The sequence below is a fragment of the Mycobacterium sp. RTGN4 genome, from assembly GCF_033804635.1.
In the GTDB taxonomy this organism is placed as follows: domain Bacteria; phylum Actinomycetota; class Actinomycetes; order Mycobacteriales; family Mycobacteriaceae; genus Mycobacterium.
The window spans coordinates 57,436-113,870 of record NZ_JAPZLB010000009.1; the positions used below are offsets into that span (position 1 = coordinate 57,436).

Below are 56,435 nucleotides of genomic sequence, written 5' to 3' on the forward strand. Positions count from 1 at the left end.
CGCCATGACGGCCATCGGGTTGGCTGGATCGTTGGCGAGCGTGCCGAGTTTGAGCGGGAGTTCGGCCAGCGTCGGCGTAAGCAACAGGTCCCAGCCGTCGTGCCACCACGACTGAATGGCCCGCCGGTGTTGGGCAGCGGCCGCAAGCGCGAGCGCGTAGTCGACCGAGGAGAAGTGTGCGGCGAACTCGGCCTGCACCCGGTTCATCGGTTCGAACTCGTCGTCGGCCAGCGGTCGGCCGAGTTGCGCTTCGAACCTGCGCTGTGACACGCCCATGTTCGCACTCCACAGCGCACCGAAGGCCGCGCCGGCGGCAGTGTCCTCCAACGCCTTTGGCCAGGCTGGCTCGACGATGTGGCCGAGCGACTCGAGCAACGCAGCCACGTTGCGCGCGGCCGTCGTGCACTCCGCATCGACCGGGCCGCCCTGGGGGTGGTGGTCGAGCAGCCCGATACGCAGCCGGCCGGGATCGGCGCCAAGTTCCTCGACGTAGGGTCGCGTCGGGGCGGGCGCGATGACCGTGTCGCCGATTCCGGGCCCACGGGTCGCGTCGAGCAGTACCGCGCTGTCGCGCACCGTGCGGCTAACGCAGTGCTCGACCGACAGCCCGCTCTCGTCGCGCACCGGGCCGAGCGTGATCCTGCCCTGACTCGGCTTGAGGCCGAAGAGCCCGCAGCAGGAGGAGGGAATGCGGATCGACCCACCACCGTCGCTGGCGTGGGCGAATGGGACCATGCCCGCCGCGACGGCCGCCGCCGCGCCACCGCTGGATCCGCCCGGGGTGCGGGTGGTGTCCCACGGATTCCGGGTCGGCCCCCACGCGACGGGCTCGGTGGTCGGGACGCTTCCGAGCTCGGGACTGTTGGTGCGCCCCGCGATGACGAGGCCGGCCGCGCGATGCCGACCGACGAGAGTGGTGTCGGCGTCGGAGACGACCCGCGCGTTCTTGAAGGCGACGTTGCCGTTGCTGATTCGCTGGCCCGCATACGACGCGTAGAGATCCTTGATGAGGAAGGGCACGCCCCGGAACGGGCCGTCGGGGAGCGGGCCGCGGGCGGTCTCGCGCGCGTGGTCGAACCAACGGATCACGACGGCGTTCAGCTTCGGGTCGAACTGTTCTATGCGTTCGATCGCGGCCTCGAGCAGTTCGGTTGGTGACACCTCGCCTGCGGCGACCAGTGCGGCCTGGGCGACGGCATCCATCCAGCGCGTCTGATCGGCGAGAGTGCTCACTTGTGCTCCAATTCTGTTCTAGCCTGGTCGATTTGGTGGTAGGCGTAGTTCACTATGGCGGAAGTAGTCATGGATTCGCCATTTCGGGCCAGTGACTCGTACGCGACGTCGCCGAGCACCTCGCGCAGGTGGACGACCGTGGCGGCGAGCTCGGGAAATCCAGCCGTGGCCATGGGTCCGACGGCAAAGCCAGTGATGGTGGCAGCAGGTTCGTGGCGACCGATTCGGTCCAGAAAGCCTGCGAGCAGAGCCAAAGGGCTGCGGATTGTGGCGGTATTACCCGAGTCGTGAAGGTTTTGGATCACGATGTGGACGTATTCGAGCACTGCAAGGGGATCGCCGTATTTGGCCTCGATGCGAATCAGACCGGCCGCAAGGTGTGTTTCTGAGAAACGACTCCCGCTTTCTCGTGCGACCGCCAGACCCCGACGAAAGGCACCCACTGCAGCAGGGGGGTCGGCGTCGGAGAACGCGAGCCCGTACGCGAGGAGCGCAATCGCCAGTGCGTCGGGATTACCGGTAGCTTCGGCCGCCGCGATCAGCCCGTCCGCCGTCGCCATTGCCTCCCCGGCTGACCCGGTGATCGCGAGCACGGTGACGAGTTGGGACCGGAGAAAGGTATGTGTGTCGCGATTGTGCGCCAGCTGGGCCTGGCACCATTCGATGTTGCGTTCGAGATGCCCGGTGGCGGTGTACACGCTGGTCACCATGCCCTCGATGCCAAACGGGACCTCGCCGCCCTTTCCGATCGCGATCTGCCCCTCCTCGCTGTAAACAACCGCCGCATCGACGCGCCCGACCACCCAGCACATCGACGCGATCAAAAGCAGGTAGGCGAGCCGAGGATGATGAACGGTTTCGGCGGGCTCAACGAGCTCCTCAGCCCAGGCGAGCGGCTCGTAGTTCTCTACGCAGTAGCCCAGGAGTCCCGCGTAGGTCGCGATGGGGGCGGCGTCGTCCAGCTCACCGCGGTCCGCGGCCCACCGAAAGGCACTGCGCAAGTTGGCCACCTCGACCGCAAACCATTCGTAGGCGTGGAGTTGCGACGGGCTGTCCCACAACGTCATGACGTCGGCTTCCCGCCCGGCGTAGAAGCGGGCATGTGCGGTCCTGGCCTCGTCCGCACCGTCGTGGACTACGAGTTGCTCCTCGGCGAACTGGCGGATGGTTTCCAGCATCGAGAATCGTGTTCTGCCGGTCAGCCGATCGGCCACGATCAGCGACTTGCGCACCAGGGCGTCGAGAATGTTGAGGATGGGGAACTCGTCTCCATCGTCGGCAGAGCGCGTAACCGCGCGAGCGCCGTCGAGATCGAATCCGCCCGCGAACACCGAACACCGTTCCAGCAGCGCCTTCTCCGAATCGTCGAGCAGGTCATAGGACCACGTCACCGCATGGCGCAGCGTCTGGTGCCGTTCCAGGCCGCGGCGTGATCCGACGAGCAGTTGAAAGCGTTGATCGAGACGGTCCCGCACCTCGGTCGGTGTCATGGACGCCATGCGTGATGCTGCCAGTTCGATTGCGAGCGGGATCCCGTCGAGTCGGCGGCAAATCTCGACGACGGCCTCGGCTTCGGCATCGGTGTCCATCGAGAAGTTCTGCGCCAGGCTCCTAGCGCGTTCAGCGAACAATTGCACTGCAGCGGAGTCGGTTCCCGCGTCGACGCTCAGTGAAGGGACCGATCCGACTTGTTCGTCGGCGACCCCGAGCGGCTCGCGGCTGGTGGCCAGGATTCTGACGGTTGCCGATTGCGCGAGAATTGCCTCGATCAGATCCGCGGCCGCGTCGAGCACGTGTTCGCAATTGTCGAACATCAGCAATCTGACGCGGCCTTCAAGCGACGTGGCCACGCTCTTGGTCAGATTCATGCCGACCTGTTGAGTGATGCCAAGCACCGCAGCCACCGCGTCCGGAACCGTGGCCGGATCGTTCACTGCTGCGAGTTCGAAAAGCCAGACGCCGTCTAGGAATTCGTCGGCGAGATGGTTGGCGACCTCGATCGCGAGCCGAGTCTTGCCGACCCCGCCGACACCGGTGAGCGTGACCAGTCGGTGCGCACGCAGTGAGCCAACGACCCGTGCGACGTCGGACGCCCTTCCGACGAGGCTGGTCGCGGCGGGCCGCAGGTTCCCCTGCGACGCATCTACCGATCGCAGCGGTGGGAACTCGGTGGCGAGGCCGTCGGCTCGGACCTGAAATAGCTCAATCGGCGTGGGCACGTCCCGTAGGCGGCGCGGCCCGAGCGCCATCAAGTCGATCCCGCTGAGCAGACCAGCGGTGGAGTCGGCGACCAAGATCTGGCCACCGTGCCCAGCGCCCATCGCCCGCGCGGCGCGGTTGAGTACCGGGCCGAAGTAGTCCTCGCCGCGTAGTTCTGCCTCACCGGTCGCGATGCCCATGCGGACGGGTAGTTGCAAGGCGCGCTGCGCGGCGACTGCGGCATCGACCGCGGAACGCGGCGAGGCGAACGCGGCAAGCACTCCGTCACCGGTGTGCTTGAACATCCATCCGTCGTGGGCCTCGATGGCCTTGCGCAGCACGTGGTCGTGTTCGGCAAGTGCGTTGCGCATCGCGTCGGCATCGGCCTCCCACCGACCCGTCGAACCTTCGATGTCGGTGAACAGGAACGTCACAACCCCCATGGGCGCATCCGGTGTGGACACCTCCGCAGGATGGCACAACGGGATCGGTTCACGTCCGGACATCGCGCGATCCGACAGACCATGGTTCCAACGGGGCCCCGGCTCCCTCCGCCTACCATTGCGCCCATGACTTGGGAGCCCAACCGGCGGACGGTGCTCCAGCTGATGGGCGGTCTGGTGGCCATGACGGGCTGCTCGCGGCTGGCCTCCTCGCCCAAGGCCCAGGCCGACCAAAGTGCACCGATGAGATACACCTACGGCCCGCATCCCAGCCAGTACGCGGAGCTTTCGCTGCCCGAAGGGACGGGACGGTTGCCGGTAGTGGTGGTGATCCACGGCGGGTATTGGCGGGTGGGCTACGGCGCCGAGTTGGGCAGGCCGTTGGCCGCAGACCTGGTGAGCCAGGGCTTCGCGGCGCTCAACGTCGAATACCGCAGGGTCGGCGACGGAGGCGGATGGCCAAAGACCGGAGACGACGTGGCCAACGCCGTGGACGCCCTGCGCGCTGATGGCCAAAGCCTGGCTGGTGGCCGGCTCGACCTCGGTCACGTTGTCGGACTGGGGCATTCGGCAGGCGGGCAACTCGCTGGGTGGCTGGCGTCGCGTCGTTCGGCGCCCGTCCGGATGTCCGGCGCGGTGCTGCAGGCCGGTCTGCTCGACTTGGTGCTTGGTGCGGCCGAGGGGCTCGGCGGCGGCGCCGTGGACGAGTTCCTCGGCGGCAGCCCAGACCAGCGACCCGAGGAATATGCGCAGGCGTCACCCATTGCCTTGGTTCCGTTCGGGATTCCGACGGTGTGCATACACGGCACCGCCGACACAGTGATACCGATCGAACAGTCCCAGCGCTTCGTGGCGGCGGCGCAGCAGGCGGGCGACAACTCCGACCTGCGCACGTTCGATGGCGGCCACAACGACCTCATCACGGTCGGGACCCCGGCGTGGGACCTGAGCGTGGACGCGGTACGTCGGCTGACGGGGGCGTGAAGAAGGCCCTGACCCCCAGGGCAGGGCCTTCTTGGTTCGTGGGGGCTAGCGCTGATTCAGGCCGGCTAGGTGCTGCGGGCCGTGGTGGTTGTGCCAGCCGGGCTGCTGGGTGGGGGCGGGCTTGGCGTAGGTGCCGGGGCTGTAGGAGTAGCCCGGGCCACTCGGTTCCGTTGCGGCGGCGTTGGCCGTGACGGCCAGCCCGACTGCGGCGGCGCCGATGAGGCACGCGGATAGCAGCCAGAGGGCCAAGAATCTGGTCACGTTCTTCATTGCTTCAATCCTTCTGTGTACGTTGGTGTTTCGTTTCTCGGCCGGTGTATTCCGGCGATGAGATAACTATGTCGCGAATCCAGGAGCGCGTCTGTCGGGCGACCGGCCCAGGCATCGGGTGAATCCGATGTCCACCGATTGGGGGACGCCTGCGCGGCAGCTCGCGCGGTGACGTTCTTGACTTTGTCCTATGGGCAGAGTTCATGCTCTCCGACGTGGACGGATTGTTGAGTATTGGAGAGTTCTCTGCCCGGTGCGGCCTGTCAGCGAAGATGCTTCGGTCGTACGCCGCCGCTGGCCTGCTGAAGCCTGCGGCGGTCGATCATTTCTCGGGTTATCGGTATTACTCGGCCGGTCAGCTGCGCCAGGCCCATCTCATCGCGTTGTTGCGTCAGGCCGGGATCGCGGTGACGGACATCGCAGAGTTTGTCGACCAACCGGACCTGGATGTGGTGGATCGCTGGGAACGCGAGGTGGCCACTGATTCGATAGCGCGGCGCAACGCGCTGGCTCAGGCCCGAACTGCGTTGGCGGAGCACGACGGCTGCCCAACACCTCCGTTCACGCACTCAACGAAAGGATCTGGGATGAATATGAACGCTGCGAGTGGGGTCGCTACCGCCGTAGGCATCCGCGATGTGAACCAGGATGGTGCGCTGGTCGGCGAGGATCTGTTCGCTGTGGCAGACGGTTTTGGGCGGGGCGGCGAGCTTGCCAGTCAGGTGGCGTTGGAGACGCTGCGCGCCGGCTTTTCCGCCGACCGCAGCGTCGCCGGGTTGCTCGCGGCATGCCAAGAGGCCAATCGGGCGGTGTGGCTGCAGGCGGATACTCAGGACGAGGGCGCAACGATGGGCACGACCTTGACGGCGCTGGCGATCACTTCTGATGTTGGTGTTGTCGTTGTGCACGTAGGGGATTCACGACTGTACCGGGCTCGACGCGGGCGGCTCGATCAGCTGACGATCGACCACACCGTCGTTGATGACCTGATGCGCGCCGGTGAACTCAGCGAAGAAGAGGCGAAGGGCCATCCTCATCGCCAGATCCTCCTGCGAGCGCTAGGCGTAGCTCCCACGGTCGACCTCGACTACGCCGGAGTTTCTTGCCAGCCTGGTGACCGCTTGCTGCTCTGCACTGACGGCCTGTTCCGAACTCTTGTCGTCGATGAGCTGGTAGCCGCGTTGAGACCCGACCTCGAACCTCAGCAATCCGCTGACGATTTGGTGTCCGCTGCAGTCGAACACAGCGCACAGGACAACGTCACCGCGGTCATCCTCGACGTCTGACGCGCCGTCGGTGGCGCCCCTCCGTCGGATTCAGCAGCGCCGCAGGGTCAAGCGCGAAGCGATGCCTCATCCAGTTCGATCCCGATTACCTGGGCGACGCGGAACATGTCAGCGTCCCAGGCGAGCAGCGCGAGGGCGCGGCGATACGCCACCGCGGCGATCATGCAGTCGACCATCCCGCGGGGGGTAACGCCTGCGCTTCGACACCGACGGTAGATCGTCGTGGCGGCATCGAAGTCGCTGACCGCATCGAAGTGCGCCAGTCCGAACCGCAGGAGCATGCGCCGCAGATCCTGCTCCCGCGCATCGTTACGGGCCCCGGCTAGTACCTCCATCAGAACTGGCTCGGTGACCATCAGCGCCCCGTCGGTGGCGATCAGCTCGGCAATGCGTTGGTCGGCGGTGCTGCCCGTGGCGCGGTCATACTCGACCCACGCAGAGGTATCGGCCAGGATCACGCGGTGCCACGGGGAGCGACGTCGGCTGGAACCTCATCGATTGCGCACGTACCACGCATCGCCAGTGCCTGCTCACGCGTCATCGGCTGGCCCGCCAGATGCCGCAGCGCAAGGTCAACGGCCTCGGTCTTCGTGTGGACCCCGTAACGATCCTTTATCGCCTCAACGTAGACGTCTTCAATCTCGATGTTCGTGCGAACCTTCGCCATACACGTATCGTACACCCAACGTGTAGAGAAGGTGTACGCGGAACGCACGATCTTGACCGCCCAGCCGATGGCAACCGCGAGTTCGTGACAGTCGCCCGCGCCAGACACTTTGGTGTGATCTGACCGCACCTGGGTGCTCGATGTGTTTGGGCCGTTGCTCGCGGACCGTGCCCCGGCGGAACGGGACGAGGTGACCGACCTCCTTGTCGTGGCTATCGACGTCTATACGTGGTCGGTGGCAGGGTGAGCAGAACGCTCACGCGATCGGGCGCGAAATCGGGCTTGGTTTAGACCTCAGACGGCGATCAGCTGTTCGCGCAGGATGTCGGCGTGCCCGCAGTGATGGGCCAGCTCGCGCAGGACTTGCAAGTACACCCAGCGCAGCGTGCGCGGTCCAGCCTCGTGACCGGTGACGACAACGTCCAGCGACAGGTCGGCGACCGACGCCCGGGCCGTCGTGCAGGCCGCTCGGTGGGCTGCAGTCGCAGAGGCGATGGTGTCGTCGTCGGCCAGCTGGAAGGACTCCTCCACGCTCTGCACCAGGCCGAGCTCCCGGCGGGACGTGCCGCCGACGCACTGCTCAAACCACACCCGCTGCATCCATGTGACGTGCTTGAGCAACCCGAGCAACGTCGTCGCCGATGGGACGAGTCGGCGACGGGCTTGCTCCTCGGTGAGGCCGTCGAGCGTTAGCTCGAGGACTCTCCGGTACTCCTCGACGAATGCCTCGAGCTGAGTGCGTTCCTCGTCAAGTGGCACATCGAACGAGCCCATCAAAATCTCCCATCGTGCCGCAGGCGATCGGCCGACAACTTATGCGGATTCCTACACTCGTGAACGCACGGGAACAAATCCCACACACCCCCCGTTGACCACTTCGACAACTTGAGTGAGCTTGACTCAAGTCTGGGTTGACTTAATGGGTCCGCCACAGCAGACTTGAGCCCGGTCCACTCAGACCCATCCAAAACGTCTATCAGGAGGCAGTAAACATGGCTCGTGCGGTCGGTATCGACCTCGGGACCACCAACTCCGTGGTCGCAGTTCTCGAGGGTGGCGACCCAGTGGTCGTCGCCAACTCAGAGGGCTCGCGCACCACGCCGTCGGTCGTCGCATTCGCGCGCAACGGCGAGGTGTTGGTCGGCCAACCCGCCAAGAACCAGGCGGTTACCAACGTCGATCGCACCATTCGGTCCGTCAAGCGTCACATCGGCACCGACTGGTCCGTCGACATCGAAGACAAGAGTTACACCGCTCAGGAGATCAGCGCCCGCATCCTTCAGAAGCTGAAGCGCGACGCAGAGGCCTACCTGGGTGAGGACATCACCGACGCGGTCATCACCGTGCCGGCGTACTTCAACAACGCCCAGCGCCAGGCCACCGAAGAGGCCGGCAAGATCGCCGGACTCAACGTGCTGCGCATCGTCAACGAGCCCACCGCGGCCGCCCTGGCCTACGGGCTGGACAAGGCCGACAAGGAACAGACCATCCTGGTCTTCGACCTCGGTGGCGGCACGTTCGACGTCTCGCTGCTCGAGCTCGACGAAGAGCACGGAATCGTCCAGGTCCGCGCGACCTCCGGTGACAACCACCTCGGTGGCGACGACTGGGACGAGCGGGTCGTGACGTGGCTCGTCGACAAGTTCAAGGCGAGCCAAGGCATCGACCTGACCAAGGACAAGATGGCCATGCAGCGCCTCCGCGAGGCGGCTGAGAAGGCCAAGATCGAACTGAGCTCGAGCCAGAGCACCTCGATCAACTTGCCCTACATCACCGTCGACGCGGACAAGAACCCGCTGTTCCTCGATGAGCAGTTGACTCGCGCAGAGTTCCAGAAGATCACTCAGGACCTGCTCGATCGCACCCGCAAGCCGTTCCAGTCGGTCATCTCCGACGCGGGCATCTCGGTCGGCGACATCGACCACGTGGTGCTGGTGGGTGGTTCCACCCGCATGCCCGCGGTGTCGGAGCTGGTCAAGGAACTCACCGGCGGCAAGGAGCCCAACAAGGGCGTCAACCCCGACGAGGTCGTCGCCGTCGGCGCGGCCCTGCAAGCCGGCGTGCTCAAGGGCGAGGTCAAGGACGTCCTACTGCTGGACGTCACCCCGCTGAGCCTTGGCATCGAAACCAAGGGCGAGGTCATGACCAAGCTCATCGAACGCAACACCACGATCCCGATCAAGAAGACCGAGACGTTCACCACGGCCGACGACAACCAGCCGTCGGTGCAGATCAAGGTGTATCAGGGTGAGCGTGAGATCGCCTCGCACAACAAGCTGCTCGGCGACTTCGAATTGACCGACATTCCGCCCGCCCCGCGTGGGGTGCCGCAGATCGAGGTCACCTTCGACATCAACGCCGACGGCATCGTCCACGTCACCGCTCGCGACAAGGGCACCGGCAAGGAGAACACGATCAAGATCCAGGAGGGCTCAGGCCTTTCCCCGGAGGAGATCGACCGGATGATCAAGGACGCCGAGGCGCACGCCGACGAAGATCGCAAGCGGCGCGAAGAGGCCGACGTTCGCAACCAGGCCGAATCGCTGGTCTACCAGACGGAGAAGTTCGTCAAGGAGCAGCGCGAAGCCGAGGGTGGCTCAAAGGTCCCCGAAGACACGTTGACCAAGGTCGACGGCGCCATCGCGGAAGCCAAGACCGCGCTCGAGGGCAATGAGATCAGCGCCATCAAGGCGGCCATGGAGAAGCTCGGAAACGAGTCCCAGGCGCTCGGCCAGGCGATCTACGAAGCCGCACAGGCTGAGCAGGCCGCTGGTGGGGGAGCCGGTGGTTCCGCTACCCAGGATGACGACAACGTGGTCGACGCGGAGGTCGTCGAAGAAGACGACGAGGAGCGCAAGTGACCGATCGCGATGAGCACGAGCCGGTGACCATCACCGACAAACGGCGCGTCGATCCGATCACCGGCGAAGTTCGGGAGTCCGGGCCGGCCCCAAGTGGGCCGGCGCCGGACGGCCCCGAGCCCGCGGCGGAATCCGACGAAGCGGCCGAGCTCAAGGAAATGCTGCAACGGGTCAAGGCGGAGTACGACAACTATCGCAAGCGGTCCGTTCGTCAGGAGCAGGCCGCGGCCGATCGGGCCAAGGCGGCCGTGGCCGTCCAGCTGCTGCCCGTGCTCGACGATCTTGATCGCGCACGCAGCCATGGCGACCTCGAGGCCGGCCCGTTGAAGTCGGTGGCCGACAAGCTCGCCGGCGCGCTCGAGGCCATCGGGTTAGTGGCGTTCGGTGTCGAAGGTGACCCCTTCGACCCGTCGTTGCACGAGGCCGTACAACATGAGGGCGACGGCTCCAATCCGGCGCTCGGCACGGTGATGCGCCAGGGCTACAAGCTTGGCGACCAGGTATTGCGTCACGCGATGGTCGGCGTCGTCGACTCGGTCGAGGTGGCCGACACGATCGAGAATCCCGGCGACGCAAGTGATGAGCACGCAGAATAAAACGAGTAACGACGAGCGCACGACGAAGGAGGTGACGCAGCATGGCTCAACGCGAATGGGTTGAGAAGGACTTCTACAAGGTGCTCGGCGTCTCCTCCGAGGCCACCGCCAGTGAAATCAAGAGCGCCTACCGCAAGTTGGCTGGCGAACTGCATCCCGACCGGAATCCGAACAATCCAGAGGCCGAGGAACGGTACAAGTCCGTCACCGAAGCCAAGGAAGTGTTGCTGGACGCCGCCAAACGCAAGGAGTACGACGAGACCCGTCGACTCTTCGCCAACGGCGGGTTCGGGCGGCGCCCCAGCGGTGGCGGGAACTTCGGCGGCTTCGGCGGTTACGGTTCCGACGGCGCCGAATTCAACCTCGGCGACCTCTTCGACGCGGCTCCCCAGACCGGTGGAGCCAATATCGGCGACCTGTTCGGCGGACTGTTCGGACGTGGCGCCCAACAGCCGCGGCCCAGCCGGCCCCGACGGGGCAACGACCTCGAGACCGAAACGGAACTCTCGTTCCTGGAGGCCACCAAGGGCGTCGCGATGCCGTTGCGGCTGACCAGCCCGGCGCCGTGTACCAACTGCCATGGCAGTGGCGCGCGGCCGGGCACCAGCCCACGGGTCTGCGCGACGTGCAACGGGTCGGGCGCCGTCAGTCGCAACCAGGGTGCGTTCGGGTTCTCCGAACCGTGCACCGACTGCCGTGGCACGGGCTCGATCATCGATGAGCCATGCCAAGAGTGCGGCGGCAAGGGCGCGACGACCAGAACCCGCACCATCAACGTGCGGATCCCACCTGGCGTCGAGGACAACCAGCGCATCCGGCTTGCCGGACAGGGCGAGGCCGGCCTGCGGGGCGCCCCTTCGGGCGACCTGTACGTGACCGTGCACGTGCGAGCGGACAAGGTCTTCGGCCGCGACGGCGACGACCTGACCGTCACCGTTCCCGTCAGCTTCTACGAACTGGCTTTGGGCACAACGCTTTCCGTGCCAACGCTGGAGGGCAAGGTCGGCGTCCGCGTGCCCAAGGGTACGTCCGACGGCCGCATCCTGCGGGTGCGTGGACGCGGCGTGCCGAAGCGCGCAGGCGGTCACGGCGACCTGTTGGTCACCGTGAAGGTCGCGGTTCCGCCGAACCTTGAAGGCGAAGCGGCCGAGGCACTGGAGGCCTACGCGAAGGCGGAGCGGGCAAGCGGGTTCGACCCGCGTGCCAACTGGGCGGGGCACTGATGAGCGCTTGCGCGAAGAAGCGATGGCACTGATGGCCAGGGGTAGCGAGGATGCCAGAACCTTCCTGATCTCGGTGGCCGCCGAGTTGGCAGGCATGCACGCCCAGACGCTGCGTACCTACGACCGGCTCGGCTTGGTCAGCCCGCAGCGCAGTTCGGGCGGCGGCAGGCGGTACTCGCAGCATGACGTCGACCTCTTACGCGAGGTGCAACGCCTGTCCCAGGACGAGGGCGTCAACCTCGCGGGGATCAAGCGCATCATCGAGCTCACCAATCAGGTCGAGGCGTTGCAGGCCAGGCTCGTCGAGCTGGCCGGCGAGGTAGACCGGCTGCGCACCACTCAACGCCGCGACCTCGCGGTGGTGCCCAAGAGCACGGCGCTGGTCGTGTGGCAGCCACGGAAACCTCGATAGTTAGCGGCTAGGTGCATGTGGCCCTCCCCCTGATACCCATGCACCTAGCCGTTACTTTGGACGCTAACGCACTGCGGCACGTCGAGATATCGGGTGTTTCCCTACGAAATCACGTGACCGTGATGGAGAAGCGCGACGTTTCGGGCTTGCCGGCAACGGCGTAGCGATAGTCGCCACGGCGTAGGGCATCCGTCGGCGCCGCCATGGGTTCGAAGCAGACGACGTCGTCACTGCGGGGCGCGAACACCTGCGCGGCGGGATAACCCTTCTCGAACTTGACCTCGACGCGCCGATCACCGCCGGCGAGCACGAACACCGAACCGTCCGGCACCTTGTCGAATCCGTCGTCGTACGTGACGTCCTTCAGCGGTTCGGTGGCGCCAGTCCATTCTTCGTGTGCCCCGGTCGGGATGCCCCAGTTATCGACTGGCAGGTGGCGCATGTTCGGCGTGGTGATGACCCACTCCTCGCGCGGCACGCCAGGGATCACGACATACGGGTGGTAGCCGAAGCACAGCGGCACCGACGCCGCGGTGGTCGGCATGACCGTCGTCTCGATGGTGAGCTTCCGGTCGGAGAGCGTGATCTCCTGGGTCAGTACGTGTGGGAACGGGAAAGACGCCAGCAGGCGCGGCCTGCCGCCGTAGTCCAGCACTGCCGTCAACGTGTTGTCCGTGCGGGCGGTGACCAGCCAGCCCGGGTACGCCGCGAGCACGCCGTGGATGGGCACGCCGTGTTCGTCGGTGCGCACACCACCCGTGCCCGGGGTCAGCGTTACGACGGCGCCATTGATGCCGTACTTGCTGGCGCTCAACCGATTTGCCCACGGATAGAGAATCGGGATGCCCATGGTCTTGCCCGCGTTCACATAGGCGTCGAGGCCACGGCGCTGGCCGAGGAACTCAGCGCCGTCGTCGGCCAAGGACGTGCCGATCATGCCGGCGGTTGGCACGAACGTAGCGGTCAACGATGACGACGGGTCCTTCAGCGTGACGGCTTCGAGCTCGGGCATGCTCGAATTCTGTCACGCCTCAGCCGGCGAGCGGATCGTGTTGGATGCTGTTCGCTTGCGCGCCCTTGGCGGTCAATGCGGCCTTGGTGGCCTCGACCATCTGTGGCCCGCCGCATATCAGGATCTGCCGGTCGCCCCAGTTTCCGTATCTGGTCACGACGTCGGGCAGCGTGCCGGTTTGGCGCACGTGCAGGCCGCGGGGCGGCGACGGGTCCGGGTAGTCGGCGGCCCACGGCGGGTTCGACGAATACTCCGACACGGGCGTCACCGAGAGCCACGGGTTCGTGGAGGCGAGCTGCCACAACGTCGGCAGGTCGTAGAGCTCGGATGGATAGCGCGCGCCAAAGAACAAGTGCACGCGGGGATTAACGCCCCGTCGAGTCAGGTCCATGATGAGCGTCCGCAACGGCGCCAGTCCTGTGCTGCCCGCGACCATCAGCACGTCGCCGCCGTCGGGGTCGATGTGCATCGCCCCATGCGGGTTGGACAGTCGCCACCGATCGCCGGGCTTGGTCTCACCGACGATGGCGGTGCTGACCATGCCTCCGCTGACCGAACGGACGTGGAACTCGATGGCGCCCGAGCGGTCGGCGGGGATCGACGGGCTCAGGTAACGCCACCGGCGCGGCCACTGCGGCACCTGCACGGTGACGTATTGGCCGGGGTGGTAGTAGAGCGGGCGGTCGAGTTGGAGTCGGATGATCGAGACGTCGCGGGTGGCCCGGATGTGCTCGATGACGGTGCCATCGCGGAATGGCGGACCCTTCTCCGCGTCGGCTGCGCCGCGCATGATCCCGATGATCAGGTCAACGGCGTCGCGGGCCGTCCCGGCCAGCCCGTCGTCCCATTGCTCGATGAGGTGGCTGCGCAACGTCGTCTCGAGCGCGTCGCGCATGCTGTCGTAATGTCGTTGGGTGACACCGTATTTGCGGTGATCGCGGCCGAGTTGGGCGAGGAAGGCGACGGGCTCCTCGGCGCGCTGGGCGATGAGCTCGCCGAACAGCCAGGTCAACGCGCGCGCGAACACGTCGCGCTGCCTACTCATGTCGGGTGAGAACAGGTCGGCGGCTGAGGTGTCGATGGCGAACCAGCGGGTGTAGAACCTGCGGATGAGCTCTTCCGAACCAGCGTCGGGGTCGACCGCGGCGCGCAGTATCGCGAGCCCTGCTCGGTCGTCGAGTCCCACGCCGCGAGTGTAGGCGACGGTTCATTCGCTGACGTGCCGCCCAGCTACAGGCTGTGAATTCCCTTGTACAGCACCAGCAGACCGAGAATCACCAGGATGGCCGCGACGAGCACGGCGTGCTGAGCTTCCATCCAGTTCTTCAGCCGGGTCAACGGTTCGTCGAGCCGGTCGCCGGATATCGCATAGGCCAGGATCGGGAGCGCGACCGTGGACGCGGCCACCACTACGTAGTAAACGATGCCGAGAATGGTGCCCGTCCGGCCCAGGCCCTCGGTGCCGATCGCCAAACCCGCTGCGGCGCACATGAACAGCACCTTCGGGTTGACGACGACCAGGACCAAGGCGGTGACGACAGCCCGGGGCGGGGTGATCTTCGCGAAACTGTTCATCCACTTCGGCGAATGTTCGGAGCGCTTGCGGGTCAACCATTTGTAGGCGCCGAACACGATGAGCGCGGCGCCGACGACGATGCGCAGGTAGGACGCCCAGGACGGTGGCGTGGCGCGGCCGCCGCCGAGCAGGTTCGACACCTCGACGAAGACCGAGGTCAGCACGGCCAGGCCGACGACCCAGCCCACCAGGAACGCCAACCCCGTTGGCCGCGGGCTCGGGGCATGCAGCACCAGCACCGCGGGAATGATCGACAGCGGTGACAGCGCGACCACGAGAGCCAGCGGGATCAGTTCGGTCAGCATCGTCCGTCAACGTAGCAAGTGAAGTGGACTGTGCCGACGGTATTGGAATTTGGTTTTGCTGAGCGGCATCGCCGCGCGGAAATTTCGCCAATCCCGGCATATCGACGGTCGGCGTGCGGTTTGCTGTGTACCGCCCGTTCCGGCCAGTGCGGGGCTTGGTCAGAGGTCGTGAGGGGGACATCGGTGACACTCCGTCGCTTGAGGTCGATGTTGGTTCTGGTGGTCGTCGCAGCGATGACCGCAATGACGGTCAGCTGCACGTCGCACCAGAAGGAAGCGGAGCACGCGCCGCCAGGCGTCAACGCCGGGCCGGACGGCAAGCCTGCTCCCTTCCGGGAACCGGTGCGACTGTCGAGCAAGGACGGCGTGCTCGAGGTACGGCTGTCGGCGCACCAGGGCACCGTCAACCTCGACACCGTCAAGGAGCCGGTCACCAACTTCTTGGTGTTCGGCTACGACCTGATCAAGGGGACCAGTTCGGACGGATCGACGAAGGGGGACAACCTCTATCCCGCACCCACGCTGCGCGTCGACCCCGGGCAGCGGCTGATCGTGCACTTCGACAACGATCTTCAGGACCTGACGATCAAGGATTTCTACGACCCCGCGTTCACCCCCAAGGGCGGCGAGGTGCCCATCTACCCCCCGACGCTCACCGAGGCGCCGCTCAATCTGCACACGCACGGCCTGCATGTCAGCCCGTCGGGCAACGCCGACAACGTGCTGCTGTCCATTCCCGCGGGCATGGGCAACACCTACACCTACGACGTACCCGGCACCATGCCCAATGGGTTGTACTGGTACCACAGTCACCGCCACACGATGACTACTCAGCAGACCTATTTGGGGCTGGCGGGGCTGCTCGAGATCGGTCGGCCCGACGGCAACCTGCCACTCGTCACCCAAAACAATATTCCGGTGCGCGACATGGCAATTCAGTACAACTACGTGTTCGACCGAAACGGCAAGGGTCACCAGCTGAACAACTACAGCTGGTCTCAATGGGTGAGCACGCTCAAGCCCCCCGAGGGCAACCAATTGGCCGACGGTACGTATCAACCCAGCCTGGCACCGGTCAACATCGCCGATACTGCCATCGGAGCCACGTACGTCGCGCCGTGGTGGGCCGGTCCGCTGTCGCCGAAGAACAACCGCGGCCAGACCAACTTCATGCCGTCAAACCTGATCACCTTCGACGGCCCGACGGCTAAGGTCCCCGCGAACCCGGACCTGCCGGAAAACCAGCGCGACGTGCAGTACACCGTCAACGGTCAGTTCCAGCCCGAGCTGAAGATCAAGCCGGGCCAGACGGAGATCTGGGTGGTGGCCAACATCAGCGACATCTCCTACATGACGTTGCGGCTGACTGAGACCGCAACCGGAAACCACCCGAAGTTCGCCATCGTCGGACAGGACGGCAATCCGTACACGCAGGTCGGAAGGCCCGTCTACGGCGACGGCACGACGCTCGACATCCCGCCGGCTTCGCGGTACGCGATCGCGGTGACGATGCCCAAGCAAGGTGACCTGGTGCTCGAGTTCCCCCCTGATCCCAAGGCCACGGAGATCACGGATCCCGCTGTGCTGTATACGAACAACGGCACCAAGAATCCGCCGGCGGTCCTCGGCAAATTGAGCGTGGACCCGAAGCACATCAGCTATGCCGACGGCTTCTTCGTGTTCCCGACCCAGACGCTGATCCACGCCACGCCGGACACCAGCGGCGGCGAGGGTCAGACCACCGCCTTCGAGCCGGGCCAGAATCTCGGCGCCTACACGTCATTCGTGGACACGTCGGTGATGACGCCCGCCGTTAAGCGAGCGCTGACGATCACGGACAACATCGGCGGCGACAAGGGCAGCAACAACGACCCCAAGGCCGTCATCTACATGTTCGATACCAGCGGGTACCCGAACGTCCCGCTGATCCAGCCGCGACTCAACTCTGTGGAGGAGTGGCAGATCACCAACTTCAACAACGACGCGCATCCAATGCACATCCACGTCAACGACTTTCAAGTGACGGCCATCGACGACCCGAATCGGGGCAAGACGGGGGTACAGCCTTGGGGGGTCGACAACGTCAACGTCCCTGCGCCGATATTCAATGACATGCACGTCGTGAGCACTCCGGCGTCCCTCACGCTGCGGCAGGAATTCCTCGAGTTCCCCGGTACGTACGTGATCCACTGTCACCGGCTCAACCACGAAGACAACGGCCTGATGGCCACCATCAGCGTCATCCCCGAGGTGTCGACGTACGCGGTGGCGATCCCGGGATCGAGCGGCAAGCCGGCGTCGGTTCAAGTGCGGGATGCCAACGGCGACAAGGTCTTGCAGACGGTCTTCCCGTTCCCCGGCTTCGAGGGCGCGCCCAGCGTCGCCGTGTCCGACGTCAACGGCGACGGCATTCTCGACCTGATCGTCGGCACCGGCAAGGGCGTATCGCCGGAGGTGGTCGTCTACGACGGGAACAACACCAAGGACGGCGTGTTCAAGACGGAACTGACGCGCTTCGCCCCCTTCGACGCCGGCTTCCAGGGTGGCGTGACCGTCGCCGGAGCGGACATCGACGGAAATGCCATGGCCGACAACATCATCGTGGGGTCGGGCCCAGGCATGGAGTCGCAAATCAAGGTGTTCTCGTCCACGCTGCCGAACGGCAAGGCGCCCGACGTCTTCTCCGCGTTCACGCCGTACCCCGGGTCCCAGTCCGGTGTCAGCGTGGCCACCGGCATGGTCGAATCGGGATCGGGCAGGGAAAGCATCGTGACCGCGCCCGGGCCCGGCGAGCCGCCGCTGATCAAGTCCTTCCGCTGGGACCTGTACACCCCGACTGCCAGGGCGCAGGCGAATGGTACGACGCCGCAGCAACATTCCGGCAAGCCGTCAGATCCGAGGATGACGTCACAGTTCATGGCGTACGACGAGAACTACAAGGACGGCGTCGCGTTGTCGACCGGCTGGGTCATCGGCGCCGAGGGGGGATCGAAGAGCATCGTCACCAGTCAACTCGGCGGTGACGGCAAAGTGCTCGTATGGTCGAGCGGGTCGCTGCTCGACGGTCAGCCCGCGATGTACCTGGACAACCCGAACCATCATGAGGAAAACGTCAAATACCAACAGGTCGCGTCGTTCTCGCCATTTCCCGGTAGCTCGCCAGGAGTGACGGTGGCGACGAGCAGCACTGTCTACGGCGCGGATCTATTGGTGGCAGGTCTGGTCCCAGGCGGCCAAGAGGTGCGCAAGTTCACTCTGGAGCGTGCGACCCCGGACGCCAAGACGGTTGCCCCGAAGTTGATTGCGACGCTTCCGGTGCTCCCGGGAGTGACGGCAGCGGCCCCACTGGGCGGCCGCTAATTCACGGCAGGTGCCAGAACACTCTGGTCATCAGGTAGAAGATAAGCGCGCATACGGTCAAGGCTGCGACCACGATCGCCGCGCCGCGCCGATTGGTGGTGGCGATGGGTACGTCCGGAGGCGGGCGCAGCCAACGCTTCAGCAGCGGGTTGACGTAGTACGGCATCGCGATGTAGCTAACGGCGAAGCTGGACATCAGGTTTCCGACCAACATGCCCAGCCACAACGGCATGTGCAGCGGTGACACCGCCAGCGTGAGCAGCACCACGGTGGGGTAGAGGCCGACCCACACCGCGATCGCGGTCTTGAAGTCCGACGGCGGCGGCGCCTGGTGGCCGTTCTCGTCGAAGGCGAACCAGCTGCCGAACGAGTTGTCGATGGTGCGCGAATGGTATTCGGCGAACTTCTCCCCCTCGGCGAGCAACACGCGGCGCTCGTCGGAGATGAGCCAATTGTCCAGGTCGTCCGCGTTCTCGTAGCGGTACAGCGCGGTCCACTCGTCCTGCACACCGGCCACCGGTCGAAAGAGTTCGGTGCCGCGAAAGCCCGGAAACTTGCTCTCCGCCACGCGGAGTCGTTCCTGCCACTCGAGGAAGTCCGTAACGTTCTCCGGGCTGACGCGATGGCTGACCGCCACGGTCACCAGGGGGTCGGTGGAGCGCGCGCCGCCACCGATCACCTGTTGGGTACCAGGCCCGTCGAAGAACTGGGCGCCACGGCTCATCCGCTCCTGGCGAGTGGCGCTGTTGATCCAGGCCTGCACATGCGCGACCGAGTTGAACCGGTACACCACCACCCAATCCGGTTGGACGGCGGTCGGCGGACTGATCTCGGCTCCGATGAACCCCGGGTACTTGGAGGCTTCGGTGTTCAGATCCGTTTGCCACGCCTCGAAGGCCTGCTCGGATCCCGCGCGCACCTTCTGCCCGATGATGACGGTGGCTGCGTTGTCGGTGGTCTTCCGTTCGTCCATGGCTCAGGTCGCCGGAATCAGTCGGGGGGTGGTGAGCCTGACGTATATCCGCTCTGGGGTGAGCGGCAATTCGCGGTAGCGCACTCCGGTCGCGTGCTCCAGCGCACTGGCCAGCGCAGGCGCCACGGGGTTGATGCAGCACTCTGCGATGCCCTTCGAATGCCAAGGCCCCACCGAATCCCGCGATTCCACGATCAGCACCTCGGTGCGGGGAACGTCGGCATAGGTGGGGATCCGATAGTTGCGGAGGTTCGGATTGGTCATGACTCCGTTGTCGTCGACGTGAAAGTTCTCGGTCAGTACGAATCCGATGCCCTGCGCAACGCCACCTTCGATCTGCCCGCGCACCTGTTCCGGGTTGATCACGATGCCCGGGTCGGTGGCCTGCACGCTGTAAAGGATTCGCAGCTCACCGGTGACGCGGTGTACCGCGATGCGGAAGCCCTGCGTGTTGGCCGTCACGCTCCGCGGCGAGCCGAAGGCCTTGCGCGCCTCGGTGAATCGAATACCACGCGTGCGCGCCACGGCGATCAGTTCGGCAAGGGTGAACCGGCGCGCGCCGCACGTCACGCCGTCATCGTCCATCGCGCAGTCGTTCACGTCAACGCCGGCCTGGGCGGCCGCGAAGGCGAGGATACGGTCGCGCAGCGCAGTGGCCCCCCGAAGGACTGCGTTGCCCGACACGAAAAGGCCCGCGCTGGCGAAGGCTCCGGTGTCGAAGCCATTTCGGTCGGTGTCGGATTGCACCAGCTGGATGCGGGAGGGCGTCGTGCCCAACTGGTTAGCGGCCATCTGAACGTGTGCAGTCGACGTCCCTTCGCCGAATTCCACCGTACCGACGGCAATTTCGTAGATACCGTCGTCGCGCAGGGTGGCCCAGCACTCGGAGCTGTGGTCAGTCGGGGGAGCGGTCTCATGTATGGAGATCGCCGTGCCGGTGCCGACGAGCCAGTCCTCGCCGAGCGCATGTGAGTTGTCATTGCGCTGCAGCGCCGCGTCGACGAGGTCGATGCATTGGCTCAGGGTGTCTTCGCCGAACTCGACGTCGTCGGGGTGATCGCCTATGGCCAACAGCGGGTCACCGGGCCGGACGATGTTGCGGCGCCGCAACTCGAGCGGGTCGATGCCCAGTTTGACGGCCAATTCGTGCATGGCACTCTCGACCGCGAACGCCGGCTGGGTCATCCCGTAACCGCGCAGCGCACCGCTCGGCACGGTGTTCGTGTACACCGACCAGGCGTCGAATTTCTTGTTGGGACAACGGTAGATCGAGACGGCCGCGGAGCCGGCGAACAAGGTCTCGCCGCCGTGGTTGCCGTAGGCGCCGGTGTTGGACACGTTGCGGTAGTGGAAGGCCGTCAGCGTGCCGTCGCTTCTGGCCCCGAGCTTGACCGTGACCTTCATCGGATGCCGCGGCGAGGCCGTCGTGAACTCCTCTTCCCTGGTGTACTCCCACGACACCGGCCGCCCGGTGTCGAGGGTGGCCAGCGCGACCAGGTCCTCGGAAATCACCTCCTGCTTGCCGCCGAACCCGCCGCCGACGCGCATGCAGAACACCCGTAGCTGATCGGGTCGCAGATGGAAGAGGTGTGCGAGCTTGACCTTGCAAATCGACGGCGACTGCGACGCAGTACGCACGTTGAGCCTGCCTGCCTCCATCCACGCGATCGAACCGTGCGTCTCGAGATGGGCGTGCTGCACGCGAGGCGAGAAGTAGGTGCCCTCGTGAATGACGTCGGCTTCGGCGAAACCCGCTTCCACGTCACCGATTTCACCGTGAAGCTCGAGCAGGATGTTGCGCTCCGGGTCCTGAACGAACGGGTCGTTGAAGCCGTGCAGCTGTGGCGCGCCGGGGGCCATGGCCTGCTCGGGATCGAATACCGCTGGCAGGATTTGGTATTCGACCTCCACCCGGCGGCAACCCTCCTCGGCCGCTCCGATCGAATCGGCGAGCACTGCCACCACGCGCTGACCGACGAATCGCACGACGTTGTCGAGGATGTAGGTGTCGTCGGGATCGACGAGGTGATCGGTGTGAATCGCGGTGGAGAACCGTTTGCGCGGCACGTCCTCCCAGGTGTACACACGGTGCACCCCGGGCACTGCGAGCGCGGCGGTCTTGTCGATGGCCACGATGCGCGCGTGGGCGTGCGGCGAGTGCAGCACCTTCAGGTGCAGCAGGCCCTCTGGCGCGGTGTCCATCGTGTATTCGACGGTGCCCGTCACCACGCCGGTCGCGGCGGGGGCGCCGACGCTGGTGCCGACGGCCTCGCCGGGCTTGGGCTCTTGGATCGCGGAGACGCCGTTGACGGCATCCTCGATGGCGCGGTATCCGGTGCAGCGGCAGAGGTTTCCCTTCAGTGCCCGCGGGAGGTCCTGCTTCTGTGCTTCCGTGAAGGTCGCCGAGGTCATGATCATGCCCGCGGTGCAGAAGCCGCATTGGAAGCCTGCGGCGTCACGGAACTGTCGCTGCATGGGGTGCAGGTCGTCCGGGGTGCCGAGCCCTTCGATGGTGGTGACTTCGCGGCCGTCGGCGCGGAACGCGGGCGTGATGCAACTGTGCACCGGTGTCCCGTCGAGCCAGACCGTACATGCCCCGCAATCGCCTGCGTCGCAACCCTTCTTGACGCCAAACCAGCCCAGTGTGCGGACGAAGGTGCGCAGGCATTGCCCGGGGTGTGGCTCCTGGTCGAACGTCTTGCCGTTCACCGTGTAGCCCATCACAGTCCCCCCAACTCGGTGCGCAACTCTTCGGCGTAGTGCTTGGCGAGATGCTTCCGGTGGTCCGGGGTGCCGTTCGCGTCGGCGAACCACACATCGGGCGGGATGGCGTCGATGCTCTGAGCGAGGATATCGGCGTCGGGCATCGAGTCGAAGGCGAACCGGACGGGGCGGGTGGTGGCCGCCGTGACGGTCAGCAGGAGGTCGTCGGCGTCGGGTGTCTGTGTGGCGATCATGAAGATCGTGGACCGTCCCAGGTGCGTGAGCGTGAACCGCCTGTGGGCGTGGCGTTTGCGTAACGCGCGGTCGGGGATGTCGATCTTGCGGAGCACTTCGCCTGGCGCGAGCACGTTTTCGTTGTTGCCGGTGACGAAATCGACTGCGGCCACTGTGCGTTCGGTCCCATCGGGGGCCCAGAGCGTGTAGCTGGCCTCCAATGCGACCGTCATCGTGATCATCGGTCCGGCAGGCAGCGACATGCAGATGTTGCCGCCAACCGTCGCCGCATTCCAGATCTTGAACGACGCGAGGAAGGCCTCGCAACTGGTCGTGAAAAGTGAGGCGGCACACCAGTCTTCGGGTGTAACGAACGCATACAGGTCGCGGATGGTGCACATGGCTCCGAGCTCCAGCCCGGGTGCGCCTGCGGTCAGCGTGTCCCAACCGAGTGGCGTCAGGTCGATAAGCCTGCGTAGGTGCGGCTGCTTGTCGGAGAACAGCCATGTTCCACCGGCCAGCCATGCGTCGCCGGGCTGCCAGCTTGGGCCGGGTCGGTCCGGCGGTTGCCGTACGACCTCGGTGATGGTGTTGATGTCCACTGCGTCCCCTCCTGCACCGTGGCGGCCCCGTCCACCTGGCGCAATGGCGTTTGCTGCCCGACTCTATGTCGGTTGTCGTGGAGCGGCACCCGATTGGGCGAAGTCTGCTTGCGTCTGCGTCAACGCACGGCTGCTGTAATCATGAGCAGATGAGCCAGGTTCACTATGGGCACGTCGTCCACGTTGCGGGTCGGCCGACCGTCACCGAATCCGCCGCCGCTCTGGTCGACATTCCCGACGGGGCCCTGGTGGTGGACGATTCTGGCCGAATCATGTTCTGCGGTAGCAGATCTGAGGTACCCGCCGAGCTTGGCTCCGCACGTGTGCACGATCACCGCCCCGGCTACCTGCTTCCTGGGTTCGTCGACACGCACGTCCACTTCCCTCAGACCTACGCGGGCGACTCATACGGTGGCGGTCAGCTGCTCGAGTGGCTCAATCATTGCATCTTCCCCTCCGAGTCCCGGTTCGCCGACCCGGAGTTCGCTGCGCGCGCCGCGGTCGAGTTCTGCGACCGCCGGATCGCCGCGGGGACGACGGCGGCCATGGTGTTCGGCTCGGCGTTCCCGCATGCGCAGGACGCGTTGTTCGCCGAGACGCAACGCCGCGGGCTACGCATCGTCAGCGGGCGCGGGATCCAGACCGTCGGGCCGGACACGGCCGCACCGCTACTGACCTCCGAACGCGACGCGATCCGACTTGCCCGCGAGGAGATCGACAAGTGGCACGGCGCCGACACCGGCGTCGTGAGCACGGCGCGGTTGCACGTGGCGATCGTGCCGCGGTTCTCCTTGTCGGTGACCCCCGAGACGCTGCGCAACCTCGGCGACCTGTACGACTCCGTGCGTGACCGCGGCGTCTACGTCCACAGCCACCTCAACGAGAACAACAGGCCCGGCACCGGCGAAGTAGACGTAACCAAGCGGACGTATGCGGTGGATTCGTACCTAGACACCTATGACGGAAGGTTTTTGCCGGGGTCGGTGGTCGGTGGCAGCAGCCTGCTCGGCCGACGCACGATCCTGGCCCATTGCGTGCACTGCCAGGATGCCGAGTTGGAGCGCATGGCCGAGACGGGGACGTCGGTATCGCACTGTCCGGTCTCGCAGCTGTTCCTCGGCTCGGGCACGATGCCGTGGAGACGCACGGTGGCTTCGGGCGTGAACATCGCGGCGGGAACGGATTTCGGTGGGGGCGACGAGTGGTTGATCCCCCGGGTACTCGGTGATGCGTTCAAGGTGCACATCACCGAACCCGGCGAGGACGGCGTGTCGATGCATCCGGCCGAAATGCTGTTCACCGGAACGCTCGCGGGCGCCAGAGCGCTGGACATGGAGGATCGGTTCGGTAACTTCGACGTCGGCAAGGAGGCCGACTTCGTCGTCGTCGATCCGTCCCGAACTCCGGCGCTGGCCGGGCCGATGACGTACGGGGCGCGGTCTGCAGGCCCCGAATTGGCCCGTGAACAAACGCTTTTCGCGCTGTTAATGGGTATCCGGGAATCATCGATCGTGGAGGTGTACGTCATGGGTCGACTGTTGGATTCGGGCTAGTGGGCTGTACCCAAGCGCGTTTTGCGTGTAACAACCGTACTTTCGGCCAGCCGTCCTAGCGACCCCGAGCCTTCAGAGCTTGCACCACTTCCAGCTGCCGTCCTCGCGGACGAAGTCGATGTCGTCGGCGTCCTCGCCGTCGCGCGTGACGGTGGCGGTGGCTGCCTCGCCGTCGACTTCGACCGACTCGACGTCGAGGTTCAGTTCACCGCTTTCGCCGCGCGCATCGAGGAAGTCCTCCTCGTTGAACTCCTTGTCGCTGCGCATCTCCAGGCACAGGATCGGCTTGAAGCCGTCGAAGTCGCGGTCGTTCCACGCCTTTTCGAAGGCCTTGACGGCGTCCTCGATCTGCTCGTCGTCGGTCTTTTGGCTTGCGGACGTCTGCGTCGACTTCGTCGTGGTGCTGTCCGACGATCTCAGCAGCACCACCGTGATCACCGCGCCGACGACGAGCAACAGCACCGCGACGAGCCCGCCGATGATCAGTCCGTTCTTGCGATTCGACGACCCCTCGGAAGCCCACAGCTGCCAACCGGGTGGAGGGGGCGGCCACGACGGGTCGGGCCGCCAGCCCGGCGGAGGTGTCCAGCCTGGCGGCGAGGGCGGCCAGTTCGGCGGCGGGTTGAAGCGCATCGAATAAGTGTGGCCGATCCTGACAGCCGATGCACAGAGCGGCGATCCCGCGACGACCTGTCCCGAGAAATTGGTCAGAGTTGAGTGGAACAGACTCAACCTTGACGGCGTTGAACAACGCGACAAGCATTTTCCCTGGCCGCGCATCGGCCAGCTCAAAACGAATGGAGGTGTCGTGGACTCGTTCAACCCGACCACGAAGACCCAGGCGGCGCTGACCTCGGCGTTGCAAGCGGCTACCGTCGCAGGCAACCCGGAGATCCGGCCCGCTCATCTGTTGATGGCGTTGCTGACGCAGAACGAAGGCATCGCCGCCCCGCTACTCGAAGCGGTCGGAGTCGAACCCTCGACCATCCGCACGGAGGCGCAACACCTGCTCGACCGGCTGTCGAGCGTGACCGGCTCGAATTCGACGCCGCAACTCTCGCGTGACTCGCTGTCCGCGATCACCACGGCCCAGCAGTTGGCCACGGAAATGGACGACGAGTACGTCTCGACCGAGCACCTGCTCGTCGGGCTGGCCACAGGTGGCTCCGACGTGGCCAAGCTGCTCACCGGCAGCGGCGCTTCACCCGAGGCGCTGCGTGAGGCGTTCGTCAAGGTGCGCGGCAGCGCCCGCGTCACAAGCCCGGATCCAGAGACCACATATCAGGCTCTGGAGAAGTACTCGACCGACCTCACGGAGCAGGCGCGGGAAGGCAAGCTCGACCCAGTCATCGGCCGCGACAACGAGATTCGCCGCGTCATCCAGGTGCTGAGCCGTCGTACCAAGAACAATCCGGTGCTCATCGGCGAGCCCGGCGTCGGCAAGACCGCGATCGTCGAAGGCCTGGCCCAGCGCATCATCGCGGGCGACGTCCCCGAGAGCCTGAAAGGCAAGACCGTCGTCTCCCTCGACCTTGGCTCGATGGTGGCCGGCGCCAAGTATCGCGGCGAATTCGAGGAGCGGCTCAAGGCCGTGCTCGACGACATCAAGAACTCGGCCGGGCAGATCATCACCTTCATCGATGAGCTCCACACCATCGTCGGCGCCGGCGCCAGCGGCGAGGGCGCGATGGACGCGGGCAACATGATCAAGCCGATGCTGGCGCGCGGCGAGCTGCGCCTGGTCGGCGCGACCACGCTCGACGAGTACCGCAAGTACATCGAGAAGGACGCCGCGCTCGAACGCCGGTTCCAGCAGGTGCTGGTCGGGGAGCCTTCGGTGGACGACACCGTCGGCATCCTGCGCGGGCTCAAGGACCGCTACGAAGTCCATCACGGCGTCCGCATCACCGACTCCGCGCTGGTGGCTGCGGCCACGCTGTCGGATCGCTACATCACGTCGCGCTTCCTGCCGGACAAGGCCATCGACCTGGTCGACGAGGCCGCGTCCCGGCTCCGCATGGAGATCGACTCCCGGCCCGTCGAGATCGATGAGGTCGAGCGGCTGGTCCGTCGGCTCGAGATCGAGGAGATGGCGCTCGCCAAGGAAGAGGACGCCGCAAGCAAGGACCGGCTGGAGAAGCTGCGCGCCGAACTGGCCGACCACAAAGAAAAGTTGGCGGAGCTGACCACAAGGTGGCAGAACGAGAAGAACGCCATCGACATCGTGCGCGATTACACCGAGCAACTCGACACCCTGCGCGGCGAGGCCGACCGGGCCGAGCGCGACGGTGACCTGGCCAAGGCCTCGGAACTCCGGTACGGGCGCATCCCCGAGGTCGAGAAGAAGCTGGACGCGGCGCTGCCCGTCGCCGAAGCGCGCGAGAACGTGATGCTCAAGGAAGAGGTCGGCCCCGACGACATCGCCGACGTCGTCGCCGCTTGGACCGGCATCCCGGCCGGGCGACTGCTCGAAGGCGAGACCGCCAAGCTGCTCCGCATGGAGACCGAGCTGGGCAAGCGCGTCGTCGGGCAGCAGAAAGCGGTGCAGGCCGTCAGTGATGCGGTGCGTCGTACCCGGGCAGGCGTCGCGGATCCCAACCGGCCGACGGGCTCGTTCATGTTCCTCGGGCCCACCGGCGTCGGCAAGACCGAGCTGGCCAAGGCGCTGGCGGAGTTCCTGTTCGACGACGAACGGGCGATGATCCGCATCGACATGAGCGAATACGGCGAAAAGCATTCCGTCGCAAGGCTCGTCGGTGCGCCTCCGGGCTACATCGGCTACGACCAGGGTGGTCAACTGACCGAGGCGGTGCGTAGGCGGCCGTACTCGGTGGTGTTGTTCGACGAGGTCGAGAAGGCCCACCCGGACGTGTTCGACGTGCTGTTGGCCGTGCTCGACGAGGGCAGGCTGACTGACGGTCAGGGCCGCACGGTCGACTTCCGCAACACCATCCTGATCCTGACGAGCAATCTCGGCGCCGGTGGCACTGAGGAGCAGGTGATGGCGGCGGTGCGCTCGGCGTTCAAGCCCGAGTTCATCAACCGGCTCGACGACGTGATCGTCTTCGACGCGCTGCAGCCCGACGAACTGGTGTCGATCGTCGACATCCAGCTGGAGCAGCTGCAGAAGCGGTTGGCCCAGCGCAGGCTGATCCTCGAGGTGTCGCTGCCCGCCAAGCAATGGCTGGCCGAGCGCGGGTTCGATCCGCTCTATGGAGCCCGTCCGCTGCGCAGGCTGATCCAGCAGGCCATCGGCGACCAGTTGGCGAAGCTGCTGCTGGCCGGGGACGTGCACGACGGCGACGTGGTTCCGGTCAATGTCAGCGCCGACGGCGAGGGCCTCATTCTCGGGTAAGTGCCACCCACGCAAGACGCTCGGCTGGAATACCCAGCCGAGCGTCTGCGTGATCGGTCAACTGGTGACCGCTAAGGTGCGCTTAGCCTTCGCCACCTGCGCTGCTGCTGCCGCCACCCGCACCGCTGTCACCGGACTTGCTGCTGTCAGTCGAACTGGCCGCCTTCTTCTTGTCGACCTTCTTGTCGATGCCAAGGGCCTTCTTGATCCCGTGGCTGATGTCGTTGACGGTCTTGCTGATCCCTTCGCCGATATCCCGGAGAGGTGTCGGGCGAGTGGTCGACGTGCCGGCGTTGGCGCCCGCCTTGGTGATGGGCGCAAACAGATTGCCTGGCTTGAACGCCGTTTTCTCCTTCACGCTGGGCTTCACCACCGCCAACGTGACCTTCTCGTTGGCTCCGTCACCGACCTCGCTCACGTCCGTGCCGGTGTCCGTGGTCGTGGTCGTGGTCGTGTCCGTGTCGGTGGTCGTGGTCGCGTTATCGCGTGTCGTGTCGGTCAGCGTCGATTCCACCTTCGACTGTTCGGCATTCAGCGACGTGATGGACACCGGAGGCGGCAGCGGGTGCAGTGCCCCGGCGATCTCGTCACGTAGCGCAAGCGCGATGGCAATGGGGCCGGAATCAAACGCGCCCCCAGTCCACGGACTGAGCACTCCGGCAGGAAGGAAGGAACCGGGATACCCATTGAGGAAAGCGCCCGTGAGTGTGGCCGGCGCATTGATGATGGCACTAAGGGCCGTCACCGGGTCCCCGCCGCCCACCCCGTCGACGACCTCCTGGGCAGTTGTTGCGCCCGCGGTCAGGGTGCTCACGATGGGGGCAATCACACCAAGCCCGAGTGCGAGCACCACGTCGGGGACTATCACCCCGGCCACGTTCTGCACGTTCTGCAGCGTGTTGGTGACGACCGTGTAGCCCTCGACCAGGCTGCCAACCAACCCGAGCCCGCTGCTGATCACGTACAACACCAGACTGTTCACGGCATCGACGATGTTGCCCGTCGCGACCGCGGCTTCGACGGCGGCCGGCAGCCCCTGTACCAGAGCGACGAGCGCTGTGACGGCCTGCTGACCTGCGTCCCCGAGGACGGCCGCGTTCGCGAACTGGTTGGTGATGAGCTGTTGCAAGACAGGCGCGGGGTCCGCTAGCACTTGCTGGCCCAGCGCGCCGACGTTAGCGGCACCTGTTCCAAGGACTTCCAGCCAGGCTTCGATGGGATTCGCGAAAGCGGCGAGTTCTACCGAAGCCGAGTGCAGCGATGGGACTTGGACATCGGGCATCGACGGCTGGATTGGGGCGATCGCGATGGCGGCGGCTCCTACCATCGCTATCCCTGCCGTGAGCTGCGAGCGAACAGATATCTGCATGGTTCCCCTTCAATCTGGATGTGATCTTGAACACGCGGAACGTACCTGAGAAGTTCCTAAGTAACGGCTGAATTACGAAATAGAACGTGTTCTTTTTTTCAAGATCATCCCGAGGTTCCCAGCCTCTACCGAAGGGTAACTTTGCTGGTACAGGTCGTTATATGGCGCGCGGCGGGCGATGTTAGAGGAATTAGTGTCTGACGCCAACGATAATTGGAAACCCATAAGGTCCCGATCGGATCAGGAGTTAGCTGACTCCGCCAAAACGCTTGTCGGACGCGCGTCGTCCACCGCCCAACTGTTTGCCCACGTCAAAATTTCCGCACGCAACGGTCACACCTGGTGCGCGGACCGTCATTGCAGATTCGACGGGTGTCCCGAACAGTTCGCCGACTCGAGCTACCGACGCGTTCCTTTGCTCCTGACCCACCGCCCACCTCCCCGCCAAGAGACGCGAAGGGCCCTCATTCGCACCGAATGAAGGCCCTTCGCGTCTGTTCGCAGGGAAGTGCACCCCGCTCGCCGAGGTGGTGCCACCTAGTAACGTCATTGTGATCTGATCGAGTTCGGGCGAAAGCCGTACCAACCAGTAGTCTGGGGGCAATGGTCCCGCTCTGGTTCACGTTGTCTGCACTCTGTTTCGTGGGTGCGGCCGTGTTGTTGTACGTCGACATCGACCGTCGGCGTGGGCTCGGCCGTCGCCGTAAGTCGTGGGCCAAGTCGCATGGCTTCGACTACGAACACGAATCCCACGACATCGTCAAGCGCTGGAAGCGCGGCGTCATGTCGACCGTCGGCGACGTGGCGGCCAAGAACGTGGTGCTCGGTCAGATCCGCGGCGAGGCCGTATTCATCTTCGATCTCGAGGACGTCGCGACGGTCATCGCGCTGCACCGCAAGGTCGGCACCAACGTCGTCGTCGACGTGCGCCTCAAGGACATCAAGGAGCCGCGCGAAGGCGACATCTGGTTGCTCGGCGCCATCGGCCCGCGGATGGTGTACTCCACCAACCTCGACGCCGCGCGGCGCGCGTGCGACCGGCGCATGGTCACCTTCGCCCATGCCGCCCCCGACTGCGCCGAGATCATGTGGAATGAGCAGAACTGGACGCTCGTCAGCATGCCGATCGGCAGCACCCGCGCCCAGTGGGACGAGGGTCTGCTCACCGTCCGCCAGTTCAACGATCTGCTGCGCGTGCTTCCGCCCATCCCGCAGCCAGGTCAGAACGGCGTGGCAGGCCAGGCCATCGCCCGCCGCGGTGGAGCGCCAAGCCGCCCGCTCTCGGGTGCGCCCGCACTGCCCGCGGGCCGCAGTGACCAGCCTCCCGGCCGCGCCGACGTCGGCCGGTACACGCAGCAGCGCCCGCCCGTGCGCAACGGTCGCCAGTCACCGCACTATCAGAGGTAGTTGGTCGGCTCCGCCGACGGCTTGAGTACCCTCACGGGCATGTCTCGCCCCGTCGCACTGATCACTGGGCCGACCTCTGGGTTGGGCGCGGGTTTCGCCAGGCGCTACGCGGTCGACGGGCACGATCTGGTGCTGGTCGCCCGCGACGTCGAGCGCCTGGAGCGGCTGGCCTCCGAATTGCATGACGAAGCCGGGGCCAACGTCGAAGTGCTGGCCGCCGACCTGGCTGTGGCCGCGGATCGCGAGCGGGTCTGCGAGCGGCTGTCCCGGGGTGTTCAGGTGCTGGTGAACAACGCAGGCTTCGGCACCTCTGGCGAGTTCTGGTCGGCCGAGTTTTCCGCGCTGCAGGCTCAACTCGACGTCAACGTGACGGCGGTGATGCAGCTGACGCACGCCGCACTGCCGCCCATGTTGACGGCCGGCGCGGGCACCGTGATCAACGTCGCCAGCGTCGCGGGGCTGCTGCCGGGCCGCGGGTCGACGTACTCGGCGTCCAAGGCCTGGGTGATCTCGTTCTCGGAGGGCCTGGCCAACGGCCTCGGCGGGACGGGCGTCGGCGTGCATGCGTTGTGCCCCGGCTTCGTGCGCACCGAGTTTCACGCGCGCGCGGGCATCGACATGGCGGGCACGCCATCCATCCTGTGGCTCGAGGTCGGCGACGTGGTGCGCGAGTGCCTGGCCGACGTCGCTAAGGGGCAGGTCGTGATCGTGCCGGGCCTGCAGTACAAGGTGCTGACCACCGGCGGACGCATGGTGCCGCGAAACCTGGTGCGCGCCTTGACCAAAGTGGTCGGCCGCGGCCGCGGTCGGACCTAGCGTCGCGTGCGCAAACTAGTCACCCAGCTGATGGTGCTGGCCCTGCTCGCGGTCGGCTGTTCAGGCGACGATGCCAACCGCACGTATGGCGCGCAGTCCGCGAAGGTCGGCGAATCGCTGGCGGTGCTCGGATGGAACGTCTCGGTGTCCAATCTTCGGTTCGAAGGCGACTACGTGTTGGTCGACGTGGACGCATCGGTCGCGAAGGTCGATGCCCCACATGCCAAACCGGAATCGCTCCGGTTCGGCCTCTACGGTGCGCTCGCGCATCCGATCGAGTCGTTCGCGTTGGGTGGCTGCACCGACGCGCAGGGTGTGAGTGCCACGCCGGCCTCGGCGCCGTCCCCCGACAAGCTCGGTGGCACAGTCTGTTTGGGCCCGCTGCGCGACCAGAGTCAGGTGCGCGGGGTATACGCGTACTCGCCGCAGGACCGGATGCCAGGCACCACAGTCGCTTACGCGGCGGCCTTCCCCGTCGGATTGGGGCCGATCAACCCGGCTGACACCGGGTTGGGGCTGAGGTCCACCAGCGTGGATGCGTTCCGCGCGGACGGTGCACAGCTCGACCCGACCGCACTCGGCGACCCCGCGGGTTTCAGCGGCAACGGCTACATGCTGCTCGGACTCGAAATCAGCGGGCTCGCAGCGCAATACCGGGAGGACTCGAAGCGGCGCGGCGGGCCCCTCATGATCCTGGTCGGGCCGACCCTGCCAGGGGCCGGGCTGTCCCACGCCTGCGCGGTGTACGGGGCGTCGCTGCTGGTGCTGCCGGACGCCTCGCTGGACGCGGTCTCGGTGCGTGCGTCGTTGTGCACCCAGGGCGAGATCAACCAGGCGCTGTTGTATGCGTCGGTGTCCGTGATCGGCACGCACGCCGCGCTGTGGACCAAGACGTGAGCGGGGCCGGACCGACGGAGTGGGCCAGCGGCCCCGGCGTCGGGCCATGGGACGGGCCGCCCCCCGACGACGCGCGCTATGACCCGGACCTCCTGCGCGACGGCGACACCCGCAACGTCGTCGATGCCTACCGGTACTGGACGCGGGACGCGATCATCGCCGACATCGACCAGCGCAGGCACCCGCTCCACATCGCGATCGAGAACTTCGGCAACGACGCCAACATCGGCGGGGTGGTGCGGACCGCCAACGCATTCGCCGTCGACACCGTCCACATCGTGGGCAGGCGCCGCTGGAACCGGCGCGGCGCCATGGTCACCGACCGCTACCAGCGACTTCTCCACCACGACACCACCGCCGAGTTGCTCGCGTTTGCGGCCGACGCCGGATTGGAGGTGGTGGCCGTCGACAACGTGCCAGGTTCGGTTCGGCTCGAGCACGCTCGGCTGCCGCGCTCCTGCCTGATGATCTTCGGCCAAGAGGGCCCCGGCATCACCGAGGAGGCGCGCCTCGGTTCGTCGGCGACGGTGTCGATCGCCCAGTTCGGTTCCACGCGCAGCATCAACGCCTCGGTCGCGGCGGGTATCGCGATGCACGTGTGGATCGCGCAACATGCCGACCTCAACGGGGCCTGGTAGGGCAGGATCGTCACCATGGATCAGCTATGGGCCAATCGCGCCGGCAGTGCCGAAGAGGCCATCGCCAAGCGCCATCTGACGAAACTGTGGCAGCTGCCCGGTACCCAGCTCGGCGTCTGCGCGTGGCCGTCGGATCGGGGCTATCGCCAGTTCAAGAATTGGAACTACTGGTGGCAGGCGCACCTGCTGGACTGCCTGGTCGACGCGCAGGTGCGCGACCCGCAGCCGGACCGTAAGTTGCGCATCGAACGTCAGGTCCGCGCCCACCGGATACGCAACACCGGCCGCTGGGTCAACGACTACTACGACGACATGGCGTGGCTGGCGATCGCGCTGGAGCGGGCGGCCCGGCTCGCCGGGGTCGAACGCCCAAGGGCGCTGGAGAAGCTGGCCGACCAATTCCTCAACGCGTGGGTGCCCGAGGACGGCGGCGGGATTCCGTGGCGCAAACAGGACCAGTTCTTCAACGCGCCTGCCAACGGCCCGGCCGGCATCTTCCTCGCGCGCTACGACGATCGGCTGCGGCGGGCCCAGCAGATGGCGGACTGGATCGACGAGACGCTCATCGACCCGGAGAGCGGGCTGGTGTTCGACGGCATCAAGGCCGGTTCGCTGGTCCGCGCGCAGTACACCTACTGCCAGGGTGTGGTGCTCGGCCTCGAAGCTGAACTCGCGGCGCGCACGGAAGACGCACATCATGCGGAGCGGGTGCACCGACTGGTGGCGGGGGTTCGCGACCACATGGCGCCGGGCGGTGTCATCCAGGGCGCGGGCGGCGGCGACGGCGGCCTCTTCGGCGGCATCCTCGCGCGTTACCTCGCCCTGGTTGCCGTCATACTTCCTGAGCGGTCGCCGGAGGACACCGAGGCCCGCGCCACTGCCAAGCAACTGGTGCTGACGTCGGCCGAGTCGGCCTGGGACAACCGGCAGACCGTCGATGGCCTTCCACTGTTCGCGGCGTTCTGGGACCGCACCGCCGAAATACCAAGGGCGGGAGGCAAGGACGCGCAGTTCGTCGAAGGCGCGGTCAACGCCTCTGAGATACCCGAACGCGACCTCTCGGTCCAGTTGTCCGGGTGGATGCTGATGGAGGCCGCGCACACGCTCGCGTCCTGAGCGCGGTCAGTCCAGGGCGATGACGAGCTCGACACCCGTGGCCGCGACGACGTCCTCGACGGTCACGCCGGGCGCGAGTTCGCGAAGAACGACGGTGCCGTCGCCCGGCACGTCGACGACGCACAGGTTGGTGATGACCCGATCGACGACGCCCTGACCGGTCAGTGGAAGGCTGCAGGTCGCGACGATCTTCGGATTCCCGGCGCGGTCGGTGTGCTCCATGACGACGATGACGCGGGCGGCCCCGTGGACGAGGTCCATCGCTCCGCCCATGCCCTTGACCATCTTGCCGGGCACCATCCAGTTTGCGAGGTCGCCGTTCTTGGACACCTCCATGCCGCCCAACACCGCGGTGTCGATGTGGCCGCCGCGGATCATGCCGAACGAGAGTGACGAATCGAAGTACGCCGCACCGGGATTGACGGTGACGGTCTCCTTGCCCGCGTTGATCAGATCGGGGTCGACGGCGTCGTCGGTCGGGTACGGGCCCGTGCCGAGGATGCCGTTCTCCGAGTGCAACGTGACGTGTACGTCGCCGGTGAGGTAGCCGGGGATCAGCGTCGGAAGCCCGATGCCGAGGTTGACGTACTCACCGTCGATCATTTCGGCCGCGGCGCGCGCGGCCATCTCGTTGCGGCTCCAGCCGGTGGTCGTCACGTCGCTCATTGGGCGGTTCCCTTCGGTTCGCTGACGGTGCGTTTCTCGATTTTCTTGTCCTGGGGTCCGGTGTGCACGACCCGCTGGACGAACACCCCGGCGAGATGTACTGCGGCCGGGTCGATTTCGCCAGGTTGTACGAGCTGCTCGACTTGGGCGATCGTGATGCGCCCCGCCATGGCCGCCAGCGGGTTGAAGTTCATCGCCGTCTTGTTGAAGACGAGGTTGCCAGCGGTGTCGCCGATTTGTGCGTGGACGAGCGCGAAGTCGGCGTTGATGGACTCTTCCAGCACGTAGCGCTTGCCCTTGAACACGCGAATCTCCTTGGGCGGCGAGGCCACCGCGATCGAGCCGTCGGGGGCGTACCGCCACGGCAGCCCGCCGTCGGACACCGGGCTGCCGACACCGGCCGGTGTGTAGAAGGCGGGGATGCCTGCACCGCCCGCGCGCATGCGTTCGGCCAACGTGCCCTGCGGCGTCAGTTCGACTTCCAGTTCGCCTGCCAGGTATTGGCGGGCGAACTCCTTGTTCTCGCCGACGTAGGACGCGGTGACGCGCCGCACGCGGCCGAGCGACAGCAGCGCGCCGAGGCCGACGCCGTCGACGCCACAATTGTTCGAGAAGACCTCGAGGTCGGTCGCCGACGATTGTGCGATGGCCTCGATGAGCTGGTCGGGGATACCGCACAGTCCGAATCCGCCGACTGCAAGTGTGGCGCCGTCGGCGATGTCGGCGACCGCTGCGGCCGCCGATTCGTACACCTTCGAGGGCATGACTCTCCTTCGTGTCTGGTTCACGTTCATTCTGCAAACGCTGGCACGCCAACTCCGATGACCGGCGCTTTGGCTCGATAGCTACTGAACAACGATCATTCTGGTCGAATCAACCCTTGCGCGGCACCGATCGCAAACTGTTCGCCCAGTGAGCACCCGCGACATTGGCGTTCACTAAATGAACGCTTAGCATCAAGGATGTGGCAGTGGTGAGCGTGGTCGCGCGCGTGGGTGCGGTGCTACGGGCGGTGGCCGCCGCGGAACCCACCGGAGCCTCGACCACCGAACTCGGCAGGCTTGCCGGGCTCGCGCGCCCGACCGCGCACCGGTTGCTGGTGTCGCTGGCAGAGCAGCACCTGGTGGCCCGCGATCCGAAATCGGGGCGCTGGTCGCTGGGGCCGGAACTGTATCTACTCGGGGTGGGCGCCGCCTACCGATACGACGTCACCGACCATGCGCGCGCAGTCGTGACGGCGTTGGCCAAGGAGACCGGGGAGAGTGCGTTCTTCTCCGCGCGTCGCGGCGACGAGACGGTGTGTGTGCTCAGCGAGGAGGGCAGCTTCCCGCTGCGGTCGCACGTGCTGCACGTCGGCATCAGGTTTCCGCTAGGGGTGGCGAGCGCCGGGCTGGTGATCCTCAGTCACCTGTCCGATCGGGACGTCGACGCATACTTCAGCCGGGTCCGACCCGAGTCGGGCTGGGGGCTCAGTCACGCCGAGCCCGCGATTCGCGCACGCATCGCCGCCACGCGCCGCCACGGTTACGCCGTGAACCCCGGGCTGATCGTCGAAGGCAGCTGGGGTGTCGGTGCGGCGGTGTTCGACCGCAGCGGACGGCCCGCCTGGGCGCTCAGCCTCACGGGAGTCGAGACGCGGTTCAAGCCGGAGCGCCACCACGAACTGGGCACGTTGTTGCTCGATCAGGCCCATCTCCTGTCAGGCCGGCTCCAAGCCTGAACTGCCAAGGGCTCCGGTTAGGGGTGGCTCGGAGCGCAGAAATGTCCGACACTTGGCGAACCATGGAGATCCGAACGTGACCGAACCAGCCACCGACGGGTCGACGAAGAACGACGGTCCACGGCTGGCCAGGTCGACGCCAGACAAACTGGGTCGTGATCCGACAGCTGCCCGCAGCGGTGAGAACACCGCGGCCGCACTGCTGTTGGCGTTCACGATCGCTGCCATCGTGTGGGCGAATTCGCCATGGGCGCAGAGCTATTCGGACTTCTGGGACACCGTGGTCGGCTTCCACGTCGGCGAGTTCCGCGCCGAGCTGACGGTCAAGCATCTGGTCAACGACGGCCTGATGACCTTCTTCTTCTTCATCGTCGGGCTCGAGGTCAAGAGCCAGTTCACCATCGGCGAACTCACCGATCGCGCCCGTGCGTCGGTGCCGGTGATCGCCGCGCTGGCGGGCCTCGTGGTGCCCGCGCTCGTCTTCCTTCTCTTCAATCCTTCCGGCGACGACGCGCGCGCATGGGGTGTGGTGATCTCCACCGACACGGCGTTTCTGGTGGGTGCGCTGGCGATCATCGGGCCGCAATCCCCGGCCCGGCTTCGCACGTTCCTGTTGACGCTCGCCGTCGTCGACGACGTCGGAGCGCTGCTGGCCATCGCGCTGTTCTACTCCGAGCACGTGCGGCTGGTGCCGCTGTTGATCGCCTTGGTGCTCGTCGCGGCCATCGCGGCGGTCCGGCTCTTGCCCGTCGGTCGCGGGCCCGCGTATTCCGTGCTGGCGTTCGCGCTGTGGCTCGCGCTGTTCATGGGCGGTGTCCATCCCACGCTGGCCGGCGTGGCGGTCGCCTTGCTCGTTCCGGTGTTCACGCCGGAGCGGCAGCGGGTGGAGGAGGCCGTGCAGGTGATCCGGGCCTTCCGACAGTCGCCCAACTCCGAGTACGCGCGCGCGGCGACTCGCAGTCTGCGCGAGTCGATCTCGATCAACGAACGGTTGCAGACGGGGTTCGGGCCGTACGTCTCGTACGTCGTGCTGCCGCTGTTCGCGTTGGCCAACGCGGGAGTGCACCTCGATTCACACACCGTGTCCGCCGCCATGCGCTCGCCGCTGACCTGGGGCGTCGTGGCCGGGCTCGTCATCGGCAAGTTCGTCGGCATCACTGGTGCCACGGCCATCGTGCGGGCCACTGGGATGGGCGCGCTCGCACCGGGTTTGACGCTGCGGCGCGTCGCAGGCGGAGCCGCCCTTTCCGGTATCGGGTTCACGATCTCGCTGTTCATCATCGAAATCGCGATCGCAGACCCTGCCAAGCAGGATCAGGCCAGGGTCGGCGTACTGATGGCGTCGGTGCTGGCGCTGTTCCTCGGCTGGGCGACCTTCCGGATCACCGACTGGCTTTCTCCTCCGGTCGCCGTTGGCATGACGCTGATCCGCGAGGTCGACCCGGACCGTGACCACATGCGCGGCAATCCGAACGCCCCGCTGACGCTCGTCGAGTACGGCGACTACGAGTGTCCGTTCTGCAGCCGGGCCACCGGTTCCATAGACGAGGTCCGCGCACACTTCGGCGACGAATTGCGGTACGTGTGGCGACATCTGCCGTTGGAACGCGTCCATCCGCACGCGATCGACGCGGCCCGTGCGGCCGAAGCCGCCGGGCTGCAGGGCCGATACTTCGAGATGGGCATCAAGATGTTCGAGTTCCAGGACTACCTGGAGTGGGAGCACATCTACCGGTACGCCGACGGAATTGGGCTCGACATCGACAAGTTCGACGAGGACCTGCATTCGCCGAAGGTGCTGCACCGGGTGCAGGACGACGCGCAGGATGCGGAGTTGATGGACTTGAACTCGACGCCGACGTTCTTCGTCAACGGCAGGCGGCACCAGGGGCCATGGGACGCAGCGAGTCTGATTCGGGCGCTGGAGGCGCCGGAGTAACTCAACTCCAGGTCCGAAGTCGTGCCGGTGTCAGGAAATGCGCCTACGTTGGGCCTGGTGAGGGACGAGCTTCGCGAACTGCTGGCGGTCTGGCGCTCCGGCGGCACTGCCGGCGTCGGCACCGTCGTGCGCACGTACGCGTCCGCCCCGAGGCTGCCCGGCGCGGCGATGGTCGTCGCCCCCAACGGCACCGTCAGTGGCTCGGTGTCGGGTGGTTGCGTGGAGGGCGCCGTGTACGAGCTCGCCACCGAGGTGACCGGCACCGGGGTGCCGGTGTTGCAGCGTTACGGCGTCAGCGACGACGACGCCTTCGCGGTCGGCCTGACCTGTGGGGGGACCATCGAGATCTTCGTGGAGCCGGTGTCGCACAGCACATTCCCCGAATTTGAGGCGCTCGTCGCCGACATCGAAGCCCACCGCCCGGTGGCCGCCGCGACCGTCATCGCGCATCCCACCGCCGATTGGGTGGGCCGCCGCCTCGTGGTGCGCGCCGACGAGGTCACCGGTTCGCTCGGCTCGCGACGGGCCGACGCCGCCGTCACCGACGACGCCCGGGGGCTGCTGGCCGCGGGCCAGAGCGAGGTCTTGACCTACGGGCCCGACGGGCAGCGCCGCGGGGTCGGCATGGAGGTGTTCGTCGCGAGCCACGCGCCGCGTCCGCGCATGCTGGTCTTCGGTGCGAGCGACTTCGCCGCGGCGCTGGCCCAACAGGGTTCGCTGCTGCATTACCGCATCACGGTGTGCGACGCCCGCCAAGTCTTCGCGACGTCGGCGCGCTTCCCGACGGCGGACGAGGTCGTCGTCGACTGGCCGCACCGCTACCTGGCCGCCCAGGCCGAGGCGGGCGCGATCGACGCGCGCACCGTGATCTGCGTGCTGACCCACGACCCGAAGTTCGACGTTCCGCTGCTCGACGTCGCGCTGCGGCTGCCCGAGGTGGCCTATGTCGGAGCGATGGGCTCGCGCCGAACGCACGACGATCGCATGCAACGGCTGAGGGAAGCGGGCCTGACCGAGGCCGAACTCGACAGGTTGTCGAGCCCGATCGGATTGGACCTCGGGGCCCGCACCCCTGAGGAGACCGCGGTGTCGATCGCGGCCGAGATCATCGCAGCCAGATGGGGTGGCGGGGGACGGCCGTTGACCGAGGTGGCCGGCCGGATCCATCAGCATGACGGAGGGCAGGAGCGGAGCGACTCGGGAATTGATGCGGATCAACACAGTCAGTTGAGCGATTCCTTGACTCGACGGTAGGGAAACACCCGATTTGTCCGCGGCGTTGCCGAGTTACGTTCGGAGCATGGCCAAGGTCGAAAACGTGTTCGTGCTGGCGGTAGTCTGCGGCGCCCTGACGGCGTGCGGGTCGAACGCGTCGTCGACGGGCGCGGGCAATGAGTCGCGCGCCCAGAGTGCGGCCTCCGCACTCGAATCCGGAGCGGACACGCCCGACGCGGCCGAATCGGATGGTGTGGCCGCGCTCGACGCCTGCGCGCTGATCGACGCGGCAGACATCACCAAACTGCTTGGCGTGCCCATAGACGGAAAATCGACGTCGACGGATCCGAAGTTTCCGCCGGGGTGCATGTGGGAGAACCCCGACAACTACGAATCGGTTTCCCTTGAGATCGGCAATCCAGGCACCGCCCCAGGCGACACGCTGCCTGCGCCGGAGGAGGGATTCCCCGACCTGACCACTCCTGGACCCGACGGCATGCGGTTCCTGGGGCCTGGTTCGGTGGAGTTCGCCGCAGGCGGCCGGTCCAACACCGTTCAGGTCGCGGTGCTCAGCATGATCAGCGGTGAACAAGCCAACGACGCGGCGGTCGAGCTAGCCAGGAAGGTTGGGCCGAAGCTTCCCGAATAGGCTCTGCTGCACGACCTTTCGGTGGTCAGCGCGAGTGCTGCAGATAGTTGACGATCGCGTTGGTCATGCCGCGCCGGGCCAGGTCCAGGTCGTAGAACGAGCCGAGCTGGCGCTCGGAGACGAGGCCACGCATGGCGCCGGGGATGAACGAGGCCACCTCGCGCACGCGTTCGGGGTCGACGTCGACGTCGGCGAAGGCCGCCTGACAGGACTCGATCCAGCTGCGCCCCCACGACTGGAGTTCGGCCGCGGTCTGCGGATACAGCCGCTCCAGTTCGGCGCCGTCACGGGGGAGCGCCGAACGCAGCGTCTCGATGGCACGGGAGTCGGGAGCGCTGAGCCCGTCGAAGAGCAGATCGATGATGGCGGCGACACGTTCGTGCAGCGGAGCGGCGGGGGTGGCCTGCGAGGGCAGCAGGCCGCGGCGTTCGGCGGTGCGGCGTAGGACGGCGGCCCACAGCCCGTCGATGTCGCCGAACTGGTACTTGATGGCGCCCCACGTGGCGCCCGCGTCTTTGGCGATCCGGTTGGCCGACGCCGCTCCCGAGTCGCCGGTCGCCAGCGCGCGCAGCGCTGCGTCGAGCATGGCATCGCGCGTGGCCTGGCCGCGTTTGTTGGTCCGTCGCTCACTCGTCACCCCAGACACTTGACGAATCATAGAGGCCTCTGTGATTCTTGTCGACATGGCCAAACCGCCACTTTCCATGAAGCCGACCGGATGGTTTCAGGTCGCCTGGTCAGACCAGGTCGGGGTCGGCGACGTTCACCGGATGAAGTACTTCGACCGGGAACTGATCGCCTGGCGCGCACAGTCCGGGCAGGTGACTGTGATGGACGCGTACTGCGAACACCTCGGCGCGCACCTCGGCTTCGGCGGGCACGTCGAGGGCGAGGTCATCCAATGCCCGTTCCACGGTTGGCAGTGGAACTCCGAGGGCCGCAACGTCTGCATCCCCTACGAGCCGCGCCCCAACCGCGGCCGTCGCATGCGCACCTACCCGGTGGCCGAACTCAACGCATCCATCTACATGTGGCACGACGCCGACGGTCGGGAACCGTTCTTCGAAGCGCCTGACGTGTTCGCCAGCTTCGGCGGCGGCGGCAGCGCCGACGACTACTACCCGCAGCAGCGGCTGTACCGCGAAGCGCTGGAACTGCATCCGCAGTACGTGCTCGAAAACGGCGTCGACTTCGCGCATTTCAAGTTCGTGCACAAGACGCCGATCGTGCCAGTGTTCACCCGTCACGACTTCGCCGAACCGGTGTCCTACGTCGACTTCACCATCACCTTCGAGGGCGACGACGGGCAGAAGATCGAAGACGTCAACAGTGGGGTGGAGGCCGTCAACGGCGGCTTGGGCATCGCGGTCACCAAGAGTTGGGGCATGATCGACAACCGGACCATTTCGGCCATCACCCCCGTCGACGAGTTCACCTCCGACGTCCGCTTCATGGTGTACATCGGTCGCGTGCCGGGCAGGGACTCGCCGCGGGCGGAGCAGAAGGCCAAGGAATTCGGCGACGAGGTCATCCGGCAGTTCGCGCAGGACGTCCACATCTGGAGCCATCAGCGCTATTCGGATCCGCCCGCGCTGTCGACGTCGGAGTACGAGGGCTTCACCGCAATTCGCAAGTGGTCCATGCAGTTCTATCCAGATGGCCGCGGTGGTTCCGCTGCGGAACTCAACACGTCAGAAGGATTGAGCATCACATGAATTCACCGATCCGCATCTTCCAGGTAGCGACCGGCAACGTCGGCTCCGAGATGATCAAGCGCATCGCAACGCACCGAGACCTCGATCTGATCGGATTGCACTGTTACACACCGGAGAAGATCGGCCGTGACGCCGGTGAGATCGTCGGCGTGGCGCCCATCGGGGTCAAGGCCACCGGTTCGATCGACGACATCATCGCCGCCAAGCCCGACGTGGTGACCTTTCACGGCGTGTTCCCCGACGAGGACCTCTACGTGAAAGTCCTTGAGGCAGGCATCAACATCGTCACGACCGCCGACTGGATCACCGGCTGGCACCGCGACACCAACCATCCGCACCCGTCCGGCAAGCCGGTGACGCAACTGCTCTCGGAGGCCTGCGAGCGCGGCGGATCGACGTTCTACGGCACCGGAATGAACCCCGGCGTCAACCAGATCCTCGGGGTGGTGTGTTCGGCCGACGTCGCCGAGATCGAGAACGTCACCACCATCGAGTCGGTCGACGTGTCGTGCCACCACAGCAAGGACACCTGGATCGAGGTGGGTTACGGCCTGCCCGTGGATGATCCGAGCATTCCCGGCAAGCTCGAGAAGTACACGCGGGTATTCGCCGACAGCGTGCTGATGATGGCCGACTGCTTCGATCTGCAACTCGACGAGGTCAAGTTCAGCTACGAACTCGGCGCCTGCACCAAGGACGTCGACCTGGGCTGGTACCTGCTGCCCAAGGGTTCGCTCGGCGGCAACTACATCAAGTATCAGGGCATGGTCGACGGAGTGGCGCGGGTGGAGACGCACCTGGAGTGGCAGATGACGCCGCACACCGATCCGAGTTGGGATATCAAGGGCTGCTACATCACTCAGATCATGGGCGACCCGTGCATCTACAACAAGCACATGATCTTCCCGAAGCCCGGCGTCGACCTGTCGAATCCGGACAACTTCGCCTCGATCGGCATGACCGTGACGGGGCTGCCCGCGCTGAATGCCATCAAGTCCGTCGTCGCTGCGCCGCCCGGGCTGGTCACCAGTGCCGACCTCCCGCTGCGGGGGTTCGCCGGACGGTTCAAGAAATCGATTGCATAGAGTCAGCTAGGTGACTGACACCCAGCGTCCACCCGTCGACTTCCCAAGCCGCGTCGGCGTCTGGTGGGCCAGCGAGACCTGGGCCATGCCCGACGCCCAAGCGGTCGCTAAAGACATCGAATCCCTTGGCTACGGTTCACTTTTCATTCCCGAGATCGGCGGCAAGGATGCCCTGGTCGAGTCGATGGCCTTCCTGTCGGCCACCGAGCGGTTGGTGGTAGGAACCGGGATCGCCAACATTCACGTCCGGATCCCGCAGGCCGCCGAGACAGGCGGCCGCACCATCAACGCACTGTTCCCGCGGCGGTTCATGCTGGGCCTCGGGGTCAGTCACGGACCGCTCGTCGAACACGGCATCGGTGGCACTTACAGCAAGCCGTTGGCCACCATGCGCCAGTACCTCGAGAAGATGGCGGCGGTCTCGGAGGCGTTCGAGCCCGGTGCGCCCCGGCCCGTGCGGGTACTCGCGGCGCTTGGTCCGAAGATGATCGAGCTCTCCGGGACCGACGCCGACGGCGCTCACCCGTATCTGGTGCTGCCCGAACAGACCAGGGTCACGCGCGACATCGTCGGGCCCGACAAATGGGTCGTCTCCGAGCAGGCCGTCACCGTCGGCGGCACGCCCGACGAGCAATTGCAATGGGCGCACGGGCATCTCACGGGCTACAGTGCGCTGCCCAACTACCGCAACTCGTGGCTGCGGCAGGGTTTCGACGAATCGGATCTGGTGCCAGGTGGCTCGGATCGGCTAGCACGTGCGTTGGTCGGCACGGGCTCGACCGAGCAGGCGGCCGCATCGGTGCGGGCCCACCTCGATGCCGGGGCCGACCACGTCGTGCTTCAGGTGATCGGCGCCAACCCGACGGCCGACCCGCGGCCCGCGTTGCGTGAGCTCGCCGCCGCGCTCGAACTCTAGGACTGCCCGGCTGCCGGGCCCGCGTGCTTGGCCGCCCGGCGCCGCTTCAGCCATTCGATGATGAGCGGGGTGACCGAGATCAACGCGATGAGGATGAAGATGGGTTCCAACAGCTTCTGGATGATCTCGAACTGCCCGAGCCCGTACCCCAGCAGCACCAGCCCGATGCCCCACACCACCGCACCGACGACGTTGAAGAGCGTGAACACCCCGTAGCCCATCCGGGCCGCGCCCGCGGTGATCGGTGCCAGCGTCCGGACGATCGGAACGAACCGGGCCAGCACGATGGCGAAGGGCCCGCGCTGCTCGAAGAAGGCGTGCGCCTCGTCGAGGTAGCGCTGCTTGAGGAACCGCGCGTCCGGCTTGAACATCGACGTGCCGATGCTACGGCCGATCCAGTACCCGACCTGGCCACCGAGCACGGCGGCGATGGGGATGAACACCAGCAGTTGCCACAGGTGAAAGTTGGCCTGGACGGCTTCGGCCTGGGCCGCGGTCCCTGCGGCGAGCATGCCCGCCACGAAGAGCAGCGTGTCGCCGGGCAGCACCGGAAAGAGCACACCCGACTCGATGAAGATGACCACAAGTAGGCCCACCAGCGCCCAGGTGCCGAAGTAACCGAGCAGCGTCAGCGGGTCGAGAAAACTCGGCATGAGGGCCAGGTTGGTGGTGGTCACGGTGCTCAAAGATACCGGTAGGAACCTAAGCGCCAGCTGAGGCGGACTCAGCCTCCGAAATGTGCGTCGAAGGCGGGGGTGAGCCGTTGGGCGGGCAGCCCGGCCCGCTGGCAGGTCTCGGCGACGAGGTCGGCGGAGTCGGCAGTGAACACTCCGAAGAGCACTTCGTCGGTGGGGACGGCGAGGATCGTGAGCAGCCGCACGGATGAGCCCGCCGCGGACATCGACGCGGCGCAGTCGTCGAGCGTGGCGGCGGTGTCCTCGATGGGCTCCTCGGCCACTCTCGGGCCGTACCACTCGACGAGGTAGCAGGGCACCGGCGTGGCGTTGCTCATCGAATTCACGGTAATCATTCGTCGGCCAGAAGAAATCGGGGGTTTCCCTATGGTTTGGTGTGAGTTTGGCCCGTGATGAGGAGCTTCCGAATACCGTGCCGGGAGCCGATGCGGCGGCAATAATCTCTGAGCATGCCCACGCACAAGGCCGTCCATGTGGCGTCCGCGAACCAGCCACTTACCCTCGTCGATGTCGAGACCACTTCTCCGCCTCGCGATCAGGTCCGAATCGCCGTCGCCGCGTGCGGGGTGTGCGGAACCGACCGCGAGTTCCATGCGGGCCACTTCCCTGGCATGCAGTGGCCGCTGACCTTGGGGCACGAGATCGCGGGCACGGTCGCCGAAGTGGGGGACGGCGTCGAGGACTGGGCGCTCGGCGATCGCGTGGCGGTCGGCTGGTTCGGCGGCAACTGCAACCGCTGCGTGCCGTGCCGCAAGGGTCAGTTCATGCAGTGTGAACGTGGGCAGGTGCCCAGCTTGAGTTACCCGGGCGGCTACGCCGAATCGGTAGTGGCGCCGGCGACGGCGCTGGCGCGCATCCCGGACGGGCTGTCGTTCGTCGAAGCGGCCCCGATGGGCTGCGCGGGGGTGACGACGTTCAACGGGTTGCGTGACACGCGGGCGAAGGCCGGTGATCTGGTCGCCGTGCTCGGCGTCGGCGGACTCGGCCATCTCGGGCGTGCAATTCGCCCGTGCGATGGGCTTCGAGACCGTCGCCATCGCGCGCGGCCAAGGCAAGGCCGACGAAGCGAAGAAACTGGGCGCCCACCACTACGTCGACTCGACCGCGTCGGACGTCGCCGCGGAGCTCAAGAAGCTGGGTGGCGCCACCGTGGTGCTCGCCACGGCTAACAACCCCGAGGCCATGGCCGCGACGGTCGGCGGCCTCGCCCCGCAGGGACAGTTGGTCACTATCGGCGTCTCCGCGGACAACCTTCCGATCAGCCCCCTCGACCTCATCACCCCGGGTTTGTCGGTCACGGGTCATCCGTCGGGCACCTCGCGCGACGTCGAGGAGACGATGCACTTCGCGCTGCTGTCCGGTGTACGCGCATTGGTCCAGGAGGTCCCGTTGGCCAAGGCCGCGGAAGGCTTCGAGACCATGGACAGCGGCAAGGCGCGCTACCGCGTGGTGTTGACCACCTAGCCCTGGCCGTCCAATTGGCCCATCCGGTTGCGACGAGCTCGGCGACGCGTTGTTCGGATGGATCAACCGAGCGTTTCAGCTGGTTAAGCATCCGTCTAGCCGGGGCTTTGTGCCCCCGGCAGCCACACTTCTTCGCCGGGATTCACCAATCGCAGTGGTCGGGCTGCCACGTCGTCGCCGTTCTTGAGATACTGCACGAGACACCTGAGCCGTATCGCCGAGAGGAACCCCCATGCCCATCGCCACCCCCGAGGTCTACGCGGAGATGCTGGGCCGTGCCAAGGAGCACTCGTTCGCGTTCCCGGCCATCAACTGCGTCGGCTCGGAGTCCGTGAACGCCGCGATCAAGGGCTTCGCCGATGCAGGCAGCGACGGCATCATCCAATTCTCGACGGGTGGCGCCGAGTTCGCGTCCGGGCTCGGCATCAAGGAGATGGTCACGGGAGCGGTTGCGCTGGCCGAGTTCGCGCACGTGATCGCCGCCAAGTACGACATCACCGTCGCGCTGCACACCGACCATTGTCCGAAGGACAAGCTGGACACCTACGTCCGTCCGCTGCTGGCCATCTCGGCCGCGCGGGTCGCCAAGGGCCAGGACCCGCTGTTCCAGTCGCACATGTGGGACGGCTCCGCGGTGCCGATCGACGAGAACCTCGAGATCGGTCAGGAACTGCTGAAGCTCGCGGCCGCCGCCAAGATCATCCTCGAGGTGGAGATCGGCGTCGTCGGTGGCGAGGAAGACGGCGTCGAGGCCGAGATCAACGACAAGCTCTATACGACGGCGGCCGACTTCGAGAAGACCATCGAGGCGCTCGGCGCAGGTGAGCACGGCAAGTACCTGCTCGCCGCGACCTTCGGCAACGTGCACGGCGTGTACAAGCCGGGCAACGTCAAGCTCAAGCCGGAGGTGCTCAAGGAGGGCCAGGAGGTGGCCACGGCCAAGCTCGGGTTGCCCGCGGGTAGCAAGCCGTTCGACTTCGTCTTCCACGGCGGCTCGGGCTCGCTGAAGTCCGAGATCGAGGACTCGCTGAACTATGGCGTGGTGAAGATGAACGTCGACACCGACACCCAGTACGCCTTCACCCGGCCGCTCGCCGGGCACATGTTCGCCAACTACGACGGCGTGCTGAAGATCGACGGCGAGGTCGGCAACAAGAAGGTCTACGACCCGCGTAGCTACCTGAAGAAGGCCGAGGCTTCGATGACCGAGCGTGTCGTCGAGGCGTGCAACGACTTGCACAGCAGCGGCCGCAGCGTCTCCGCCGGCTAACCCCCCCTTGCGATTTCGGCGCGCTTTTCCGGGCTGACACCCGAAAAGCGCGCCCAAATCGCAAGGATTACTGGGGGGCCTGGCAGATCTTCCACTGCTCGTCGCGGAACTCCAGGTCGAAGCTGCGCGTCGAGCGGGTGGCCGGATCGAACGCCATGAACGTCGTGACGTTGGCCTCGGCGTGCTTTTCGTGCACGACGACCTGGTCGATGCTGGCCACCACGGGGTACTGGCGGGCCGCGGCAACGCGCGAATGGATGTCGGCCCACCGCTTGTCGTCGTAGCGGATGTAGCTGTCGGCCGTGATGCCGCACGTGATGCTGCGCAGGGTGTCCAGGTCGCCCTTTTGGATCGCGGTGTCGAAGTTGGAGATGGTGGTGCGCACCAATTCCTCCTGCGAGGCCTTTGGTGTTTCGTTGCGGGTCAGCAACACCGTGCCGAGGATGGCCACGGCGACGATGGCGGCGATCACCAGGAGCACGGCGATGACCCAGCCCCAGCTGCGGCTGCGGCCCGGGGGCTTCGGCGCGTCCGTGCGGCCCGGAATGAGTTGTGGGGCAACCGAACCCGCGGCCGCTATCGGTTCGGTCAGGGCCGCGTCGCCCGGCGGGGCGAATATCTCCGTCTCAGGTTCGGGCGCGGTGTGCATGACCTGCGTCTTGCCTGCGTCGAACGCCGAAGGGGCGGTGAAGCGGCGCTCGGGTGTGGCCGAAGGGGATTCGCCACCGGCCGCCGGCTCGGGTGCGCCGGTGTCCGTCCCCGGTTCGGCCACCACCGAATCGGCTGCGGTGGGCTGCGGGTCCCCGTCAGTCCCCGATGGGTTCGACATGCCTGCCTCAGCCTCCTCGTACTGCTCCCCTTGGAGCTTATCCACCCGCGCCGAGCTTCCGCTGCCAACGCTCCCGGCCCTGTGGTCAACGCCCAGTGTCCGCACGGCACAATAGGCATATGACGAGGATGGGCGATCTGCTGGGGCCGGATCCGGTACTGCTACCCGCGGACACGGAAGCCGAGGCCGAACTCGCGGCGGGTGAGCAGGCGACCACCGTCGCCGCGGCTCATCCGGCCGCGTCGATCGCGTGGGCGGTGCTTGCCGAAGACGCGCTCGATGACGACAAGGCGATCACGGCGTATGCGTATGCGCGCACCGGCTATCACCGCGGGCTCGACAAGCTGCGCCGCAACGGGTGGAAGGGGTTTGGGCCGGTGCCGTACGCCCACGCGCCCAACCGTGGATTCCTGCGGTGCGTCGCCGCGCTGGCCCGCGCCGCGGACTCGATCGGCGAGACCGACGAATACGCACGCTGCCTGGACCTGGTCGACGACTGCGATCCTGGGGCACGCTCCCAGCTTGGACTCAGCTAGTTCCCAACCCTGCGTGGCACGCTCACCGTCGTGAGTCCCGTGCGTCGGTGCATGAATATACTGGCGAGTGCCGCAGCCGTGGTGATCGTGGTCCTCGCTGCGCTCGTGGTGCAGGCGCTGCGCGTTCCTGGCACCGACGGGGTCGAGGCCAAGCTGGCCGAATGGGGGCGTGATCACGGCCTGAACCGTGAGGTCACGCTCCTCGAACGCATCCAGTACGACGAGGATCCGCCCGCCGTCGGCGGTTCGCCGCCCGGCGGCATCGCGGTCCCTGCCGGTGCGGTGACCCGGGTGCTGCCGTCGACCGCATTGGACCCGACGCCGCTCGGGGTGCTGGCCCCGGGACCGCGGCTACCCAACGAGGGCACGTGGCAGACCGTCGTCACCGTGCACGGCGGCGCTGCCGTCCAGGTCGCGGAACTGCGGCCGGATGCGTCGCACACGTCCTTCGTCGCAGGCGTCATGCGCATGGACCCGAAGCTGATCCGTGGCGAGCTGCGGCCCGGCACGCGGGATCCCGGCGGTAGCTGGAAGGAGGCGACGTCCTTGACCGCACCCGAGCAGCGCACCGTCGCCGCGGTATTCAACGGCGGGTTCCGCCTGAGCGATCCCAGCCATGGCGGCTACTACAGCGATGGCCGGACCGTCGTACCACTGCTCGACGGAGAGGCGAGCCTGGTGCTGCACACCGACGGCGCGGCCGACGTCGGCACGTGGAACGACGAGGTCCGGATGGATCCGACAGTGGCAAGCGTGCGGCAGAACCTCGTCCCGCTGGTCGACGGCGGCCAGGTCAATCCGTCGTGCGCCACGGGCGGCCAGAAGGAGTGGGGCAATACGGTGGGGCAGGCCGCCTTCATCCAGCGGTCCGGGTTCGGAGTGACGGCCACCGGAGTCGAGGTGTACGTCGGCGGTCCGGCGCTTTCGGTGTGCAGCCTTGGCCGCATCATGGCCGACGCGGGCGTGGTTCGCGGGATGGAGCTCGACATCAACCCGGCGTGGGTGAGTGGGGCGTACTTCCCCAACACGAACGGCAACCAATCCAGTAGTCCGCCAAAGGGTTTCAGGCTGTACCCCGCTGAGCGCGTCGACCCGCAGCACTACCTGCGCTCATCGAGCCGGGACTGGCTGGCCTGGTTCACCAGGAGCTAGTCGCAGCCACCGGTTTGCTGCTCGCAGTCCTGCGACGTCTCGGGCGGTTCGACCTGGACGGTGGCGTGCTCGAGCCCCCGCGCGGACAGCACCGCCCGCGCGTCCGCAAGCACCTTGGCCGAATCGCCGCGGCACGTGACGTGGGCGGTGGCCATGTCCTTACCGGGTACCAACGTCCACACGTGCAGGTCGTGTACGCCCGTCACGCCGTCCACGGACTGCAGCGCGGTGCGCAGTTCGTCGACGTCGATGTGGCTCGGCGACGACTCCGAGAGGATGCGCAGGGCGGCCCTGGCGAGCGAGATCGCCCGCGGCAACACCCACAGTGCGACGAGCACGGCGACGACGACGTCGGCGTACGGCCAGTGCGTCGTGACGGTCACGATGCCCGCGATGAGCACGCCGATGCTGCCGACGGTGTCGGCGACGACCTCCATGTAGGCGCCCTTGACGGCAAGGCTGTGCTCCGAATGCGAGCGCAACAGTAGGACGACGACGAGGTTGGCGAGCAGTCCGGCCAGCGCGACGACGATCATCGGAACGCCGGGCACCTCGGGCGCGTTGCCGAGCCGTTGGAAGGCCTCGAACAGGATGAAGGCCGCCATCCCCAGCAGCAGCGCGGCGTTGGCTACCGCGGTGAACACCTCGGCGCGGTGCCAGCCGTAGGTGCGGGCCGCCGACGCGGGTCCGTGGCGGGCCAACAGGACGGCCGTCAGCCCCATGAACATCGCGACCAGGTCGGTGAGCATGTGGCCTGCATCGGCGAGCAGGGCGATGGAACCGATCAGGAGCGCGGTGGTCAGTTCGATGACGAAGAAGACGGCCAACACCATGGCGGCCAGCACCATCCGGCTGACGCGGGTGTCGGCGCCGCCGTGGCTGTGATCGTGACCGGCACTCATGTCAGCAATATATGCGCAAACCCGCATATATCGCAAGCGGTTGCTCAGGTGTGCGGAAGGAGGGCGGCGGCGGCGGTGTGTGGAACGCATAGCGCCGACGGCCGGAACCGTCCACAGTGGACTGGGTTCCGGCCGTCGGTCGGTGCTTGTTCAGTTGCCGGGCTCGGCCTCGCCAGCCGTCTGAACCAACGTCGCGGCAGGGGCGGGAGCGCCTAGCCGACCCGCCACGAAATCGGCTGCCTGATCGGCCATCCCGTTGGACTTGTACGAGCTATGTGCGGAGCGTTCCAGACCACCGGGGAAGCAGACCGGATCACCGGGGGCACACAGCTGGATGGTCTTGGCCGTGTACAGGTCACCGATGGCGATCGACGGGGCACCGCGATCGACCAGTCCCAGGAACCAGTCGTCGGGCGTGCCGAAGAGGGCGACAGCCGCGACGTGCGAGGCGACTGAAGCGGGCATCGGGCCCGAGATGCTCGCGGGCAGGGCGAATCCCTCGGGCACGGTGCTCGCGGTGGTGTAGCCGGCGACCGCTGCACCCTGCGAGTAACCTCCGAGCACGATCTTGGTCGACGGGCATTGTGCGGCAATCGACTGAATCTGGTTGCTGGCGTCCGCGACTCCGTCAACGGCCTGGCCGAAGCTCAGCGATGCCGGGTAGTTCACCGCGTACACGCCGACGGACTTGCCCGGCAGGCGGGCGGTCAAGGCGTCGACGAACGCCTGTCCGGTGGCGCCAACACCCGGAGCCTCGAGCGTGCCCCGAGCGAAGACCACCTCCACGGCGGGACACGAGTCGTCGGCGGCATTCGCGGTCGCCGTTGTACCGGCGAACATGCCCACGACGATCGCGGCCAGCGCGAGTGTGGTGAACGTCGCCGATTTCGCCAGCCGCACAATCGTTTGGGCCGTGCGGGCTAGTAGAGATGTACGCATGAGGTGCTCCCCGTCCATTGCCATCGCTTCTATGTAGAGGTGGCATCTGCCTGCTACAAGTGGGGATTTCCGAGGTTCGATACCGGGACTGTCAAGTGATGTATGTCACCTGCGAAAAAATCGGATTCGGGGATGTTCGACGGTCGCCGAAGCGTTTGCCAAGGCTCCCGCTGCCGCTTCCACGGCGCTGTCGGCCAGGAGGTTGAAATCTCAGCGGTGGCGGTCCAGTCGGAGTTAGGGTGCTTTGTCGCGTCCACCGCAGAGGAGTCAGCATGAGTGGCTATCGGACCGTAATAGTCGGAACCGACGGCTCGGATTCGTCGATGCGTGCGGTCGAGCGAGCTGGCGCGTTCGCGGCGCAGGAGAACGCGAAGCTGATCGTCGCGACTGCGCATTTCCACCATGAGGAAAAGGGCGGCTGGTCAAGGGCGCCTTCACCCGACCAGGTGAGTGATCGCCGTGCCGAGGATGCCCTCGGACGCGATGGGTACCGGGTGCACGGCGACGCGAGTGTTTACGAAATCCTTCACGATGCCCGCGATCGCGCCAAGGCGGCAGGGGCCAAGGACGTCGAAGAGCGGGCAGTGGTCGGTGCCGCCGTCGAGGCGCTCACGAAACTGGCCAAGGACGTCAAGGCCGACTTGATAGTCGTCGGCGACGTCGGGCTGGACTCGGTGGCCGGGCGGCTATTGGGCTCGGTCCCCGCGGAAGTCGCGCGCAAGGCGAAGATCGACATCCTGATCGTTCACACTGCCAGCTAACCAGTCACGAGGCTGCTTGTGAGTAGGTCGAGCAGGTACTCGTAGGTAGTGGTGGAGTCGGGCGTCAGCCCGATTCGGGCGTGTTCGATGGTGACGGCACCGTGCATTGCGCTCCAGACGGCTTGTGCAGCCTCGGCCGAATCCTGTTCTGGCGCATCGGTTCGCATTGCCCGGATCAGTTCGACCAAGACGTCGAACACTGCGTGACCGGCAATCGCGACGTCGGACGACTGGTCTTCGAGCGGACTGCCCGCCCCGAAGATCAACGCGTATCGCGCGGGATGCCGAAGGGCGAAGGTTCGGTAGTTTCGGCACGACTGGCGAAAGCGTTCGATCGGTTCGACGTCCGTCGGTACCTCGATGGCTTCGCCGAGCTGGTTCATGGCCCGCATCGCCAGCGCGGCGAGCAAGCCGTCCTTGTTCTCGAATCTGTTGTAAACGCTCATGGGCGAAACCGCGGCCTGCGCCGCGACGGCGCGGACCGTGACCCCACCGGTTCCGTCGCGATCCAGCACGGTCTCGGCCGCGTGTAGTAACGCGGCCGAGACCTGATGGCTGGCGGTGCGGCGGCGGACCGGAGCCTTGCTCATGCCGACGCGGTGACCTCGCGGTGGGCCAGCCAGGCCAGCGAGATGTCAGCGACGTCGCGCCATCCGTGATCGATGGTCAGCGAGTGTCCGCGGCCCTCGAATTCGTGGAAGTCGGTGATGGCGTTGGACTTTGCGTACAGCCCGTGGGTGGCCTTCGCGGACACGAAGGGCACGGTGTGGTCAGCGGTGCCTCCGGTGATCAGCAGCGGCCCCCTGGTGCCGTTGGCGGTGTCGACCTTCGCAGGCGACTTACCTGAGAAGTTCGCCGCTGCGGCTTGGAACAACGGCTTGCCCGGCGACGGGATCGACCACTGCGCCCAGAGCTCATCGGATTCGGCTTGGGTCAAAGCGTTTCCGAACCCATAGCGCCACTGCGCTTCTGTCAGTGCCTTGGCGCGTCCGCGGTTGAGCGGGTTACCGAGCACCGGAAAGGCTGACCGAAGCTGAGCGATCGGAAGCGGCTTGACGCCCTTGATAGGAGCGGGGTCGATCGCGATCGCTGCGGCAACCTTGTGCTGCCCCAGGAGCTTTTGGGCGATGAGGCCGCCGAAGGAGTGCCCGATCACCACTGGCGGGGTGTCGAACTGTTCGACGATGCGTGCGAAGTGTTCGGTCAACTCGTCGATGCCGAAGCCCGCTTGATCAGCCGGGTTCTTGCGAGTCTCTTCGACGGTGTCGTGTTCACCGAGCCACGCCGGAGCGATGGCGTGGTGGCCCTGTGCGGCGAAGCGGTCGATCCACGGCTGCCAGGCAGTGTGGGCGATCCACAGCCCGTGGATGAAGACAACGTTGGTCATGGTGGGTCCTGTCGACTTCTGGTGTCGTTCGGTTCGGTGAGTGCTGCGACGCCTTATAGAACGACGTTACATAAGCATCGCAGCGTCTAGAACCGCTTCGGGACCGCGAATATTTCCAGCACTCGGTCACTGCGCGTGAAGCGCCAACTCGGATGCGAGTGCGACGAGCTGGTCGAGCGTCGCCAACGGGTCCGTCGCCTCTGTGTCGACGGGGAAGACCACCCGCTCCACGTCGAGCTCGGTGTATCCGGCGACGAGCTCCGCCTCGGCCGGACCCACGTGCATGACCGTCACGGGCACGTCCCAGCCGGCGAGTTCGCGCAACCGTCGAATCTGGTCGCCCAGTCCGTCAGGCGACACCGGGTTGGGGAACCAGCCGTCGCCCGCTGCCGCGACCCTGGGGAACGCCTTTTCTCCTCCGCCGACGTAGACCGGGGGATGCGGGCGCTGTACGGGTTTGGGCCACGAATAGATCGGGTCGAAGTCGACGAACGCGCCGTGGAACTCCGCCTCATCGTGATGCCAGATCTCCTTCATCGCGAGGATGTGCTCCGTCGCGATGGCCCCACGCCTGGTGGGATCTCCGCCGTGGGTCGCCATTTCCTCGGTGTTCCAGCCCGTCCCGATCCCGAAGATGAACCGGCCGTTCGAAATCAGATCCAGCGAGGCGATGAGCTTCGCCGTCACGGTCGGATCCCGTTGGGCGACAAGTGATATACCCGTGCCCAACAACAGGTGATCGGTGGCTCCGGCCATGACGCTGAGCGCCACGCACGGATCGATGGTGTGGGACAGCGAGGCTGGCCGGTCGCCGAATGGATACGGTGACACCGCCTTGACGGGAATGTGGGTGTGCTCGGCGAGGAAGATCGAGTCGAACTCGCGGTCTTCGACGGCGCGACCGTATTCGGCCGGGGTGACCCTCGACTGATCGGTAAAGGTGCAGTTGATGCCGAACTTCATCCGGACTTCCTTCTGGTGTCTTCTGGCTCCGCCGCGGGATGCAGTTGAACGCGTGGCAAGTCAACCCGCGCAGCGACACGAGCAGAAGGGCGAACCTTCCTGGGTGTAGCACTCCTAGGAAGCCGCGCCCTTCTGCAGAAGTCGTTGCGCGAGTTGACTCGAGTCACGCTCGCTGATGACCAAGCTCGCGAAAACCGGCACAACAGAACGGGAATCAATCATGGGACAACTCGAAGGCAAGGTAGCGCTCGTCACCGGTGGCAGCGCAGGCATCGGACTCGCGACGGCTCGGCGCTTCGCCGCAGAAGGCGCGCAGGTCTACCTGACCGGACGCCGCAAGGACGTGGTGGACGCCGCCGTCGCCGACATCGAGGGTGACGTGACCGGAATCGTCGGCGACGTATCAGATCTCGGCTCGCTCGACGCGCTCTACGCGACCATCACCGCGCGCAGCGGTCGGCTCGACGTGGTGGTTGCCAACGCCGGTGGCGGCAGCATCATCAGCCTGGCCGACATCACCGAAGAGCACTATGACGAGACGTTCGACAGCAACGTCAAGGGCCTGGTGTTCACGGTGCAAAAGGCACTGCCGCTCCTGCACGACGGCGCATCGATCGTCCTGCTGTCGTCGGTCGCGGGTATCAGGGGCCTTCCCGGCGTGAGCGTGTACGCCGCAACCAAGGCTGCCATCCGCAACTTCGCCCGCTCCTGGGCCATCGAATTGGCGCCGCGTGGCATCCGGGTGAGTGCGCTGTGCCCCGGGCCCGTCGCCACACCCGGTATGGCCGAATTCGCCGCACAAGTTCCAGCAGACGACGGTTCGGTTGTCGCGACCCCGATGGACCGCTTGGGCGATCCGGGCGAAATCGCCGCAGCCGCACTATTTCTCGCATCGGCTGAGTCGTCGTTCCTCACCGGTTCGGATCTGATCGTCGACGGCGGTCAAGCCGCCGCCTGACGGGTCTATGAGGCGACGTGTCAGCTCACCGGCGTGCCGGTCGGCGTTATCGGCTGCGTGATGGACCCCAGCTTTGGCCCCAGCGGGATGTTGTGAATGTTGTTGGCGGGTGGCGCCACACAGTTTCCCGTGTGCTCGGAGATGTTCCCGCCGCTGTTGAGGCAGCAATAGAGGTCTTCCACTGGGGCCTTGTGCAAGACCTGATTCAGCGTGATGCAGCGGTCGTAGGCCTCGATATCCCATTCGGCGCTGGCGATCGCGGTGTGCCCGAACGCGCTGGCTCCGATCGCAATCGCGCCCGCGAGCAGTGCGGCACGCGCGAAACGCCCCTTCCCTACTGGGCGGGCGGTGAAGTTACTGGTGTCCATGATGTCTCCTTCGGTGTTGGCGGCTCCGGCGAGCTGCTTTCACTAGGAAGGAGTGAGTAGGGGCGCCGGTGGCGACACATTTTTGCAGCCAGTTTTTTGGTAATCGCTGGCGGCAGGAACCAGTGGTTGGGTCGCCGCTAGGCGATGTGTGCGGCGCTGGGCGTCCGAGGTTCGAGGTGCTTCGACCAGCCCGACGCGCAGCACGCGGTGCTGACG

Annotated in this window: 53 protein-coding genes and 1 pseudogene (2 of these 54 only partly in view); 27 read left to right on the top strand and 27 right to left on the bottom strand. The window is 66.2% G+C overall.

Annotated elements, in window-relative coordinates:
• Positions 1–1,233: the 5' portion of an amidase gene (locus tag SLQ30_RS20055; RefSeq protein ID WP_319448236.1), read on the bottom strand. The gene continues 204 nt to the left of window position 1, outside the view; 1,233 of the gene's 1,437 nt are visible here — the first part of the coding sequence; it begins with the start codon at positions 1,231–1,233; its stop codon lies off the left edge, out of view.
• On the bottom strand, positions 1,230–3,875 hold the full coding sequence (locus SLQ30_RS20060) for an ATP-binding protein (RefSeq protein ID WP_319458334.1): 2,646 nt from the start codon (positions 3,873–3,875) through the stop codon (positions 1,230–1,232). Before SLQ30_RS20060 ends, SLQ30_RS20055 begins: the two co-directional genes overlap by 4 nt.
• A gap of 126 nt (positions 3,876–4,001) precedes the next feature.
• Between SLQ30_RS20060 and SLQ30_RS20065 the strand changes: the two genes are divergently transcribed.
• Complete coding sequence (locus SLQ30_RS20065; RefSeq protein ID WP_319448234.1) at positions 4,002–4,859, top strand: alpha/beta hydrolase; 858 nt, start codon at positions 4,002–4,004, stop codon at positions 4,857–4,859.
• A gap of 45 nt (positions 4,860–4,904) precedes the next feature.
• Here SLQ30_RS20065 and SLQ30_RS20070 read toward each other — a convergent pair whose 3' ends face one another.
• Complete coding sequence (locus SLQ30_RS20070; protein WP_319448233.1) at positions 4,905–5,129, bottom strand: hypothetical protein; 225 nt, start codon at positions 5,127–5,129, stop codon at positions 4,905–4,907.
• 203 nt (positions 5,130–5,332) lie between these two features.
• Between SLQ30_RS20070 and SLQ30_RS20075 the strand changes: the two genes are divergently transcribed.
• Positions 5,333–6,415: a MerR family transcriptional regulator gene (locus SLQ30_RS20075; RefSeq protein WP_319448232.1), complete on the top strand. Its 1,083-nt coding sequence runs from the start codon at positions 5,333–5,335 to the stop codon at positions 6,413–6,415.
• A 47-nt stretch (positions 6,416–6,462) separates the two neighbouring features.
• Here SLQ30_RS20075 and SLQ30_RS20080 read toward each other — a convergent pair whose 3' ends face one another.
• The 3 genes from SLQ30_RS20080 to SLQ30_RS20090 form a co-directional block, all read right to left on the bottom strand.
• Positions 6,463–6,873 (bottom strand): PIN domain nuclease, encoded by a 411-nt coding sequence (locus SLQ30_RS20080; protein ID WP_319448231.1) that lies wholly within the window; start codon positions 6,871–6,873, stop codon positions 6,463–6,465.
• On the bottom strand, positions 6,870–7,082 hold the full coding sequence (locus SLQ30_RS20085) for a type II toxin-antitoxin system VapB family antitoxin (RefSeq protein WP_319448230.1): 213 nt from the start codon (positions 7,080–7,082) through the stop codon (positions 6,870–6,872). The genes SLQ30_RS20080 and SLQ30_RS20085 overlap by 4 nt, the downstream gene beginning before the upstream one ends.
• 294 nt (positions 7,083–7,376) lie before the next feature.
• Positions 7,377–7,856 (bottom strand): DinB family protein, encoded by a 480-nt coding sequence (locus SLQ30_RS20090; RefSeq protein ID WP_319448229.1) that lies wholly within the window; start codon positions 7,854–7,856, stop codon positions 7,377–7,379.
• A gap of 218 nt (positions 7,857–8,074) precedes the next feature.
• Here SLQ30_RS20090 and dnaK point away from each other — a divergent pair, with 218 nt between their 5' ends.
• From dnaK to SLQ30_RS20110, 4 genes are read left to right on the top strand one after another with little or no spacing between them, the layout of a single operon-like run.
• Complete coding sequence (gene dnaK / locus SLQ30_RS20095; protein WP_319448228.1) at positions 8,075–9,943, top strand: molecular chaperone DnaK; 1,869 nt, start codon at positions 8,075–8,077, stop codon at positions 9,941–9,943.
• Positions 9,940–10,539, top strand: coding sequence for a nucleotide exchange factor GrpE (grpE, locus tag SLQ30_RS20100; protein WP_319448227.1), 600 nt, complete (start codon positions 9,940–9,942; stop codon positions 10,537–10,539). Before dnaK ends, grpE begins: the two co-directional genes overlap by 4 nt.
• A gap of 41 nt (positions 10,540–10,580) precedes the next feature.
• A complete protein-coding gene (gene dnaJ / locus SLQ30_RS20105; RefSeq protein WP_319448226.1) occupies positions 10,581–11,762 on the top strand; it encodes a molecular chaperone DnaJ in 1,182 nt (393 codons plus the stop codon).
• 31 nt (positions 11,763–11,793) lie between these two features.
• Complete coding sequence (locus SLQ30_RS20110; RefSeq protein WP_319448225.1) at positions 11,794–12,174, top strand: heat shock protein transcriptional repressor HspR; 381 nt, start codon at positions 11,794–11,796, stop codon at positions 12,172–12,174.
• Positions 12,175–12,283: 109 nt separating this feature from the next.
• Here SLQ30_RS20110 and SLQ30_RS20115 read toward each other — a convergent pair whose 3' ends face one another.
• Genes SLQ30_RS20115 through SLQ30_RS20125 form a run of 3 tightly spaced genes read right to left on the bottom strand, consistent with a single transcriptional unit; the run spans position 12,284 to position 15,067 of the window.
• Positions 12,284–13,186 carry an aldose 1-epimerase gene (locus SLQ30_RS20115; RefSeq protein ID WP_319448224.1) on the bottom strand — a complete coding sequence of 301 codons (903 nt, stop codon included), beginning with the start codon at positions 13,184–13,186 and terminating at the stop codon, positions 12,284–12,286.
• Positions 13,187–13,205: 19 nt separating this feature from the next.
• On the bottom strand, positions 13,206–14,372 hold the full coding sequence (locus SLQ30_RS20120) for an FAD-binding oxidoreductase (protein WP_319448223.1): 1,167 nt from the start codon (positions 14,370–14,372) through the stop codon (positions 13,206–13,208).
• Positions 14,373–14,416: 44 nt separating this feature from the next.
• Positions 14,417–15,067, bottom strand: coding sequence for a GAP family protein (locus SLQ30_RS20125; RefSeq protein WP_319448222.1), 651 nt, complete (start codon positions 15,065–15,067; stop codon positions 14,417–14,419).
• Positions 15,068–15,274: 207 nt separating this feature from the next.
• Here SLQ30_RS20125 and SLQ30_RS20130 point away from each other — a divergent pair, with 207 nt between their 5' ends.
• Positions 15,275–18,427 (top strand): multicopper oxidase domain-containing protein, encoded by a 3,153-nt coding sequence (locus SLQ30_RS20130; RefSeq protein ID WP_413468111.1) that lies wholly within the window; start codon positions 15,275–15,277, stop codon positions 18,425–18,427.
• Position 18,428: 1 nt separating this feature from the next.
• Here SLQ30_RS20130 and SLQ30_RS20135 read toward each other — a convergent pair whose 3' ends face one another.
• From SLQ30_RS20135 to SLQ30_RS20145, 3 genes are read right to left on the bottom strand one after another with little or no spacing between them, the layout of a single operon-like run.
• Complete coding sequence (locus tag SLQ30_RS20135) at positions 18,429–19,400, bottom strand: antibiotic biosynthesis monooxygenase (RefSeq protein WP_319448220.1); 972 nt, start codon at positions 19,398–19,400, stop codon at positions 18,429–18,431.
• 3 nt (positions 19,401–19,403) lie between these two features.
• Positions 19,404–22,121, bottom strand: coding sequence for a molybdopterin-dependent oxidoreductase (locus SLQ30_RS20140; RefSeq protein WP_319448219.1), 2,718 nt, complete (start codon positions 22,119–22,121; stop codon positions 19,404–19,406).
• Complete coding sequence (locus tag SLQ30_RS20145; RefSeq protein ID WP_319448218.1) at positions 22,121–22,939, bottom strand: FAD binding domain-containing protein; 819 nt, start codon at positions 22,937–22,939, stop codon at positions 22,121–22,123. Before SLQ30_RS20145 ends, SLQ30_RS20140 begins: the two co-directional genes overlap by 1 nt.
• A 149-nt stretch (positions 22,940–23,088) precedes the next feature.
• On the opposite strand from SLQ30_RS20145, the gene SLQ30_RS20150 reads away from it, so the two are divergent.
• Entirely contained in the window at positions 23,089–24,492 is a 1,404-nt protein-coding gene (locus SLQ30_RS20150) for a guanine deaminase (RefSeq protein WP_319448217.1), read from the top strand.
• Between the two features lie 72 nt (positions 24,493–24,564).
• Here SLQ30_RS20150 and SLQ30_RS20155 read toward each other — a convergent pair whose 3' ends face one another.
• Positions 24,565–25,125 carry a hypothetical protein gene (locus tag SLQ30_RS20155; protein ID WP_319448216.1) on the bottom strand — a complete coding sequence of 187 codons (561 nt, stop codon included), beginning with the start codon at positions 25,123–25,125 and terminating at the stop codon, positions 24,565–24,567.
• Positions 25,126–25,300: 175 nt separating this feature from the next.
• On the opposite strand from SLQ30_RS20155, the gene clpB reads away from it, so the two are divergent.
• A complete protein-coding gene (gene clpB / locus SLQ30_RS20160) occupies positions 25,301–27,847 on the top strand; it encodes an ATP-dependent chaperone ClpB (protein WP_319448215.1) in 2,547 nt (848 codons plus the stop codon).
• Between the two features lie 82 nt (positions 27,848–27,929).
• Here clpB and SLQ30_RS20165 read toward each other — a convergent pair whose 3' ends face one another.
• A complete protein-coding gene (locus tag SLQ30_RS20165) occupies positions 27,930–29,174 on the bottom strand; it encodes a hypothetical protein (RefSeq protein WP_319448214.1) in 1,245 nt (414 codons plus the stop codon).
• A gap of 645 nt (positions 29,175–29,819) precedes the next feature.
• Between SLQ30_RS20165 and ttfA the strand changes: the two genes are divergently transcribed.
• From ttfA to SLQ30_RS20190, 5 genes are read left to right on the top strand one after another with little or no spacing between them, the layout of a single operon-like run.
• Positions 29,820–30,623: a trehalose monomycolate transport factor TtfA gene (gene ttfA, locus SLQ30_RS20170; protein WP_319448213.1), complete on the top strand. Its 804-nt coding sequence runs from the start codon at positions 29,820–29,822 to the stop codon at positions 30,621–30,623.
• 39 nt (positions 30,624–30,662) lie between these two features.
• Entirely contained in the window at positions 30,663–31,439 is a 777-nt protein-coding gene (locus SLQ30_RS20175; protein ID WP_319448212.1) for an SDR family NAD(P)-dependent oxidoreductase, read from the top strand.
• Positions 31,440–31,445: 6 nt separating this feature from the next.
• Positions 31,446–32,336 carry a hypothetical protein gene (locus SLQ30_RS20180; protein ID WP_319448211.1) on the top strand — a complete coding sequence of 297 codons (891 nt, stop codon included), beginning with the start codon at positions 31,446–31,448 and terminating at the stop codon, positions 32,334–32,336.
• Positions 32,333–32,974, top strand: a complete 642-nt coding sequence (locus SLQ30_RS20185) for an RNA methyltransferase (RefSeq protein ID WP_319448210.1) — start codon at positions 32,333–32,335, stop codon at positions 32,972–32,974. The genes SLQ30_RS20180 and SLQ30_RS20185 overlap by 4 nt, the downstream gene beginning before the upstream one ends.
• Before the next feature lie 15 nt (positions 32,975–32,989).
• Positions 32,990–34,090 (top strand): glycoside hydrolase family 76 protein, encoded by a 1,101-nt coding sequence (locus tag SLQ30_RS20190; protein ID WP_319448209.1) that lies wholly within the window; start codon positions 32,990–32,992, stop codon positions 34,088–34,090.
• Positions 34,091–34,096: 6 nt separating this feature from the next.
• Here the strand turns inward: SLQ30_RS20190 and SLQ30_RS20195 are convergent, their stop codons facing one another.
• Complete coding sequence (locus SLQ30_RS20195; protein WP_319448208.1) at positions 34,097–34,756, bottom strand: 3-oxoacid CoA-transferase subunit B; 660 nt, start codon at positions 34,754–34,756, stop codon at positions 34,097–34,099.
• On the bottom strand, positions 34,753–35,520 hold the full coding sequence (locus tag SLQ30_RS20200) for a CoA transferase subunit A (protein ID WP_319448207.1): 768 nt from the start codon (positions 35,518–35,520) through the stop codon (positions 34,753–34,755). The genes SLQ30_RS20195 and SLQ30_RS20200 overlap by 4 nt, the downstream gene beginning before the upstream one ends.
• Positions 35,521–35,720: 200 nt before the next feature.
• On the opposite strand from SLQ30_RS20200, the gene SLQ30_RS20205 reads away from it, so the two are divergent.
• The 4 genes from SLQ30_RS20205 (at position 35,721) to SLQ30_RS20220 (ending at position 40,279) form a co-directional block, all read left to right on the top strand.
• A complete protein-coding gene (locus tag SLQ30_RS20205) occupies positions 35,721–36,476 on the top strand; it encodes an IclR family transcriptional regulator (RefSeq protein ID WP_319448206.1) in 756 nt (251 codons plus the stop codon).
• A 124-nt stretch (positions 36,477–36,600) separates the two neighbouring features.
• Positions 36,601–38,415, top strand: a complete 1,815-nt coding sequence (gene nhaA, locus SLQ30_RS20210) for a Na+/H+ antiporter NhaA (protein WP_319448307.1) — start codon at positions 36,601–36,603, stop codon at positions 38,413–38,415.
• Between the two features lie 57 nt (positions 38,416–38,472).
• Complete coding sequence (locus SLQ30_RS20215; RefSeq protein WP_319448205.1) at positions 38,473–39,669, top strand: XdhC/CoxI family protein; 1,197 nt, start codon at positions 38,473–38,475, stop codon at positions 39,667–39,669.
• Positions 39,670–39,715: 46 nt separating this feature from the next.
• Positions 39,716–40,279, top strand: coding sequence for a hypothetical protein (locus SLQ30_RS20220; RefSeq protein WP_319448204.1), 564 nt, complete (start codon positions 39,716–39,718; stop codon positions 40,277–40,279).
• A gap of 25 nt (positions 40,280–40,304) precedes the next feature.
• On the opposite strand, the gene SLQ30_RS20225 is transcribed toward SLQ30_RS20220, so the two are convergent.
• The gene (locus SLQ30_RS20225; RefSeq protein ID WP_319448203.1) at positions 40,305–40,937 is read right to left on the bottom strand and encodes a TetR/AcrR family transcriptional regulator; all 633 of its coding nucleotides are present in this window, start codon (positions 40,935–40,937) and stop codon (positions 40,305–40,307) included.
• Between the two features lie 25 nt (positions 40,938–40,962).
• On the opposite strand from SLQ30_RS20225, the gene SLQ30_RS20230 reads away from it, so the two are divergent.
• The 3 genes from SLQ30_RS20230 to SLQ30_RS20240 are packed head-to-tail and all read left to right on the top strand — an operon-like array spanning position 40,963 to position 43,995.
• A complete protein-coding gene (locus SLQ30_RS20230; RefSeq protein ID WP_319448202.1) occupies positions 40,963–41,994 on the top strand; it encodes a Rieske 2Fe-2S domain-containing protein in 1,032 nt (343 codons plus the stop codon).
• Positions 41,991–43,079, top strand: coding sequence for a dihydrodipicolinate reductase (locus SLQ30_RS20235; RefSeq protein ID WP_319448201.1), 1,089 nt, complete (start codon positions 41,991–41,993; stop codon positions 43,077–43,079). The genes SLQ30_RS20230 and SLQ30_RS20235 overlap by 4 nt, the downstream gene beginning before the upstream one ends.
• Positions 43,080–43,089: 10 nt before the next feature.
• Entirely contained in the window at positions 43,090–43,995 is a 906-nt protein-coding gene (locus SLQ30_RS20240; protein WP_319448200.1) for an LLM class F420-dependent oxidoreductase, read from the top strand.
• Here the strand turns inward: SLQ30_RS20240 and SLQ30_RS20245 are convergent.
• Together SLQ30_RS20245 and SLQ30_RS20250 are read right to left on the bottom strand one after the other, a co-directional pair.
• Positions 43,992–44,648: a VTT domain-containing protein gene (locus SLQ30_RS20245; RefSeq protein WP_319448306.1), complete on the bottom strand. Its 657-nt coding sequence runs from the start codon at positions 44,646–44,648 to the stop codon at positions 43,992–43,994. The genes SLQ30_RS20240 and SLQ30_RS20245 overlap by 4 nt on opposite strands.
• Positions 44,649–44,719: 71 nt before the next feature.
• Positions 44,720–45,007 carry a hypothetical protein gene (locus SLQ30_RS20250; protein ID WP_319448199.1) on the bottom strand — a complete coding sequence of 96 codons (288 nt, stop codon included), beginning with the start codon at positions 45,005–45,007 and terminating at the stop codon, positions 44,720–44,722.
• A gap of 132 nt (positions 45,008–45,139) precedes the next feature.
• Here SLQ30_RS20250 and SLQ30_RS20255 point away from each other — a divergent pair.
• Positions 45,140–46,154: pseudogene (locus SLQ30_RS20255) on the top strand (alcohol dehydrogenase catalytic domain-containing protein).
• A gap of 232 nt (positions 46,155–46,386) precedes the next feature.
• The gene (gene fbaA, locus SLQ30_RS20260; RefSeq protein WP_319448198.1) at positions 46,387–47,424 is read left to right on the top strand and encodes a class II fructose-bisphosphate aldolase; all 1,038 of its coding nucleotides are present in this window, start codon (positions 46,387–46,389) and stop codon (positions 47,422–47,424) included.
• A gap of 67 nt (positions 47,425–47,491) precedes the next feature.
• Here the strand turns inward: fbaA and SLQ30_RS20265 are convergent, their stop codons facing one another.
• Positions 47,492–48,253 carry a DUF4878 domain-containing protein gene (locus tag SLQ30_RS20265; RefSeq protein ID WP_319448305.1) on the bottom strand — a complete coding sequence of 254 codons (762 nt, stop codon included), beginning with the start codon at positions 48,251–48,253 and terminating at the stop codon, positions 47,492–47,494.
• 119 nt (positions 48,254–48,372) lie between these two features.
• Here SLQ30_RS20265 and SLQ30_RS20270 point away from each other — a divergent pair, with 119 nt between their 5' ends.
• The gene (locus SLQ30_RS20270; RefSeq protein ID WP_319448197.1) at positions 48,373–48,789 is read left to right on the top strand and encodes a DUF3151 domain-containing protein; all 417 of its coding nucleotides are present in this window, start codon (positions 48,373–48,375) and stop codon (positions 48,787–48,789) included.
• Between the two features lie 51 nt (positions 48,790–48,840).
• Entirely contained in the window at positions 48,841–49,941 is a 1,101-nt protein-coding gene (locus SLQ30_RS20275; RefSeq protein ID WP_319448196.1) for a hypothetical protein, read from the top strand.
• Here SLQ30_RS20275 and SLQ30_RS20280 read toward each other — a convergent pair.
• Together SLQ30_RS20280 and SLQ30_RS20285 are read right to left on the bottom strand one after the other, a co-directional pair.
• A complete protein-coding gene (locus SLQ30_RS20280; protein WP_319448195.1) occupies positions 49,938–50,843 on the bottom strand; it encodes a cation diffusion facilitator family transporter in 906 nt (301 codons plus the stop codon). The two genes, SLQ30_RS20275 and SLQ30_RS20280, sit on opposite strands and share 4 nt — an antisense overlap.
• 150 nt (positions 50,844–50,993) lie before the next feature.
• Positions 50,994–51,782 (bottom strand): cutinase family protein, encoded by a 789-nt coding sequence (locus SLQ30_RS20285; protein ID WP_319448194.1) that lies wholly within the window; start codon positions 51,780–51,782, stop codon positions 50,994–50,996.
• A gap of 272 nt (positions 51,783–52,054) precedes the next feature.
• On the opposite strand from SLQ30_RS20285, the gene SLQ30_RS20290 reads away from it, so the two are divergent.
• Positions 52,055–52,543 (top strand): universal stress protein, encoded by a 489-nt coding sequence (locus tag SLQ30_RS20290; RefSeq protein WP_319448193.1) that lies wholly within the window; start codon positions 52,055–52,057, stop codon positions 52,541–52,543.
• Here the strand turns inward: SLQ30_RS20290 and SLQ30_RS20295 are convergent.
• From SLQ30_RS20295 to SLQ30_RS20305, 3 genes are all read right to left on the bottom strand, one after another.
• Entirely contained in the window at positions 52,540–53,133 is a 594-nt protein-coding gene (locus SLQ30_RS20295; protein ID WP_319448192.1) for a TetR-like C-terminal domain-containing protein, read from the bottom strand. The two genes, SLQ30_RS20290 and SLQ30_RS20295, sit on opposite strands and share 4 nt — an antisense overlap.
• The gene (locus tag SLQ30_RS20300; protein WP_319448191.1) at positions 53,130–53,930 is read right to left on the bottom strand and encodes an alpha/beta hydrolase; all 801 of its coding nucleotides are present in this window, start codon (positions 53,928–53,930) and stop codon (positions 53,130–53,132) included. Before SLQ30_RS20300 ends, SLQ30_RS20295 begins: the two co-directional genes overlap by 4 nt.
• A 126-nt stretch (positions 53,931–54,056) precedes the next feature.
• On the bottom strand, positions 54,057–54,893 hold the full coding sequence (locus tag SLQ30_RS20305) for an LLM class F420-dependent oxidoreductase (RefSeq protein ID WP_319448190.1): 837 nt from the start codon (positions 54,891–54,893) through the stop codon (positions 54,057–54,059).
• Between the two features lie 220 nt (positions 54,894–55,113).
• Between SLQ30_RS20305 and SLQ30_RS20310 the strand changes: the two genes are divergently transcribed.
• Positions 55,114–55,851: an SDR family NAD(P)-dependent oxidoreductase gene (locus SLQ30_RS20310; protein WP_319448189.1), complete on the top strand. Its 738-nt coding sequence runs from the start codon at positions 55,114–55,116 to the stop codon at positions 55,849–55,851.
• 20 nt (positions 55,852–55,871) lie between these two features.
• Here the strand turns inward: SLQ30_RS20310 and SLQ30_RS20315 are convergent, their stop codons facing one another.
• Together SLQ30_RS20315 and SLQ30_RS20320 are read right to left on the bottom strand one after the other, a co-directional pair.
• Positions 55,872–56,219 carry a hypothetical protein gene (locus SLQ30_RS20315; protein ID WP_319448188.1) on the bottom strand — a complete coding sequence of 116 codons (348 nt, stop codon included), beginning with the start codon at positions 56,217–56,219 and terminating at the stop codon, positions 55,872–55,874.
• 137 nt (positions 56,220–56,356) lie between these two features.
• Positions 56,357–56,435, bottom strand: the end of a protein-coding gene (locus SLQ30_RS20320; RefSeq protein ID WP_319448187.1) for an MFS transporter. Its footprint extends 1,178 nt past the window's final position; the window shows 79 of its 1,257 coding nt (coding positions 1,179–1,257); its start codon lies off the right edge, out of view — the gene reads right to left on this strand; the stop codon is at positions 56,357–56,359.

Bases quoted from the DNA above. Each gene is read 5' to 3' on its own strand.
- SLQ30_RS20060 (WP_319458334.1), bottom strand. From the start codon at position 3,875: ATGGGGGTTGTGACGTTCCTGTTCACCGACATCGAAGGTTCGACGGGT.
- SLQ30_RS20065 (WP_319448234.1), top strand. From the start codon at position 4,002: ATGACTTGGGAGCCCAACCGGCGGACGGTGCTCCAGCTGATGGGCGGT.
- SLQ30_RS20070 (WP_319448233.1), bottom strand. From the start codon at position 5,129: ATGAAGAACGTGACCAGATTCTTGGCCCTCTGGCTGCTATCCGCGTGC.
- SLQ30_RS20075 (WP_319448232.1), top strand. From the start codon at position 5,333: ATGCTCTCCGACGTGGACGGATTGTTGAGTATTGGAGAGTTCTCTGCC.
- SLQ30_RS20085 (WP_319448230.1), bottom strand. From the start codon at position 7,082: ATGGCGAAGGTTCGCACGAACATCGAGATTGAAGACGTCTACGTTGAG.
- SLQ30_RS20090 (WP_319448229.1), bottom strand. From the start codon at position 7,856: ATGGGCTCGTTCGATGTGCCACTTGACGAGGAACGCACTCAGCTCGAG.
- dnaK (WP_319448228.1), top strand. From the start codon at position 8,075: ATGGCTCGTGCGGTCGGTATCGACCTCGGGACCACCAACTCCGTGGTC.
- dnaJ (WP_319448226.1), top strand. From the start codon at position 10,581: ATGGCTCAACGCGAATGGGTTGAGAAGGACTTCTACAAGGTGCTCGGC.
- SLQ30_RS20110 (WP_319448225.1), top strand. From the start codon at position 11,794: ATGGCCAGGGGTAGCGAGGATGCCAGAACCTTCCTGATCTCGGTGGCC.
- SLQ30_RS20115 (WP_319448224.1), bottom strand. From the start codon at position 13,186: ATGCCCGAGCTCGAAGCCGTCACGCTGAAGGACCCGTCGTCATCGTTG.
- SLQ30_RS20125 (WP_319448222.1), bottom strand. From the start codon at position 15,067: ATGCTGACCGAACTGATCCCGCTGGCTCTCGTGGTCGCGCTGTCACCG.
- SLQ30_RS20130 (WP_413468111.1), top strand. From the start codon at position 15,275: ATGTTGGTTCTGGTGGTCGTCGCAGCGATGACCGCAATGACGGTCAGC.
- SLQ30_RS20135 (WP_319448220.1), bottom strand. From the start codon at position 19,400: ATGGACGAACGGAAGACCACCGACAACGCAGCCACCGTCATCATCGGG.
- SLQ30_RS20140 (WP_319448219.1), bottom strand. From the start codon at position 22,121: ATGGGCTACACGGTGAACGGCAAGACGTTCGACCAGGAGCCACACCCC.
- SLQ30_RS20150 (WP_319448217.1), top strand. From the start codon at position 23,089: ATGAGCCAGGTTCACTATGGGCACGTCGTCCACGTTGCGGGTCGGCCG.
- SLQ30_RS20155 (WP_319448216.1), bottom strand. From the start codon at position 25,125: ATGCGCTTCAACCCGCCGCCGAACTGGCCGCCCTCGCCGCCAGGCTGG.
- SLQ30_RS20165 (WP_319448214.1), bottom strand. From the start codon at position 29,174: ATGGTAGGAGCCGCCGCCATCGCGATCGCCCCAATCCAGCCGTCGATG.
- ttfA (WP_319448213.1), top strand. From the start codon at position 29,820: ATGGTCCCGCTCTGGTTCACGTTGTCTGCACTCTGTTTCGTGGGTGCG.
- SLQ30_RS20175 (WP_319448212.1), top strand. From the start codon at position 30,663: ATGTCTCGCCCCGTCGCACTGATCACTGGGCCGACCTCTGGGTTGGGC.
- SLQ30_RS20190 (WP_319448209.1), top strand. From the start codon at position 32,990: ATGGATCAGCTATGGGCCAATCGCGCCGGCAGTGCCGAAGAGGCCATC.
- SLQ30_RS20195 (WP_319448208.1), bottom strand. From the start codon at position 34,756: ATGAGCGACGTGACGACCACCGGCTGGAGCCGCAACGAGATGGCCGCG.
- SLQ30_RS20200 (WP_319448207.1), bottom strand. From the start codon at position 35,520: ATGCCCTCGAAGGTGTACGAATCGGCGGCCGCAGCGGTCGCCGACATC.
- SLQ30_RS20220 (WP_319448204.1), top strand. From the start codon at position 39,716: ATGGCCAAGGTCGAAAACGTGTTCGTGCTGGCGGTAGTCTGCGGCGCC.
- SLQ30_RS20225 (WP_319448203.1), bottom strand. From the start codon at position 40,937: ATGATTCGTCAAGTGTCTGGGGTGACGAGTGAGCGACGGACCAACAAA.
- SLQ30_RS20230 (WP_319448202.1), top strand. From the start codon at position 40,963: ATGGCCAAACCGCCACTTTCCATGAAGCCGACCGGATGGTTTCAGGTC.
- SLQ30_RS20235 (WP_319448201.1), top strand. From the start codon at position 41,991: ATGAATTCACCGATCCGCATCTTCCAGGTAGCGACCGGCAACGTCGGC.
- SLQ30_RS20245 (WP_319448306.1), bottom strand. From the start codon at position 44,648: ATGCCGAGTTTTCTCGACCCGCTGACGCTGCTCGGTTACTTCGGCACC.
- SLQ30_RS20250 (WP_319448199.1), bottom strand. From the start codon at position 45,007: ATGAGCAACGCCACGCCGGTGCCCTGCTACCTCGTCGAGTGGTACGGC.
- fbaA (WP_319448198.1), top strand. From the start codon at position 46,387: ATGCCCATCGCCACCCCCGAGGTCTACGCGGAGATGCTGGGCCGTGCC.
- SLQ30_RS20265 (WP_319448305.1), bottom strand. From the start codon at position 48,253: ATGTCGAACCCATCGGGGACTGACGGGGACCCGCAGCCCACCGCAGCC.
- SLQ30_RS20270 (WP_319448197.1), top strand. From the start codon at position 48,373: ATGACGAGGATGGGCGATCTGCTGGGGCCGGATCCGGTACTGCTACCC.
- SLQ30_RS20275 (WP_319448196.1), top strand. From the start codon at position 48,841: ATGAATATACTGGCGAGTGCCGCAGCCGTGGTGATCGTGGTCCTCGCT.
- SLQ30_RS20280 (WP_319448195.1), bottom strand. From the start codon at position 50,843: ATGAGTGCCGGTCACGATCACAGCCACGGCGGCGCCGACACCCGCGTC.
- SLQ30_RS20285 (WP_319448194.1), bottom strand. From the start codon at position 51,782: ATGCGTACATCTCTACTAGCCCGCACGGCCCAAACGATTGTGCGGCTG.
- SLQ30_RS20290 (WP_319448193.1), top strand. From the start codon at position 52,055: ATGAGTGGCTATCGGACCGTAATAGTCGGAACCGACGGCTCGGATTCG.
- SLQ30_RS20295 (WP_319448192.1), bottom strand. From the start codon at position 53,133: ATGAGCAAGGCTCCGGTCCGCCGCCGCACCGCCAGCCATCAGGTCTCG.
- SLQ30_RS20300 (WP_319448191.1), bottom strand. From the start codon at position 53,930: ATGACCAACGTTGTCTTCATCCACGGGCTGTGGATCGCCCACACTGCC.
- SLQ30_RS20305 (WP_319448190.1), bottom strand. From the start codon at position 54,893: ATGAAGTTCGGCATCAACTGCACCTTTACCGATCAGTCGAGGGTCACC.
- SLQ30_RS20310 (WP_319448189.1), top strand. From the start codon at position 55,114: ATGGGACAACTCGAAGGCAAGGTAGCGCTCGTCACCGGTGGCAGCGCA.
- SLQ30_RS20315 (WP_319448188.1), bottom strand. From the start codon at position 56,219: ATGGACACCAGTAACTTCACCGCCCGCCCAGTAGGGAAGGGGCGTTTC.